Source organism: Streptomyces sp. NPDC018031 (assembly GCF_044327625.1).
GTDB lineage: Bacteria > Actinomycetota > Actinomycetes > Streptomycetales > Streptomycetaceae > Streptomyces.
Genome location: NZ_JBIRFT010000032.1, coordinates 1 through 40516 on the forward strand (window position 1 = coordinate 1; position 40516 = coordinate 40516).

At 74.3% G+C, this 40516-nt stretch carries 13 protein-coding genes; 10 read left to right on the plus strand and 3 right to left on the minus strand.

Annotated features, from left to right (window positions below; translation table 11 throughout):
- Positions 1-439: 439 nt before the first annotated feature.
- The 5 genes from ACH4B3_RS33490 (at position 440) to ACH4B3_RS33510 (ending at position 27544) form a co-directional block, all read left to right on the plus strand.
- Positions 440-1615 (plus strand): spore photoproduct lyase family protein, encoded by a 1176-nt coding sequence (locus tag ACH4B3_RS33490; RefSeq protein ID WP_398469437.1) that lies wholly within the window; start codon positions 440-442, stop codon positions 1613-1615.
- A 386-nt stretch (positions 1616-2001) separates the two neighbouring features.
- On the plus strand, positions 2002-3258 hold the full coding sequence (locus ACH4B3_RS33495; RefSeq protein WP_398469439.1) for a cytochrome P450: 1257 nt from the start codon (positions 2002-2004) through the stop codon (positions 3256-3258).
- Positions 3259-3327: 69 nt separating this feature from the next.
- A complete protein-coding gene (locus ACH4B3_RS33500) occupies positions 3328-10005 on the plus strand; it encodes an SDR family NAD(P)-dependent oxidoreductase (protein ID WP_398469441.1) in 6678 nt (2225 codons plus the stop codon).
- Positions 10006-10061: 56 nt separating this feature from the next.
- Positions 10062-14135, plus strand: a complete 4074-nt coding sequence (locus ACH4B3_RS33505; RefSeq protein ID WP_398469443.1) for a type I polyketide synthase — start codon at positions 10062-10064, stop codon at positions 14133-14135.
- Positions 14136-14224: 89 nt separating this feature from the next.
- Entirely contained in the window at positions 14225-27544 is a 13320-nt protein-coding gene (locus ACH4B3_RS33510; protein WP_398469445.1) for a type I polyketide synthase, read from the plus strand.
- A gap of 183 nt (positions 27545-27727) precedes the next feature.
- On the opposite strand, the gene ACH4B3_RS33515 is transcribed toward ACH4B3_RS33510, so the two are convergent.
- Together ACH4B3_RS33515 and ACH4B3_RS33520 are read right to left on the minus strand one after the other, a co-directional pair.
- On the minus strand, positions 27728-28951 hold the full coding sequence (locus ACH4B3_RS33515; protein WP_398469446.1) for a S8 family peptidase: 1224 nt from the start codon (positions 28949-28951) through the stop codon (positions 27728-27730).
- A 514-nt stretch (positions 28952-29465) separates the two neighbouring features.
- A complete protein-coding gene (locus tag ACH4B3_RS33520; protein WP_398469448.1) occupies positions 29466-29915 on the minus strand; it encodes a DUF523 domain-containing protein in 450 nt (149 codons plus the stop codon).
- Positions 29916-30796: 881 nt separating this feature from the next.
- Here ACH4B3_RS33520 and ACH4B3_RS33525 point away from each other — a divergent pair.
- The 4 genes from ACH4B3_RS33525 to ACH4B3_RS33540 all read left to right on the plus strand — a co-directional run bounded on the left by ACH4B3_RS33525 (position 30797) and on the right by ACH4B3_RS33540 (position 37326).
- Positions 30797-34807 (plus strand): type I polyketide synthase, encoded by a 4011-nt coding sequence (locus ACH4B3_RS33525; RefSeq protein WP_398469450.1) that lies wholly within the window; start codon positions 30797-30799, stop codon positions 34805-34807.
- Positions 34808-34863: 56 nt separating this feature from the next.
- A complete protein-coding gene (gene ccrA, locus ACH4B3_RS33530) occupies positions 34864-36096 on the plus strand; it encodes a crotonyl-CoA carboxylase/reductase (RefSeq protein ID WP_398469452.1) in 1233 nt (410 codons plus the stop codon).
- A 360-nt stretch (positions 36097-36456) separates the two neighbouring features.
- Positions 36457-36585: a hypothetical protein gene (locus tag ACH4B3_RS33535; protein ID WP_398469454.1), complete on the plus strand. Its 129-nt coding sequence runs from the start codon at positions 36457-36459 to the stop codon at positions 36583-36585.
- Positions 36586-36915: 330 nt separating this feature from the next.
- On the plus strand, positions 36916-37326 hold the full coding sequence (locus ACH4B3_RS33540; protein ID WP_398469456.1) for a hypothetical protein: 411 nt from the start codon (positions 36916-36918) through the stop codon (positions 37324-37326).
- 594 nt (positions 37327-37920) lie between these two features.
- Here ACH4B3_RS33540 and ACH4B3_RS33545 read toward each other — a convergent pair.
- Positions 37921-39363, minus strand: a complete 1443-nt coding sequence (locus tag ACH4B3_RS33545; RefSeq protein ID WP_398469458.1) for an FAD-dependent monooxygenase — start codon at positions 39361-39363, stop codon at positions 37921-37923.
- 144 nt (positions 39364-39507) lie between these two features.
- On the opposite strand from ACH4B3_RS33545, the gene ACH4B3_RS33550 reads away from it, so the two are divergent.
- Complete coding sequence (locus ACH4B3_RS33550) at positions 39508-40080, plus strand: TetR family transcriptional regulator (RefSeq protein ID WP_398469460.1); 573 nt, start codon at positions 39508-39510, stop codon at positions 40078-40080.
- The last annotated feature ends 436 nt before the right edge of the window (positions 40081-40516 follow it).

Sequence of the window (40516 nt, forward strand, 5' to 3'; positions counted from 1 at the left end):
CTTCGCCATCGCGCTGCGCGGCACCGGCGGCAACGACGGCCCCTTCTACTCCGTGGACAGCAAGGGCGAGAAGCCGCAGTTCAGCTGGAACGAGGCCGACGTACTGAACTGGAACACCAAGAAGCCGTACGACTTCTGACGCCCACCTCACGTGGTCGACGACGACCCTCGGTCTCACGTCGTCCGGCAGGCCGCCGCGGAAGCATTCCGGCGGCGGCCTGTTCGTGATGCGGTCCTCCGCATCGACGCCGAAGATCACTCCCGGCGCGACCACGGTGCGGCACCGATGGGGTGCTGCGCCGTGGCGGCCGGCGCCGGCCGTCGGCCTCACGTGCTGCGAGACCTCCGACACTTACGGTGAGGGGTCGTACAGTGGGAGGACGAACCGTCCGTATCCCACGCCACCCGTACCCTTCGCACCCCCGCACCGGAGCACGTCATGCACCACCCGTCCGCCGCCTCGGACGATGGCTCGGGCGCGCTGTTCGGGCTTGACGCGATCGGTGCCGGGCCTGCGGAGGTCCGCGACGGACCGTCCTTCCGGGACTCCGCCGCGGCCCGGCGGCTGCTGCCGGTGCGGGAGATCCACGCCGAGCCCGCGGCGGCCGCCTCGCCGCGCGGCCGGCAGATCATCGCCCGGTTCCCCGAGGCGCGGGTGATCACCGTGGACTCGCACTGGCGCATCCCCGGCCTGCACGGCAACGAGGGCAACGTCGAGCGCTGGGTCCGCGTCAAGGGGGAGACCCTGGTCCTGGGCGAGAAGAAGACGCTCGCCGTCCGCCCCAACGGCCGGTCGGCGGACTGGATCGCGCCGGGTACCTCCAACGGCTGCGCCATGGCCTGCGCCTACTGCTACGTGCCCCGGCGCAAGGGGTACGCCAATCCCATCACCGTCTTCACCAACAGCGACCGGATCATCGCCCACCTCGCCCGGCACATCGCACGGCAGGGGCCCAAGACCGAGCCGAACCAGTGCGACGACGAGTCCTGGGTGTACGACATCGGAGAGAACGGCGACTGCTCGGTGGACGCCCTGATCTGCGACAACACCGCGGACCTCGTGCACGCCTTCCGGCAGTGGCGCACCGCGAAGGCATCGTTCGCCACCAAGTTCGTCAACCCCGATCTGCTCGCTCTGGACCCGCGGGGCCGGACCCGGATCCGCTTCTCCCTGATGCCGCCGGACGACTCCCGGCTGCTGGACGTGCGCACCTCGCCCGTCGCCGAGCGCATCCGCGCCGCCGCGGACTTCCTGGACGCCGGCTACGAGGTGCACTTCAATCTCTCGCCCGTGGTGATCCGCCCCGGCTGGCAGGACGCCTGGGCCGACCTGCTGAGCCATCTCGACGACGTGCTGCCGGCGCGGGTGAAGCGGCAGGCCGCCGCCGAGGTGATCATGCTCACCCACAACCGGGAGCTGCACGAGGTCAATCTCGGCTGGCACCCGCGTGCCGAGGACGTCCTCTGGCGGCCGGAACTCCAGCAGGCCAAGCGCTCCGAGAACGGCGCGGTCAACGTCCGCTACCGCAACCCGGTCAAGGCCGGGGCGGTGGACGCGCTCCGCACCCTGGTCCGCCGCCACGCCCCCTGGCTGCGCGTCCGCTACGCCTTCTGAGCGTGCCCCGCCGGGCCGAGGGGCGGGCCAAGGGCGCACCCCGGCCGGTGCGCCTTCCGCGGCTCCCGATCCGACGCGGGCCGTGGGCACGGCAGCCGTCCGAGGCCCGGGGAGCGGCCGGCCGACGCCGCAGCCGGCCCGCCCGCCGCCTCGGTCCCCGCGAGCGGTGGCCGGCGTCGCCGGCTGCCCGAAGCGTCCGCTCCGCCCCGGTCGTCCGAAGATCCGCACCGGCGGTGCACGCCGCCCGGTGGGCGCGCCGGAGGCACCCCCGGCCGGGCCCCGCGGCACCCCTGGCGGCTTAAGCGATCTTGCTTATACTGCGCCGGATGCTCCGTGAGGCGCCAGAGGTGTGACACAGGACGAGCGAAGTCAAGGGGGAAACGCCCGTGAGTGGTGCCCGAACGGCCGGTCCGCCGGTGGCCAATCCGCTGTACGCCCTGCTGGACCCCGCGGTCCGGCCCGACCCGCACCCGGTGCTGGCGGGCATCCGCGAGGCCGGCCCGCTGCGGGTGGACGACGGCCTGGTGATCGTCGGGGACTACCGCGGCTGCCTCCAGGTGATGCGCGACTCGGCCATGGGAAGTGACACCCTGGGCTCACCGCGGCTGCGCGGCGTGCTCCCGGCCGGTGGCACCCAGCAGGTCCTGGAGTCGATCTTCTTCATGGACCCGCCGGACCACGGCCGCCAACGCCGGCTGATCTCCAAGGCGTTCACACCGCGCATCACCTCCCGGTACGAACCGTGGATCGGACGGATCCTCGACGGCCTGTTCGCCGAGTTCGAGGGCCGGGACACCTTCGACGGGGTCGCCGACTTCGCCAACCGGCTCTCCCTGGGCACCATCTGCGAGCTGATGGAGATCCCGCCCGGTGACGCCGCGATGCTGAAGGAGTGGTCGGACGAGCTGGCGCTGGCCACCGAGGTGCCCACCCTGGTGGCCGCCTTCGGCAGCTCGGAGATGTTCTCCACCGAGGAACTGGCGGGCTTCGGCAGCACCTCCGTCGCGATACACGCCTACTTCGCCGACCTGATCCACAAGCGGCGCAGGAGCCCGGGCGAGGACCTGATTTCAAGCCTGATCCACACCGAGGACGAAGGGCGGACCCTGGCCCGGCACGAGGTGACCAATGTGCTCCTCAACCTCTTCGCCGCGGCCCACGAATCGGTCACCAACCTCATCACCAACGGCATTCTGGCGCTGTCCCGCAACCCCGCGCAGGCGGCCCTGCTGCGCCGCGACCCCTCGATCGCCCCGCTGCTGGTGGAGGAGGTCCTGCGGTACGACGCGCCGGTCCAGCTGACCGCTCGGGTGGCGCTGGCCCCCACCCGGGTCGGCGACCTGGACATCGAACCGGGCACCGTCGTCATCCTGCTGCTGGCCGCGGGGAACCGGGACGAGGCGGAGTTCCCCGGCGCCGACCGGTTCCTGGCGGACCGGCGGACGAAGGGCATCGGGCTCGCCTTCGGCGCCGGGCCGCACTTCTGCATCGGAGCCAGTCTGGCCAGGCTGGAGGCGGCCATGGCCTTCCGCTCCCTCACCGAGCGGTTCGACGACTTCTCGGTGGACGAGGAATCGCTGGCCTACCGTCCGCACGTGGTCGTCCGAGGGCTGCGAACCATGACGGTGCGCTTCCGCCGCTGACCGGACCCGACCGCTCGCCCGTCCCCCGACCGCCAACGTGCCGTCCGCCCCACCGCGTCTGGAGACCCCGTGCCGACCGAAGACGACAAGATCCGCCAGTATCTGAAGAAGGTGACGGCCGATCTGCTGCGCACCCGGGAGCGGTTGCAGGAGGCCGAGCGGCGCCACGACGAACCCGTGGCCGTCATCGGGATGGGATGCCGGTTCCCCGGCGGAGTGGGCTCCGCCGAGGAGTTGTGGGAGCTGGTCGCACGGGACGGCGACGCGATATCGGCGTTCCCCGAGGACCGGCACTGGGACGTCGAGCGGCTGTACGACCCCGACCCGGAGGCCGGCCGGTCGGGCCGGTCCTACGTGCGGGAAGGGGGCTTCCTGACGGGCGCGGGCGACTTCGACGCCGGGTTCTTCGGCATCTCGCCGCGCGAGGCGCTGGTGATGGACCCGCAGCAGCGGGTGCTCCTGGAGGTCGCCTGGGAGACGCTGGAGGAGGCCGGGATCGACCCGGAGTCGCTGCGGGACAGCGCCACCGGGGTCTTCGTCGGCGCGTCCGGCCACGACTACGAGACGCTGTGGAAGGCGTCCGGGGAGTACTCGCCCCACGGCATCACCGGGAACAGCGCCAGTGTCATCTCCGGCCGGCTGTCCTACTGCTTCGGTTTCGAAGGGCCCGCGGTCACCATCGACACCGCCTGCTCCTCCTCCCTGGTGGCGCTCCACCTGGCCGCCGGGGCCCTGCGCACCGGCGAGTGCTCACTGGCCCTGGCCGGCGGGGTGACGGTGATGGGCACCCCCGCCACGTTCGTGGAGTTCTGCGGTCAGGGCGTGACGTCCCCCCAGGCCCGGTCCAGGTCGTTCGCGGCCGGGGCGGACGGCGCCATCTGGGCGGAGGGCGCGGGGCTGCTGCTGCTGGAGCGACTGTCGGACGCGCACCGCAACGGGCACCGGGTCCTCGCGGTGCTCAAGGGCACGGCGGTCAACCAGGACGGCACCAGCAACGGCCTGTCGGCACCCAACGGCGCCGCGCAGCGGCGGGTGATCCGGGCCGCGCTGGCCGATGCCGGGCTCTCGCCGCGCGACGTCGACGTCGTGGAGGGGCACGGCACCGGTACGCCGCTGGGGGATCCGATCGAGGGCGACGCGCTGGTCGCGACCTACGGTCAGGACCGGCTGCCGGGGCGGCCGTTGCGGCTGGGCTCGCTGAAGTCGAACATCGGCCACACCCAGGCCGCGGCCGGAGTGGCCGGCGCCATCAAAATGATCATGGCGATGCGTCATGGCCTGCTGCCCCGGACCCTCCATGTCGACGCGCCGACCCCCAAGGTCGACTGGGGAGCCGGCGCGGTCAGCCTGCTCACCGAACCGGCGCCGTGGCCCCGGGCCGGCGGGCCCCGCCGGGCCGGGGTCTCGTCGTTCGGCATCAGCGGGACGAACGCCCACGTCATCCTGGAGGAACCGCCCGCCGGGCCGGCGCCCGCCGGGCGGTTCGAAGGCCACGGGACGGAGGCCGCGGGGGAGCCGGGACGGCCCGCCCCGGCGCTGCCCGGCACCACCGCCCCGCCGCTGCTGCCCTGGCTGGTCTCCGGCCGGACCGAGCGCGCCCTGCGGGCCCAGGCGGCACGCCTGTCGGCGCGTGTCGGCGAAGGACGGGACACGCCCGGGGAGCCGGACGCCGCGGACCTGGCCCACGCGCTGGCCACCACCCGGACCGCCTTCCGCCACCGCGCGGTGGTCCTGGGGGAGGACCGGACCGCCTTGGCGCGCGGGCTGCGCCGGCTCGCCGAGGGGGCACCGGACGCCCGGGTGGTGGAGGGCGTGGCCGGGGCGGGGTCCCTGGGCATGCTCTTCCCCGGCCAGGGCTCGCAGCGGCTGGGGATGGGCCGTCGGCTGGCCGCCGCCCACCCGGTGTTCGCGGACGCCTTCGACGAGGTCTGCCAGGAGCTCGACCGGCACCTGGAACGACCGCTGCGGGAGGTGCTGTTCGCCCCGGACGGCTCCGAGGCGGCGCGCCTGCTGGACCGTACCGACTTCACCCAGGCCGGGCTGTTCGCCCTGGAGGTCGCGCTGTTCCGCCTGTTCCGGTCATGGGGGGTGCGACCGAGGATCCTGCTGGGACACTCCATCGGCGAGATCTCCGCCGCCCACGTGGCCGGGGTGTGGACACTGCCCGAGGCCGCCCGGCTGGTGGCGGCCCGAGGGCAGCTGATGCGGGCGCTGCCCGCCACCGGAGCGATGCTGTCGGTCCGCGCCTCCGAGGCCGAGGTCGCCCCCCTGCTGGCCGGCCTCGAGGACCGGATCGCCCTGGCCGCGGTGAACTCCGCCGACTCCGTCGTGGTCTCCGGTGACGCGGCGGAAGTGGACCGGCTGGAGCGGCGGTGGGCGGAGGAGGGCCGCCGTACCAGGCGGCTGACGGTCGGCCACGCCTTCCACTCCCCGCACATGGACCCGATGCTGGCCGGTTTCGCGGAGGTCGTGCGCGGACTGGAGTTCCACGAGCCGCGGATCCCCGTGGTCTCCAACCTCACCGGCTCGGTCGCCTCGACACGCGAGTTGTGCTCCCCGCAGTACTGGGTGGACCACGTACGCCGCACCGTGCGCTTCCACGACGGCCTGCTGACCCTGCGCGGCCGGGACGTCGACGTCCTGCTGGAGCTCGGCCCGGACGGCGTGCTCACGGCGCTGGCCCAGGGCATGGCCGACGGCGGGCCGGTGGCCGTCCCCGCGGTGCGCAAGGACCGCGACGAGGCGGAGGGCGTACTGCTGGCCCTGGGCTCGCTGCACGCCCGGGGGGTGGGCGTGGACTGGGCGGCGGTGCTCCCCCGCCCGCGGCACCGGGCCGCACTGCCCGGCTACGCCTTCCAGCACGAACGCTACTGGCTCGCTCCCCCCGCCGGTGCCGCCGCCGTGGAGTCCGCCGGGCTCGCCCCGGCCGGCCACCCACTGCTCGGCGCGGCGGTGGAGCCGGCCGACGGCGACGGGGTCATCCTCACCGGCCGGCTGTCGCTGCGGGCCCAGCCCTGGCTGGCCGGGCACCAGGTACTGGACACCGTCATCCTGCCCGCCACCGCCTTCGTCGAACTGGCCCTGTGCGCGGGCGACCGGGTCGGCTGCGACCGGGTGGACGAACTCACCCTCCAGGCACCGCTGGTGCTGCCCCCCGAGGGCGGGGTCCGGGTACAGGTCCTGGTGGACGGCCCGGACCCGGCCGGGCGGCGTCCGGTACGGGTGTTCTCCCGCCCCGAGGACACCGGCCACCCGGACCCGGGGCCCTGGCGTCCGCACGCCACCGGCTTCCTGGCGGCGGGCGGACCGGCCCCCGCGCCCGAACCGGGCCCGTGGCCCCCGGCCGGCGCCGAGGAGATCGCCGGCCCCGACGTCTACGACCGGACCGGGTCGAGCTACGCCTACCACGGCGCGTTCCGGGGGCTCCGCACGGTGTGGCGCCGGGCCGCCGGCGACGGCGGCACCGAACTCCTCGCCGAGGTCGCGCTGCCCGCCGAAGCGGCCGGGGAGGCGGCCCGGTACGGCCTGCACCCTGCGCTGCTGGACGCGGCGCTGCACGCGGTGGGCCTGGGCCCCTTCCTGGCGGGCGTGGACGAAGGCGCCGGCAGCATGCCGTTCTCCTGGTCCGGAGTGTCGCTGTACGCCTCGGGCGCCTCGGCGCTGCGGGTCCGGATCGAGGGCGCCGACGGGCGGGTGCGGCTGACCCTGACCGACACCGACGGCGACCCGGTCGCCTCGGTGGAGTCCCTGGCCTGGCGGCCGGTGCCCCGGGAGCGGTCGCAGCTGACGGGGGGCGGCGCCGAGGAGTCGCTGTTCGGACTGGACTGGGTGCCGGCCCCCGCCGCGCCCGCCCCGGCCGCGGACGGCAGCTGGGCGGTGCTCGGCGCCTCCTTCCCCGGCGCGGCGTCCTTCACCGACCTGGGCGCGCTGGCCGCCGCGGTGGACTCCGGACTGCCGGCGCCCGAGGTGGTGCTCCGGCCGGCCGGCCCCGCGGCCGGCGACGATGATGAGCTGCCCGGGCGGGTGCGCGGCGCGCTCGCCGAACTGACCGCCGAGCTCGCCGCCTGGCTGGCCGACGACCGGTTCGCCGCCGCAAGCCTGGTCGTGCTGACCCGCGGCGCGGTGAGCACCTCGCCCGACGGGCCGGACGGGCCGGTCGATCCGGTCGCCGCCGCCCTGTGGGGGATGGCCCGGTCGGCGCAGGCCGAACACCCGGGCCGGGTGCTGCTCGTGGACGGCGACGCCGCCGGCGCCGAACCGGACGCCGTGCGGGCCGCCGTCACCGCCGCACTGGCGACCGGCGAGCCGCAGCTGGCGCTGCGTCCGGACGGCGCGCTGGTGCCCCGGCTGCGCCCGGTGGCGTCCGACCGGCTGCTGCCGGTGCCGGCGGGGGAGCGGGCCTGGCGGCTGGACTCCACGGAACCGGGGACGCTGGACGCGCTCGCGCTCCGGCCCTGCCCGGAGGTACTGGCCGAGCTCGGCCCGGACGAGGTGCGGGTCGAGGTGCGGGCCGCCGGTGTGAACTTCCGGGACGTGCTGATCGCCCTGGGCATGTACCCGGGGCGGGGCGTGCCGGGTGCCGAGGCCGCGGGCGTGGTCCGGGAGGTGGGCACGGCCGTGACCGGGCTGCGCCCCGGCGACCGGGTGCTGGGCGTCTTCACCGGCGCGCTCGGTCCGCTGGCCGTCACCGACGCGAAGCTGGTCGCCCCGCTGCCCGGGGACTGGTCGTTCGCGGCGGGCGCGTCGGTGCCCATCGCCTACCTGACGGCCTGTCACGGACTGCGGGACCTCGCCCGGCTGCGGGCGGGCGAATCCGTGTTGATCCACTCGGGCGCAGGCGGCGTGGGGATCGCGGCGATCCAGCTCGCCCGGCACCTGGGTGCCGAGGTGTTCGCCACCGCGAGCACCGGCAAGTGGGAGACACTGCGGGCGCTCGGGCTGGACGACGCGCACATCGCCTCCTCGCGCACCGTCGAGTTCGAGCGGCACTTCCTGGCCGCCACCGGAGGCCGGGGCGTGGACGTCGTGCTCAACTCGCTCACCGGTGAGTTCCTGGACGCCTCGCTACGCCTGCTCGCGCCGGGCGGCCGGTTCATCGAGATCGGCAAGGCCGACATCCGGGACGCGGAGGACACGGCCGCCCGCCACCGCCACCCGATCAGCTACCAGGCGTTCGACCTGGTCGAGTCGGCGGGGCCGCGGCGTGTCCAGGAGCTGCTGCACGAGCTGTTCGCGCTGTTCCACCAGGGTGCGCTGACCCTGCCCCCGCGCCGCTGCCAGGACATCCGGCGCGCCGGGGAGGCCCTGCGGTACGTCAGCCAGGCACGGCAGATCGGCAAGGTCGTCCTGACGGTACCCCGCGAGCCCGACCCGGAGGGCACGGTGCTGATCACCGGCGGCGCGGGCTGGCTGGGCGGCCTGGTCGCCCGCCACCTGGTGCGGCAGGGTGCGAAGCATCTGGTGCTGATGAGCAGGCGGGGACCGCAGACCCCGGGCGCGGCCGCACTGGCCGCCGAACTCACCGCCGCGGGGGCCCGGGTGACGATCGCGGGCGGCGATGTGGCCGACGGCTGCGACCTGCGGCGGGTGCTGGCCGGCATCCCCGCCGAGCACCCGCTGACCGCGGTGGTCCACGCCGCGGGCGTGCTCTCCGACGGTGTGGTGGGGTCGATCACGGACGAGCAGATCGACACCGTGCTGCGCCCCAAGGTCGACGGTGCCTGGCAGCTCCACCGGCAGACCCGGCACCTGGACCTGGCCGCGTTCGTGTGCTTCTCCTCGGCCGCCGGCGTCTTCGGCGCCGCCGGACAGGGCGCCTACGCCGCTGCCAACTCCTTCCTGGACGCGCTGATGACCCGGCGCCGCGCCGAGGGGCTGCCGGGCACCTCGCTCGCCTGGGGCCTGTGGGAAGCGGGCGAGGACGACACCGCCGGCGGTGGAATGGCCGGGACCCTGGCCTCCGCCGACCGGGCGCGGATGCGGCGCACCGGCGTACTCGGCCTCACCGCCGAACAGGGCCTGGCGCTCTGGGACGCCGCGCGGACCTCGGACCGCGCGCTGCTGGCACCGGTCCGCCTCGACCTGCGCACCGTCGCCGGGCTCGGGGCGGGCGTCCCCGCACTGCTCCGCGACATGGTGCGGACGGCGCCGACGCGGCGCAGCGCCGCAGGGCGGGCGGGCGCGGCACCGGCCGAGTCCCCGGACGCGCTGGCACGGCGGCTGGGCGCGCTGCCCCCGGAGCAGCGGCACCACCGGCTGCTGGATCTGGTGCGCGGACACGTGGCGGCGGTGCTGGGCTACTCCTCGGCCGATGACCTGCCGGCCGACGCCACCTTCCGCGACCTCGGATTCGACTCGCTGACCTCGGTGGAACTGCGCAACCGGATCAACGCCGCGGCGGGCCTGCAACTGTCCGCCACCCTGGTGTTCGACCATCCGACGCCGGTCGCGCTGGCCGAACACCTGGCCACCGAACTCGCCCCCGCCCTCGGAGCGCCCACCACCGAGGAGGCGCTGCCGGAACCCCCGGTATTGGAACGACTGGCCGCGCTGGAGGCCGGCGTGCGGGCGGTGCGCGACGACGCCGAGCTGCGCGGGGCGGTACGGACCAGACTGCGGGCCATGCTGTCGGTCCTCGACGAGGAGCCCGGGTCCCAGGGCACCGGAGCCGAGGGCGCCGACGCGCTGCGGTCGGCGACGGTGGACGAGTTGTACGCCTTCGTGGACCGGGAGTTCGGAAACGGCTAGGTCGGACCGCGCCCCGATCATCCCTGCCCACCCTCTCGCTGGAAACGGTGCCTCAGATGTCGGAAGACCCCAAGCTCGTCGAGTACTTCAAGCGTGTGACCGCCGAGCTCTACGAGACGCGGGAGCGGCTGCGCGCGGCCGAGCGGCGCGCCGACGACCCGGTGGTCGTGGTGGGGATGGGGTGTCGTTTTCCGGGGGGTGTGGATACTCCGGGGCGTTTGTGGGAGGTGTTCGCGGAGGGGCGGGATGTGATCTCGGGGTTTCCGGGGGATCGTGGTTGGCCGGAGGATCTGTACGACGAGGAGTGTGCGGGGCGTCGGGCGAGGCCGGGCAGGAGTGGGGTCCGGCATGGTGGTTTCGTGGAGGGTGCGGCGGAGTTCGATGCCGGGTTCTTCGGGATCAGTCCGCGTGAGGCGTTGGCGATGGATCCGCAGCATCGGGTGTTGTTGGAGGTGGCGTGGCACACGGTGGAGTCGGCGGGGATCGATCCGGTGTCGTTGCGGGGTTCGGCGACGGGTGTGTTCGCGGGGTTGATCCACGGTGACTACACGGCGCGGCCGGAGTCCGTGCCGGAGGATCTGGTGGGTCAGTTGGCGATCGCGAACACGCCGAGTGTGGCGTCCGGGCGTATCGCCTATGTGTTGGGGTTGCACGGGCCGGCGCTGACGGTGGACACGGCGTGTTCGTCGTCGTTGGTGGCGATCCATCTGGCGGTGCGGTCGCTGCGGGACGGGGAGAGCGATCTGGCGCTGGCCGGTGGGGTCACCCTGATGGCCGGACCCACCCGCTTCGTCGAGTTCTCCCAGCAGCAGGCGCTCGCGCCCGACGGCCGCTGCAAGCCCTTCTCCGCCGCCGCCGACGGCACCGCGTGGAGCGAGGGTGCCGGGCTCGTCCTGCTGGAGCGGCTCTCCGACGCCCAACGCAACGGACACCAGGTGCTGGCGGTGATCCGTGGCTCCGCGGTCAACCAGGACGGCGCCTCCAACGGGCTCACCGCCCCCAACGGCCAGGCCCAGCGGCAGCTCATCCACGACGCCCTCGCCGGTGCCGGACTGGACCCCCGGGACATCGACGCGGTGGAGGCGCACGGCACCGGCACCACCCTGGGCGACCCCATCGAAGCCCAGGCGCTGGCCGACACCTACGGGCGGCACCGGGACGCCGGCCGGCCGCTGTGGGTCGGCTCGGCCAAGTCCAACCTCGGGCACACCCAGGCCGCCGCGGGGGTCGCCGGAGTCATCAAGACCATCATGGCCATGCGCCACGGAGTGCTGCCCCCCTCGCTCCACCTCGGCACCCCCACACCGCACGTGGACTGGAACGCCTGCGGACTCGCCCCACTCACCGAGGCGACCGCCTGGCCGCGGACCGGACGGCCGCGCCGGGCCGGGGTCTCCGCGTTCGGCATCAGCGGCACCAACGCCCACCTCATCCTGGAACAGCCCGGCCCCGAGCCCGAGGCCCGCACCGGCGGCACCACCGACCGTGCGCCCCTGGCCACCGACGTCCGCGGCCTTCCCGTCGTCCCCGTCCCGCTCTCCGCTCCCACCCGCCAGGGCCTGGCCGCGCAGGCGAGCGGTCTGCTCGCCCACCTCGCCGAGCATCCCGGCACCGAGCTGCTCCACCTCGCCCACTCCCTCGCCACCACCCGTACCCACCACGCCCACCGTGCCGTCGTCCTCGCCACCGACCACGACCGGCTCACCACCGCCCTCACCCGTCTCACCGACCACACCCCCGACCCGCACACCGTCACCGGCCACACCACCCCCCACACCACCACCGCCTTCCTCTTCCCCGGACAAGGCACCCAGTGGCCGCGGATGGGGGTGCGGCTGCTGGACGGCGAGCCGGCCTTCCGCGACCGCATGGCCGCATGCGAACGCGCTCTCGCCCCGTTCACCGGCTGGTCGCCGATCGCGGTGCTGCGGCAGGAGCCCGACGCCCCGCCACTGGAACGGGTGGACGTGCTGCAGCCGGTCCTGGTGGCGGTGATGATCTCGCTCGCCGCACTGTGGGAGTCGTACGGAGTGGCCCCGGCCGCCGTCGCCGGCCACTCCCAGGGCGAGATCGCCGCCGCCTGTGTGGCCGGAGCACTGAGCCTGCCCGACGCCATGCGGGTCGCCGCGCTGCGCAGCCGCGCCCTGCTGGAGCTGTCCGGCCGGGGCCGGATGGCCTCGGTGGCGCTACCCGAGGACGAGACGCAGCGGCTGCTGGACCGCTGGCGCGGGCGGCTCACCGTCGGCGCGGTGAACGGGCCGCGCTCCACCGTGGTCTCCGGTGCTCCCGACGCGCTGGATGAACTGCTGGCGGAGTGCGCACGGCACGACGTCCAGGCCCGTTCGATCCCGGTCGACTACGCCTCGCACGGGCCGGCGGTGGAGCGGATCCGCGACCGGGTGCTGGAGGCGCTGGCCCCGATCCGGCCCCGACCGCCGGCCCTGCCGATGGTCTCCGGGGCCACCGGCCACTGGATCACACCGGAGGACGGCCTGCCGGACGCCGGGTACTGGTACCGCAGCCTGCGGGAACCGGTCCGCTTCGACCGGTCGGTCCGCGGGCTGCTGGCCGACGGACACCGGCGGCTCATCGAGGTCGGTCCGCACCCGGTGCTGCTGCCCGCGGTGCGCGAGACCATCGACGCCGCCGGGACCGCCGCGTCCGCACTGGGCACGGTGCGGCGCGACGAGGACGGACCGGACCACTTCCGGTACGCGCTGGCCGAGGCGCACGTGCACGGCGCTCCGGTGGACTGGCCCGCGGTGTTCGCGGGCACCGGGGCGCGCCGGGTACCGCTGCCCGGCTATGCCTTCCAGCGGGAGCGCTACTGGCTGGCCCCGCGGCTGCCGGTGATCGGCGACCAGCCGGCAGCCGCTGCCGACGCGGACGGGCCGGCGGCCGCTCCGGCCGGGTCCTTCGACGGAGCGGCCGGGTCGCCCGCCGAGCTGGCGGCCCGGCTGGCGCCGCTGACCGCTCCGGAGCGCCGCCAGACGCTGGTGCGGCTGCTGGCCGGACATGTCGCCGTGGTGCTCAAGTACCCTTCCGCGGACCGGGTGCCGCTCGAGGAAACGTTTCGGGACCTGGGTTTCGAGTCGCTGACCGCCGTGGAGCTGCGCAATCGCATCGTCGCCGGCACGGGCGTGGACGTGACGCTCACCGACGTCCTCAACTACCCGACGGTGACCGACCTCGCGGAGCTGATCGAGGAGCGGCTGCCCGAGGCTCCCGACCAGGCCGGACCCGGGCCCGGCCCCGCCCCGGCCACGCCCGCCGGTGCCGGGACGGCGGACCGCGAACCCGGCGACGGCATCGCGGCTCTGTACCTGCACGGAGTACGCAGCGGCCGCTCCGGGCACGCGATGGGGCTGGTCCGCATGGCCGCCCGGCTGCGCCCCTCCTTCGGCCCCGGGCCGGACGGCCCGACGGCCCCCCTCACCCGGCTGGCGACCGGCGGCCCGGCGCCGGCCCTGGTGTGCACCACCGCGCCGGTGGCACCGCTCACCGAGGCCGGGTACTCCTTCCTCGCCCCGGCGCTGCCCGAGGCCCGGGACGTGTGGGCGCTGCGGCCACCGGGGTTCGCCGCCGGCGAGCCGCTGCCGGACGGCCTGCCGGCCCTGTACGAGGCCCAGCGGCGCGCCGTCGAGGCACAGTTGGGCGCCGACCCGTTCGTCCTCGTGGGGTACTCCTCCGGCGGCTGGATCGCCCACGGCCTCGCCGCCCACCTCGACGCGGTGGGCCGGCCGCCCGCCGCGGTGGTGCTGTTCGACTACTATCCGCCGGTGTCCGACGTGGACGAGGTACGCGCGCGGTTCATGCGGGAGCAGATCCGGTGGCACGAGCGGTCGGCCCCGCTCGACGGGTCGGCCGGCCTGGGGAACCAACTGATCGCCATGGGCGGCTACATGACCCTGTTCGACGGCTGGCGGCCGGGGCCGATCAGCGCGCCGACGCTGCACCTGCGGGCCTCCGAGACGCTGGACGGACTCCCCGGGGAGGTGCCCGGCGACCAGTTCCCGGCGGCACTCGGCCACCGCTCGGTGAGCCTGCCGGGACACCACTTCACCCTGCTGTCGCAGCATGCGGCGGAGTCCGCCAAGGCGTTGCACGACTGGCTCGCCGAAGTCCTGTAGTCCCGGCCGGTCCCCGGTCTTTCCCGGTCCGCAAGTCCGGCCGGCCTCCCGGCCGGCCGCTTTCCCCACGAGGTGTGATGTTGGACGGCATGGCGGCGGTTTCCGGCACCGAGGAGCCGGCCCGGACCGGCCCGGTGGCGATCGTCGGGATCGCCTGCCGGTTCGCCGGCGCGGACGGGCCGGAGGAGTTCTGGCGGCTGCTGCGGGACGGCGTGGACGCCGTCACCGAGCTGCCCGAGGGCCGCCGGGAGCACGACGGGCCCGGCGGCGGGCGCCGGGGATCCTTCCTGGCCGACGTCGACCGGTTCGACGCGGGGTTCTTCGGCATCTCGCCGCGCGAGGCGGCCGCGACGGACCCGCAGCAGCGGCTGGTGCTGGAGCTGTGCTGGGAGGCGCTGGAAGACGCCGGGATCGTGCCCGCGACGCTGCGCGGCGGCCGGACCGGGGTGTTCGTCGGGGCGATGCGCGACGACTACGCGCGGCTGGCCGGGCGCGCGGGAGCCGCCGCCACCCACCACACCTTCACCGGTCTGCAGCGCGGCCTGATCGCCAACCGGGTGTCCTACGTCTGCGGCCTGCGCGGCCCGAGCCTGACCGTCGACACCGGCCAGTCCTCGTCGCTCACCGCCGTGCACCTGGCCTGCCGGAGCCTGCTCACCGGCGAATCCCGGATCGCGCTGGCCGGCGGGGTCGGACTGAACCTGGACGCCGCGGGCGAGCGGGAGGCGGCCGCGTTCGGCGGTCTGTCACCCGACGGGCGCTGCCACACCTTCGACGCCCGGGCGAACGGCTTCGTACGCGGCGAGGGCGGCGGCATCGTGGTCCTCAAGCCGCTGACGGCGGCCCTCGCCGCCGGGGACCGGATCCACGCCGTGATCGACGGCGGGGCGGTCAACAACGACGGCGGGGGAGCGGGTCTCACCGTGCCCGACCGGGAGGCCCAGGAGGAACTGCTGCGACTGGCGTACCGGAACGCCGGTGTCGATCCGGCCCGGGTCGGCTACGTCGAGCTGCACGGCACCGGCACACCGGTGGGCGACCCGGTCGAGGCCGCGGCCCTGGGCGCCGTCCTCGGCGCCGTCCGCGACCCGGAGCACCCGCTGCCGGTCGGTTCGGTGAAGACCAACCTCGGCCACCTGGAGGGCGCGGCCGGGATCAGCGGACTGATCAAGGCGGTGCTGGCGGTCCGGCACGGCGAACTGCCGCCCAGCCTGCACTTCCGGTCGCCCCACCCGGCGATCCCGCTGGAGGCGCTGCGGCTGCGGGTGTGCACCCGGCTCGAACCCTGGGCCGGGGCCCGGGCCGCCCGGATCGCCGGAGTCAGCTCCTTCGGCATCGGAGGCAGCAACTGCCATCTGGTGATCAGCGCACCACCCGAACCCACCGGCGTGTCCGCCCCCGCCGACGGTGACCCGGAAGCGCCGGGGGCGCCCGCACCGGTGGTCGCCTGCGTGGTGTCCGGGCGCACCGGACCGGCGCTGCTGGCCCAGGCGGACCGGTTGCGGGCCCACGTGGCAGACCATCCGGAGGCCGGTCCGGCCGACCTCGCCCACTCGCTGGCCGTCACCCGGACCGCGTTCGAGCACCGTGCGGTGCTCACGGTGTCGGACCGGGAGGACCTGCTGTCCGGGCTGCGGGCGCTGGCGGCCGGCCGTCGTGCCCCGGGAGTGGTCCGGGGCACGGTGCGGCCCCCGGGCAGGACGGCGTTCCTCTTCGCCGGGCAGGGCGGGCAGCGGCCGGGCATGGGCCGGGAGCTGTACCGGGCCTTCCCGGCGTACGCCGAGGCGTTCGACGCGGTGTGCCGCCACCTCGACCCGTGGCTGGACGTGCCGCTGCGGGAAGTGGTGTTCACCACCGGCGGGCCGGCGGCGGCCCTGCTGGACAGCACCCGGTACACCCAGGCGGCGATGTTCACCCTCGAGGTGGCGCTCCACCGGCTGCTGGAGTCTTTCGGGGTCAGGCCCGACATGGTGGCCGGTCACTCGGTCGGGGAGCTGGCGGCCGCGCACGTGGCCGACGTCCTCAGCCTGCCGGACGCGGCGAGGCTGGTGGCCGCCCGGGGGCGGCTGATGGAGTCGCTGCCGCCGGGCGGGGCGATGGTCGCGGTGCGGGCGGCCGAGGACGAGGTGCGGGAGGTGCTCGCCGCGCACGGGGACCGGGTCGCGCTGGCGGCGGTCAACGGCCCGGCGGCCACCGTCGTCTCCGGCGACGGGGACGACGTGGCCGAGGTGGTGGCGACCCTCACCGTACGCGGCCGGGAGACCCGGCGGCTGCGGATCGGCCGGGCGCTGCACTCGGCCCATCTGGACCCGGTGCTGGACGGGTTCCGGGCGGCGATGGAGGGACTGGACTTCCGCCCGGCGCGGCTGACCGTCGTCTCCACCCTCACCGGCAGGCCGGTCGCGGCCGACGAGATGAGCACCCCGGAGTACTGGATACGGCAGGCCAGGCGGCCGGTGCTGTTCCAGGACGCGGTGCGAGCCCTGCGCGACGCGGGCGCCACGGCCTTCCTCGGGCTCGGCGCGGACGGCTCGCCGGCCGCCATGGCCCACGACTGCCTGACCGGGGCGGCCACCAGCCCCGAGACGCCCGGCCCGGCCCCGGCGCCGGACGGGGCCGCCACGCCGGACGACAGGGCCGTCACGCCGGACGACAGGGCCGTCACGCCGGACGGGGCCGCCACGCCGGACGACGGGGCCGTCACGCCGGACGGGGCCCGCGTGCCGGACGGCGATGGCGCGGCGGGCGACCCCGTCGTCGTGGTCTCCGCCCTGCGCGCCCGGCAGCCCGAACCACGGGCGCTGTTCACCGCGCTGGGCACCCTGTACACCCGGGGCGTCCCGGTGGACTGGGCGGCCGCCCACGCCGGCCGCGGGGCCCGGCGGGTGCCCTTGCCCACCTACCGCTTCCAACGCGAGCGGTACTGGCTGGACACCCCGGAACGGCCCGCGACGGCGGACCGTACGTCAGCGGGGCCGTCCCCGGCCACCGGCCCGGCGGCCGGCGGCGACCGGCCCGGCGCCACCGCACCCGGCGCGCGCCCGCACCCGTCCGAAGCGCCGCTCGACCTGGTGCTGGAGCAGACGGCCGGTGTCCTGGGCCACCCCGACCCCGGCGCGGTCGACCCGCACCGCACCTTCCACGACCACGGCTTCGACTCCCTGATGGGCGTGGAGCTGTGCGAACGGCTCGGGGAGGAGCTGGCGTCGGAGCTGCCGAGCACCGTGCTCTTCGACCACCCCACCCCGGCCCGACTGGCGCGGCATTTGCAATCGGTAGCATCCGCCGCGGACCGGCCGGCGGCCCCCGGCGCACCGCCCGGCGCACCGTCGCGAAAGGCGGCCGGCACCCCCGGGGCGGCGGACGCGGCGGACCACGACCCGGTCGTCGTGGTGGGGATGGCGTGCAGCTATCCCGGCGGAGCGGCGACGCCGGAGGAGCTGTGGCGGCTGGCGGCCTCCGGCACCGACGCCATCGGCGGTTTCCCCACCGACCGGGGCTGGGACCTGGAAGCGCTGTACGACGCCGATCCCGGCCGGGCCGGGACCTCCTGCACCCGGCAGGGCGGCTTCCTGCACGACGCCGCGGAGTTCGACGCCGCGTTCTTCGGCATGTCGCCGCGCGAGGCACTGACCACCGACCCGCAGCAGCGCCTGCTGCTGGCCACCGCGTGGCAGGCGTTCGAGAGCGCCGGCATCGACCCGGCGTCCGTCCGGGACAGCCGGACGGCGGTGTTCGCGGGGGTGATGCACCACGACTACGCCCCCCGCGTGCACACCGTGCCGGACGGACTGGAAGGGCATCTGATCACCGGCAACACCTCCAGCGTGGTCTCCGGCCGGCTCTCCTACGTCTTCGGGCTGCGCGGGCCCGCCGTGACGGTGGACACCGCCTGCTCGTCCTCGCTCGTGGCCCTGCACCTGGCGGCGCAGTCCCTGCGGCGCGGCGAGTGCACCCTGGCGCTGGCCGGTGGCGTCAGCGTGATGGCGACGCCGGAGATGTTCGTGGAGTTCTCCCGGCTCCGGGCGCTCGCCCCGGACGGCCGTTGCAAGCCCTTCTCGGCCGCGGCGGACGGCACCGCCTGGGCCGAGGGCGCCGGACTGCTGGTACTCGAGCGGCTGTCCGACGCCCGCCGCAACGGGCACCGGGTCCTCGCGGTGCTCAGGGGCTCGGCGGTCAACCAGGACGGCGCGTCCAACGGTCTGTCCGCGCCCAGCGGACCGGCGCAGGAGAGGGTGATCCGGGAGGCCCTGGCGGACGCGGGCCTGACCCCCGCCGACGTGGACGCCGTCGAGGCGCACGGCACCGGCACGCCGCTGGGCGACCCCATCGAGGCGCGGGCCCTGCTCGCCGCCTACGGGCAGGACCGGCCCGCCGGCCGGCCCCTGCTCCTGGGCTCGCTGAAGTCCAACATCGGCCACGCCCAGGCCGCCGCCGGGGTCGGCGGCGTCATCAAGACGATCCTCGCCATGCGGCACGGCCTGCTGCCGAAGATCCTGCACCTGGGCGAACCGACCGCACACGTGGACTGGGACGGCGGCGGTGTGGCGCCGCTGGCCGAGCACACCCCGTGGCCGGAGACCGGGCGACCGCGCCGGGCCGCGGTCTCCTCGTTCGGCATCAGCGGCACCAACGCGCACGTCATCCTGGAACAGCCGCCGAAGCTCCCGGACCCGCCCGCCGGCGGCACGCGGCCGGACCGGCCGCCGGTGCTGCCCTGGGCGCTCTCGGCCCGATCCGAAACGGCCCTGCGCGAGCGGGCGGCCGCACTGCGGGCCCGGCTGGACGACGACACCCGGACCGCGGAGACGGCCGCGGCCCCCGCGGCCCCCGCCACCGGGCTGGCCGACACCGCGTTCACGCTGGCCGCCGGGCGGTCCGTGTTCGAGCACCGGGCGGTGATCGTGGGACGGGACCGGGAGGCGCTACTCGCCGGCCTCGACGCGGTGGCCTCCGGCACCCCCGCCCCGGGCGTCTTCCACGGCACGGCCCGCACCGGGCGCCGACCGGTGCTGGTGTTCCCCGGGCAGGGCACGCAGTGGGCCGGTATGGGCCGGGAACTCCTGGCCGCCTCACCGGTGTTCGCCGCGACGATGGCGGCCTGCGGGCGGGCGCTGGAGCACCACGTCGACTGGTCGCTGCCCGAGGTGCTCGCCGACGAGGCGGCACTGGCCCGGGTCGACGTGGTGCAGCCGGCGCTGTGGGCGGTACAGGTGTCGCTGGCCGCGCTGTGGACCTCCTTCGGCGGGGCACCCGCCGCGGTGGTCGGCCACTCCCAGGGCGAGATCGCGGCCGCGACCGTGGCGGGCGGGCTGTCGCTGGAGGACGCGGCACGTGTGGTGGCGCTGCGCAGCCGCGCCCTGCGCGAACTCTCCGGCGCGGGCGGCATGGTGTCGGTGCGGCTGTCCCGGGCCGACACCGAGCGACGCCTCCGCGACCGGGCCGGCCGGATCGCGGTCGCCGCGGTGAACGGGCCCGCCTCGACGGTGGTCTCCGGCGACCCGGACGCACTGGAGGAACTCTGCCGCGAACTGGCCGCGCAGGAGGTACGGGTCTCCCGGCTGCCGGTGGACTACGCCTCGCACTCCGCGCAGGTGGAGCGGCTGCGCGACCGGCTGCTGGCGGACCTGGCGCCGATCGCGCCGGTGACCGGCGAGGTGCCGTTCCACTCCACCCTCACCGGCGAGCCACTGGACACCGCACGTCTGGACGCCGCGTACTGGTACCGGAACCTGCGCCACCCCGTGGAGTTCGAACCGGTCGTCCGCCGGCTCGCCGCCGAGGGGCACGGGCTGTTCGTCGAGTCCAGCCCGCATCCGGTGCTCACCATGGACGTCCAGCAGGTGCTGGACGAGACCGCGCGAGGCGGTACGGCCGTGGGCAGCCTGCGCCGCGGCGAGGGCGGTCTCGACCGCTTCCTCGGCTCGGTCGCCGAAGCCCAGGTGGCCGGCGCACCGGTGCGGTGGACCGGACTGTTCCCCGCCGGATCGGCCCGGCTCACCGAGTTGCCCGGCTACCCCTTCCAGCGGGAACGGTACTGGCTGCTGCCGGCCGTCGCCGGCGGCGCCGGCGCGCTCGGGCTGCTGGACCCCGGCCACCCGCTGCTGGGCGCCGGGGTGGCCCGGGCCGACGACGACAGCATGCTGTTCACCGGGAGCCTGTCCCAGGACGCGTACCCCTGGACCGGCGACCACGCGGTGCGGGGCACCGTGCTGCTGCCCGGCACGGCCCTCCTCGACCTGGCCCTGCACGCCGGTGCCCGGGCCGGCTGCCACCGGGTGGAGGAACTCGTCCTGGAGACCCCCCTGGTACTGCCGGAACACGGCACCGTACGCCTCCAGGTCGCCGTGGGCGGCCCGGACGCGTCGGGGTGCCGCACGGTCGCGGTGCACTCCCGGACCACCGGCCCCGACGCGGAGTGGACCCGGCACGCCACCGGCCGGCTGTCCGCCGGTGCCGCGCGCCCCGACGGTTTCGCCGACCCGGCCGCGTGGCCGCCGCCCGGTGCCGAACCCTGCGACCTGAGCGGCGTCTACGAGCGGCTGGCCGACACCGGATACGAGTACGGCCCCGCCTTCCAGGGACTGCGGGCCGCCTGGCGGGACGGCGACGTGTGGTACGCGACGGTCGCACCGGACGCCGCCGCCCCCGGCGCCACGGACCCCTACGGCGTGCACCCCGCGCTGCTCGACGCCGCCCTGCACACGCTGCTGCTGGAAGGCGACGGCGGCGACGGCGGCGGGCGGGTCCGGCTGCCGTTCTCCTGGACCGGAGTCACCCTGCACGCCACGGGAGCGGCCGAACTGCGGGTACGGCTGTCCCCGGCCGCCGACGGCTCGGTGGCGCTGACCGTGGCGGACGGCGCCGGGAACCCGGTGGCGAGCATCGAGGCGCTCACGCTGCGGCCGGTCGCCGAGGAGCCGCCGGGGCACCCGGGCCGGGCACACCACCGGTCCTTGTTCCGACTGGACTGGACCGAGGTACGACCGCCCGCGGTGCCCACCGACCGCCGCTGGGCGCTGCTCGGGGCCGGCCTCCCGGAGCCGGCCGGCACCGGAGTACCGGTCTCCCACCACCGTGACATGGCCGCGCTCCGCACGGCGATCGCCGCCGGGGAGCCGGTGCCCGACGTGGTCGCCGTCCGGTGTCCGCGACCGGCGGACCCGGCGGACCTACCGGCCGGAGCGCACACGGCCGCCCGGCACGCCCTGGACCTGGTGCAGAGCTGGCTGGCCGACGCGCCGGACACCGCCCGGCTGCTGGTCCTCACCGAGGGCGCGATCGCCGCCGGCGCCGGAGAGGAGGTGCCGGACCTCGCCCACGCCACGGTGTGGGGACTGCTGCGTTCGGCGCAGTCCGAGCACCCGGGCCGCTTCGGGATCGTGGACGTCGAGGACCCGGCCGGGTCGGCGGCACTGCTGCGCGCCGCCGTCGACACCGGCGAGCCCCAACTGGCCGTGCGCGGCGGCCGGCTGCTCGCCCCCCGGCTGGTACGGGTGCCCCGGCCCGCCGGCGACCGGCCGGCGGTGCCGGGCCGCCTCGCCCCCGACGGCACCGTACTGATCACCGGTGGCACCGGCACCCTGGGCGGCCTGTTCGCCCGGCACCTGGTCGCCGAGCACGGGGTGCGGCACCTGGTACTGACCGGCCGCCGCGGCCGGGACGCCGCCGGGGCGGCCGAGCTGGCGACCGAACTCGCCGCCATGGGCGCCGAGGTGACCCTCGCCGCCTGCGACGTGTCCGATGCCACGGCGCTGGCGGGCGTGCTCGCGGACATCCCCGCCGCGCATCCGCTGACCGCCGTGGTACACGCGGCGGGCGTCCTCGACGACGGCACGGTGACCGCCCTGGACGCCGCGGGACTGCGGGCCGTGCTGCGACCCAAGGTCGACGGCGCCTGGCACCTGCACACCCTGACCCGGCATCTGGACCTGTCCGCGTTCGTCCTCTTCTCCTCGGTGGCGGGGACGCTCGGCAACCCCGGGCAGGCCAACTACGCCGCGGCGAACACCTTCCTCGACGCGCTCGCCCACCACCGCGCCGCCCAGGGGCTGCCCGCCACCTGCCTGTCCTGGGGGCTGTGGGAGCAGCCCAGCGGCATGACCGCGCACCTGGCCCATGCCGACCGGGCCCGGATGGCGCGCGGCGGCCTGCTGCCCCTGCCGCCGGCCTGGGGCACCGCGCTGTTCGACACCGCGCTCGGCGCGGACGCACCCCACCTGGTGCCGGCCCGCCTGGACCTGAGCGGACTGCGCGACCGGACCCCCGCCGAGGCGGTGCCGGCGCCGCTGCGGGATCTGGCCCGAGGCGTGCGGCGTACGCCGCCGGCACCGAACGCCACCGCGTCCGCACCGGGACCGCACGGCCCGGTACCGGGCGGCGAACGCACGCTGACGGAACTGGTGCGGACCACGGCGGCCACGGTCCTCGGACACTCCGCGGCCGACCGGATCGACGAACACCGTGCCTTCCGCGACCTCGGCTTCGACTCGCTCACCGGCCTGGAGCTGCGCAACCGCCTGACCGCGGCGACCGGGCTGCAACTGCCCGCCACGCTGGTCTTCGACCACCCCACCCCGGCCGCGCTGGCCGCCCACCTGTCCGGTCGGCTGCCGGAGGAGACGGGCCGCCCCGCACCGCGGTCCGCCGCCGCAGGGGACGGCGATCCGGTGGTCGTGGTGGGGATGGGGTGTCGTTTCCCGGGGGGTGCGGATACTCCGGGGCGTTTGTGGGAGGTGTTCGCGGAGGGTCGGGATGTGATTTCGGGGTTTCCGGGGGATCGTGGTTGGCCGGAGGATCTGTACGACGAGGGGTACGGCGGGGGTCGGGGTGTGCCGCGGCCGGGTCGGAGTGGGGTGCGGCATGGTGGTTTCGTGGAGGGTGCGGCGGAGTTCGATGCGGGGTTCTTCGGGATCAGTCCGCGTGAGGCGTTGGCGATGGATCCGCAGCATCGGGTGTTGTTGGAGGTGGCGTGGCACACGGTGGAGTCGGCGGGGATCGATCCGGTGTCGTTGCGGGGTTCGGCGACGGGTGTGTTCGCGGGGTTGATCCACGGTGACTACGCGGCGCGGCCGGAGTCCGTGCCGGAGGATCTGGTGGGTCAGTTGGCGATCGCGAACACGCCGAGTGTGGCGTCCGGGCGTATCGCTTATGTGCTGGGGTTGCACGGGCCGGCGCTGACGGTGGACACGGCGTGTTCGTCGTCGTTGGTGGCGATCCATCTGGCGGTGCGGTCGCTGCGGGACGGGGAGACGGATCTGGCGCTGGCCGGTGGGGTCACCCTGATGGCCGGACCCACGCATTTCGTCGAGTTCTCCCAGCAGCAGGCGCTCGCGCCCGACGGCCGCTGCAAGCCCTTCTCCGCCGCCGCCGACGGCACCGGGTTCTCCGAGGGGGCGGGCATGGTGCTGCTGGAGCGGCTCTCCGACGCCCGCCGCAACGGGCACCGGGTGCTGGCGGTGATCCGTGGCTCCGCGGTCAACCAGGACGGCGCCTCCAACGGGTTGACCGCCCCCAATGGCCAGGCCCAGCACAGGGTCATCGAGGCCGCTCTGGCTGACGCGCGGCTGTCCGCCGACGCGATCGACGCGGTGGAGGCGCACGGCACCGGCACCACCCTCGGCGACCCCATCGAGCTGCGGGCCCTGCTGGACACCTACGGCGAGGGGCGCCCGGCGGACCGGCCGCTGTGGCTGGGCTCGGCCAAGTCCAACCTCGGGCACACCCAGGCCGCCGCCGGGGTCGCCGGAGTCATCAAGATGGTGGAGGCGCTACGGCACGGCACGCTGCCGCGGACCCTGCACGCCGAGGTGCCCACCCCCCAGGGGGACTGGACCTCCGGCGCGGTCCGGCTGCTGACCGAGCCGCGCCCGTGGACCGACGGCGACCGGCCGCGCCGGGCCGGGGTCTCCGCGTTCGGCATCAGCGGCACCAACGCCCACCTCATCCTGGAACAGCCCGGCCCCGAGCCCGAGGCCCGCACCGGCGGCACCACCGAGGGCGTGAACACCGCGGCCGCGGTGCTGCCCGTCCCGCTCTCCGCTCCCACCCGTCAGGGCCTGGCCGCGCAGGCGAGCGGTCTGCTCGCCCATCTCGCCGAGCATCCCGGCACCGAGCTGCTCCACCTCGCCCACTCCCTCGCCACCACCCGTACCCATCACGCCCACCGTGCCGTCGTCCTCGCCACCGACCACGACCGGCTCACCACCGCCCTCACCCGTCTCACCGACCACACCCCCGACCCACACACCGTCACCGGCCACACCACCCCCCACACCACCACCGCCTTCCTCTTCCCCGGACAAGGCACCCAGTACCCGGGCATGGGGGCCGGTCTGCACCGCACCTTCCCGGCCTTCGCCGCGGCGTTCGACGCGGTCTGCGCGGAACTGGACGGACAGCTCGAACGACCGCTCCGCGAGGTGGTGTTCGCCCCTGCCGGGTCCAGCGAGGCGGACCTGCTGGCGAGGACCGACTACGCCCAGGCGGCGGTGTTCGCGGTCGAGGTGGCGCTGTTCCGGCTGCTGGAGCACTTCGGCGTGACGCCGGACTTCCTCGCCGGCCACTCGGTCGGCGAGGTCGCCGCCGCGCACGTGGCCGGGGTGCTGTCGCTCGCCGACGCCTGCACACTGGTCGCGGCACGCGGCAGGCTGATGCAGGCACTCCCCCCGGGCGGTGCCATGGTGGCGCTGGCAGTCTCCGAGGAGGAGGCGCGCTCGCTGATCGCGGGCCGGGAGCACGAGGTGGCCCTCGCCGCGGTGAACGGGCCCGAATCGGTGGTCCTGTCCGGTGATGAGCGGGCCGTCCTCGACTGCGCCGGCCGGCCGGCCGCCCGGGGACGCCGCACCACGCGCCTGGGAGCCGGCCACGCGTTCCACTCGCACCGGATGGACCCCATGCTGGCGTCGTTCCACCAGGTGCTCAGCACACTGCGGTTCCGGTCCCCGGACAGGACCGTGGTGTCCGGCGTCACCGGTGAGCCGGTGCCCGGGGAAGTGATCGGTTCCCCGGAGTACTGGACGCGGCACGCCCGCGACACCGTCCGGTTCCACGACAGCCTTCGGTGGCTGGCCGGGGCCGGGGTGCGGCACGGCGTCGAGGTGGGCCCGGGGCGCACCCTCACCGCGCTGGCCGGACCGCTGCCGGCGCCCGGCGGGGACGGCGACGCGGACGGACCGGTGGTGGCCGGTCTGCGCTCCGGCCACGACGAGGCGGAGACCCTGCTGCACGCACTGGCGAACCTGCACACCCGGGGCGTGCCGGTCGACTGGACCGCCTGGTGCGCCGGCGGCGCCACCATCGACGTGCCCCTCTACGCCTTCCAGCGGGAGCGGTACTGGCTGCCGGACGGCGAAGGCGCCGAGCCCCGGCCGCCGGCCCCCTCCGCTGCGGCGCGGGACCTCGTGGACCCGCTCTGCCATGAGACGGTCTGGCGCCGCCGGAAACCGCCGGTCCCGGCCCGCGAGGCGCTCGGCTGGCTGGTGGTCGCGCCACCGGAGGAGGCCTACGACGAGGCGGTGGCCGAGCTGCTGGAGGCCCTGGCCGGGCGCGGCGCGGTGGCCGTGCCGGTGCGTTCCGGCGAGGGCGGCCGGGACCACTGGCGGGAACTGCTCACCACCCGCCCGCTGCCCGCACCGCCGTTCGGGGTGGTCTCGTTGCTGTCGCTGGACGACCGGGCGGACCCGGAGCAACCGTCGGTGCCCCGGGCGGTGACCGCCACCCTGGCCCTCGCCCAGGCGCTGGAGGATGCCGCGCTCGACGCGCCCCTGTGGTGCGTCACCGCGGGCGCGGTCGGCACCGGGCCGGACGATCCGGTGCACCGGCCGGGTCAGGCGGGGGTGTGGGGCCTGGGGCGGGTCATCGCCCTGGAGGCCCCGCACCGCTGGGGTGGTCTGATCGACCTGCCCGCGGTGCCGGACCGGGCGTCCTGGTCGGCGCTGTGCGAGGTGCTGGCCGCACCGGACGGCGAGGACCAACTGGCCGTCCGCCCGTCCGGCGTCCACGTCCCCCGCCTCGTCCGCATCCCGGAATCCGCCTCCGCGGCCACCGGCGACCCGGGATCCGGCCCGCCGGCCGGCCGGCGGGCCCGGGGCACGGTGCTGATCACCGGCGGACTGGGCGGGCTGGGCGCACACGTCGCCCGCCGGCTCGCCCGGGAGGGTGCCGAGCACCTGCTGCTGGCGGGGCGCCGCGGCCCCCGTACCCCGGGGGCGGAAGCGCTGCGTGCCGAGCTCACCGCGCTCGGCGCCCGCGTCACCATCGCGGCGTGCGACGTCGGCGACCGGGCCGCGCTGGAGGGCCTGCTGCGTTCGGTGCCCGCCGACACCCCGCTGAGCGGGGTGGTGCACGCCGCGGGGGTCCTGGACGACGGACTCCTCCAGTCGCTGACCCCACGCCGGCTGGCCACGGTGTTCGCCGTGAAGGCGGGTGCCGCCTGGCATCTGCACGAGTTGACCCGGGATCTGCCACTGGAGCGGTTCGTCCTCTTCTCCTCCCTCGCGGGTACGGCAGGCTCGGCGGGCCAGGGCAACTACGCGGCGGCCAACGCGGTACTCGACGCCCTGGCCCACCACCGGCGGGGCCTCGGCCTGCCGGCGGCGGCGCTCGCCTGGGGCCCGTGGGAAGGGGCCGGGATGTTCGGCTCGGTGGCCGCCCGCCCGGGGACGCACGACGGTCTCACCCCGATGCCGGCGCCCGCCGCCGTGGACGCCTTCGAACGCGCCGTCGCCTCCTCCCGGCCCTGCACGGTGATCGCCGACGCCGACTGGACGCGCTTCTCGCGTGGCACCGGACGGACCGGCGCGCTGCTCGCCGACGTCACGGGCGACCCCGGCGCCGCCGTGCCCGACGGGGCGGCCGCGGGCAACCCGATGGCCGAGCACCTGGCCGGGCTGTCGGCCGAGGAACTCCGGGAGACCCTGCTGCGGCGGGTGGTCGTGCACACGGCGGCGGTGTCCGGGCACGCGGTCGAAGCCGTTTCGGTGGACCAGCCCTTCCGCGAGCTGGGCATGGACTCGCTCGCCACCATCCAGCTCCGCAACCGCCTGGGCGCCGAGACGGGGCTCGTGCTGCCCACCACCATCGCCTACGAGCATCCGACCCCGGCGGCGCTGGCCGGACACCTCACCGCCGAGCTGGGCGGACGGAGCGCGGATGCCGTCCGGCCCGCGGTGGCCCGGCTGCGGGAGCTGGAGACCGTACTCGCCTCGGTACCGGCGGACGACGAACGCCGAAGCGAGATCACCGCACTGCTGGACGCACTCCTGTCCGCCTGGCGGCACGCCGGGGCCCCCCGGGACCCGGCGCCGGATCCGCACGACCTCGACATCGCCTCCGACGACGAGATGTTCGACCTCATCGACAACGTCCTCGGCCTCACCGAGGGGCCCGACCCCGTCACGGACCCCTGATACCGCCCCGCTCCCGGCACCCGACCGACCAGGCCGCCCGCGCGGGCCCGGACGCGGCCGGCGAACCGGTGCCCGGGTGCTCGGGTTTCCGCTGACACCACCGGTGATGACGGCGGACCGGGCGGACGCAGTCGTCCCCGAGCCGAAGCCGGCGGCGATGTCGAGCCTGGGCCCGAAGGGAGCTCAGCCGCCGGAGCCGATGTACAGCAGCCTGTTGGGCGAGCCCTTCGTGTCGGTGACGGCGTCGGCGGTGGCGTTGTCGAGCAGCGCCTGGTGGACCTGGGCCGGGGTCGCGGAGGGGTTCGCGGACCGGTACAGCGCGGCGGCGCCGGCCACGTGGGGCGCTGCCATGGACGTACCGCTCATGGTGGCGGTGGCGCTGTCGCTCCCGGTGGAGGCCGAGACGATCTTGTCTCCGGGGGCGAACAGGTCGGTGCACGTGCCGTAGTTGGAGTCAGAGCGTCGAGCATCGGCTGCGGTGGCGTTGTTCACCACGATGGCTTCCTTGATGTTGCCCGGAGAGTTCCTGCACGCGTCACTGTTGGCGTTGCCGGAGGACACCACCCAGGTCACGCCGGCCGCGACGGACTTCCTGATCGCGTCGTCCTCGGCGGTCACGATGTTGCCGGTGCCGCTGTTGATGCTCATGTTGACCACAGCGGGCCGGCCGGGGTCCTTGGCGGCCTGCTCGGTGATCCAGTTGACCGCCCGCACGATGTCCGAGTCGTAGGCCTGGTCCCGGCAGTTCAGGACACGCACTGAGACGATCTCGGCTTTCTTCGCGATCCCGTAGTCCTTGCCGGCCAACGTACCCGCCACGTGCGTGCCGTGGTTCATACAGGTCTGGCTGTAGCTGTCGGTGGCGAAGTTGGCGCCGATCGACGCACGGCCTTCGAACTGCTGGTGGCCGATCCGGATGCCGGTGTCCAGGACATACGCGGTGACGTCGGACGCCGTGTTGGGATAGGTGTAACTCCTGTCCAGGGTCCTGCCGCGCTGGTCGACCCGGTCCAGCCCCCACGAGGGCGGATTCGGCTGGGTACCCGAACTGCGGGAGATGCCGTCCTGCTGGACGTAGGCGACGCGGGGGTCCGCGGCCGTCTCGCGCGCCTGCTCGGCGGTCATCTCCGCCGCGTATCCCTTGAGCGCGGTCCCGTAGGTGTAGCGCACCTTGCCGCCGTGTTCGCGGGTCAGCGCCTTGGAGCGGTCTCCGACGGCGGACTTCGCCAGCTTCTCGTCCTCGAAGACGACGATGTAACGGTTCGCGACCGGGTCGGCCGCGGATATGACGCGGCCGGCCGGGGCGCCGGGCTCGCCGGGCGGGGCGGCAAGGGCACTGGACGAGGCCAGCAGCGCGCCGACGGCCGTAGCCACCGTGCCGACGGCTATCGGCATTCTCTTACGCATGGGAGCTCCACATCATGAAATGGGGGGAAGTGCTGCGGCCGGTCACGAGGGACGGACGAGCGGTACGCGCCACCGTGGTTCCGACGTGGCCGCAACGGTAGGTCCGGCCTGTCGGCCGGTACATAAGGGCTGCGGCATTACGGATACGCAGATAACCGCGGAGGCCCGACAGCGGGCGCAGTAGCGATGGCCGCCGCCAACCTGCTCGGCTCGGTCACCGCGGCCGGGGTCGGAGCCCCGAAAGCCGAGGTTGCGGCCCGGCGCCGCCTCCTCGGGCACCGGAGAAGGCGGGCGGTGGGTTGTCCCGGTGTGGACCGGCAAGGGCCCTGTGACGTGTGCTCCCGGCCGGCCCCACGGGTGAAGAGGCGCCGGCCCGGACCGTCGCCCAGCCCTGCCATTGGTGGCGGAGAACCATCGCAGGGTCCTGCCGTCTGGGTATCAGCCGGCCGGGGGCTTCGGCTCGGGTGCCGGCGAGGCCGGGCGGAAGCTGTTCGATGCGGTGGGAGTGGGGGATTCAGACGCCGGTTGCGGGCCGCACGGTGATTCCGTTCCGTTCCAGCAGTGCCGCCGTCACCCCGTCTCCCGGCGTCAGTTCCCCGGTGAACGACCCGTCGTGCACCACACCCCGTCCGCATGACGGGCTACGCGGCATCAACAGCGCCTCTGTGCAGCCTCTGTGCCGCGCCGCCGCGAGTGCTCGCCGTGCCCCGTCCACGAACTCCGCTGTGACATCACGTCCAGTGTCCTCGACGACCCGAGCTGTTCCGTCGAGTACGTCGTGTCCGTCGCCGCCCACCAACTCCGCAGGCCGGCGCGGTGTGGTGAGCCCGCCTGCCACCTCCGGGCAGAACGAGACGACCTCGCGCCCGGCCACTGCCTCCTCGACCTCCGGTGATGCCTTGTGACGCCCGTCGAACCGGCAGGACACCCCGCGCAGACACGCGCTGACCATGATCGCTTCCATGCCGCCAGGCTACTCGTCGCAGCCGACCGGCCCCGGTCTCGCGGCCGCGCGGTCATGCACGGGCGCCACGACCGGAGCCGCCTCGCTGTCGGCGCACCCCGGCGTCGAGCACCCGGCGGAGGGGTGCCGAGTGTGAAGGAGCGGCTCTACTCCTCTGGAGGCCGGCCGGGGCCGGCATGGGGCGGCGGCAGCCGGGACGGGCGTCGCAGGCGAACCGCCTTGGGCCGCCAGCGGGCTCGTCCCCTCCGTCCGACGACGGTGGCTCCACGTGCGGATTCCACCCGGGGACCCTTGCCTGGCAAACATTTTTGTTCATTCTGCAAGACGAGAGTTGCAGATCACAGTTCAGGGACGGCTCCTGCGTAGTAGTTTCGGTGTGATTGATCTTTCGTTCGGTCGTAGCGGTTGTTCACGGGGGATGTCATGCGGGGATCCAGAGGGTTTCGACATAGCTCAAGATCTTCTTTTGTGATGGCAAAGGAAAGGTCAACTCTCCTCCCTGCCCGGCATCTTCCGGTGCGGACCGTGTGAGTCCAACGGGCCGGGCGGGCCGCTGCCCGAGGCGCAGGGCTTCCAGGGGCACAGGACACCGCCCTCGCCGGTGACTGCCGGGCCGGAAGCCGGTGTTGGGTTTTCGTTTCCGTTCCTGCGGTACGGGCCCGACGGCCGGCTGCCCCTGCCGTGCCGCTGACTCCGGCACGCGGCCAAGCCGGCGTGGACGGCCGCAACCTGGCCCTCGACCGGTTTTTCGCGGTACCAGCCGGCCTGCCGTGGTAAGCCGCCGGTTTCTCTGTGCTGCCCTTTCACCCTCCACAAGCAAGGAAGTCAGCTTCGCCATGCCAGAGCAAAGAAAACCAGTACCGCCGGTTCCGATCGCGGTCGTGGGAATGGCCTGCCGGGTTCCGGGAGCCGATGACCTGTCCTCCTTCTGGAAGCTCCTGATGGACGGGGCCTGCACGGTGGGCGAAGCACCGCGGACCCGCTTCGGCCGCCCCTACGGTGTACCGGGGCGGACGGTCCGCGCGGGGCTTCTGAGCGATGTCGACCGCTTCGACGCGGAGTTCTTCGGCATCGCCCCGCGCGAGGCCATGGGCATGGACCCGCAGCAGCGGCTGTTCCTGGAGACCGCCTGGGAGGCCCTGGAGGACGGCGGCCAGGATGCCGCGAAGCTTGCCGGTACCCGCACCGGCGTGTACGTGGGCACCTGCAACGTCCACTACTGGGACCTGGTCATCGGTGCCGGCGAACCGGACATGCACACCATGCTCGGTGCCGGGTCGCGCGCGACCATCACCGGTCGTCTCTCCTTCGCTCTGGACCTCAACGGTCCCGGCCTGTCGGTGGACACCGCCTGCTCCTCCTCGCTCGCCGCCATCGCGCTCGCCTGTCAGAGCCTGCAGGCCGGTGAGTCCACCATGGCCATCGCCGGCGGCTCGCAGTTGCTGCTGACTTCCACGGAGACGCCCGGCTATCTGGAAGCCGGTGTCTTCTCGGCCGAGAACTGCAAGTTCGGGGACGCGTCCGCCGACGGGTTCGTCTTCAGCGAGGGCGTCGGCGCCGTCTTCCTCAAACCTCTGGAACAGGCTCTCGCCGACGGCGACCCGGTCCGCGCCGTCATCCGGGGTTGGGGGATGAACAACGACGGGGCGGGCAGCGGCACCATGATCAATCCCGCGCTCAGCGGTCAGCGGCAGATGCTGCGCCGGGCCTACGAACACGCGGGCGTTCCCGCCTCGGAGGTGGACTACGTCGAAGCGCACGGTACCGGTACGCCCGCCGGCGACCCGGTCGAACTCGGTGCGCTCGGCGCCGTGCTGGGTGAGCCGGGCGGTCGGCCCGCCGGCGCCCCCCTGCTGGTCGGGTCGGTGAAGTCCAACGTCGGGCACACCGGAGCGGCGGCCGGCGTGATCGGACTGATCAAGAGTGCGCTCATCCTCCGGCACCGCACCGTTCCCCCGAGTCTCCACCTGACCCGGCGCACCCCGGCGGTCGACTGGGACAGGCTCTCCCTCGACGTCCCCGGCTCCCCGCGTCCCCTGACGGCAGATCGGCCGCTGACCGTGGGGGTGAGCGGTTTCGGGATCTCCGGCACCAATGTGCACATGGTCCTCACCGAGGCCGATGCGGCCGTGACCGGTGTCCGCCGGTCCGCCGACCCGGCCGCGGCCGAGACCGGCCCCGACCACCTGCTGCCGCTGTCGGCGGCGTCCCCGGAGGCGCTGCGTGCCCGTGCCCGGGACCTGGCGGACCTGCTGGGTTCGGACGGCATGGGCCGCTCGGCGGACCTGGCCGACATCTGCCACACCGCCGCTGTCCGGAGCACCCACCACGCCTACCGGCTCGCGGTCGTCGGCGACAGCCACGACGCGCTGTCGGACCGGCTGCGTGAGGTTCTCGCCGAAGGGGTGTCCCCGGCCTACACCGACCGTCCCCGGGTGGCGTTCGTCTTCTCCGGTCACGGCTCCCAGTGGATCGGCATGGGCCGCGGGCTGATGGAGAGTTCGCCCGCCTTCCGGGACACCCTGCTGCGCTGCGACGAAGCGGTCCGGGCGGAGACCGGCTGGTCGGTCGTGGACCGGCTGACCGACGGCACCGATCTGGTGGCCGAGTCGGTGGAGGTCGTGCATCCGGTGCTGTGGGCGGTCCAGGTTTCCCTCGCCGCGACCTGGCAGGCCTGGGGCGTCGAACCGGACGTGGTGATCGGTCACAGCATGGGCGAGGCCGCGGCGGCCTGCGTCTCCGGCGCGCTCAGCCTCCAAGACGGTGCGGCGGTGGTGAGCCGCCGCGCCCGGCTGATCCGCGAACTCGTCGCGGGCCGGGGCACCATGTCGGTCGCCGGCGTCCCGGCCGACGACGCCGAGAAGCTCATCGGGGAGCTCGGTGTGAACGTCTCGGTGGCCGCGAGCAACGGCCCCCGGACCACCGTGCTCGCCGGTGAGATCGACGGCATCGAGAGGATCAAGGCCGAGCTCGACGCCCGCGACGTCTTCTGCCGGGTGATGAAGGCGGAGGCGGCTTCGCACTGCTCCCAGATGGACCCGGTGCTCGATGTGCTCTTCGCCGAGTTGCAGGGCCTCAAGCCGCGTGCCGGACGTGTCCCCATGCGCTCCACGGTCACCGGCGAGCTGATGGACGGAAGCGAACTGGACGCCTCCTACTGGGTGCGCAACCTGCGCGGCCGGGTGTACTTCCGGGAGGCCGCGCTCAGCACCGCGGAGCAGGGCGAGACCGTCTTCATCGAGGTCAGTCCGCACCCGGTGCTGCTCGGCGCGCTGGGGGAATCCCTGCAGGACGCGTCGCTGCCCGGCTCCGCCACCGGTTCCCTGGTCCGTGACGAGCCCGAGCGGCAGAGCCTGCTCACCGCGTTGGGCGAGGCGTACGAGGCGGGGGTCGCCGTCGACTGGACGGGCCTGTACGGCAGTGGCCGGTGCGTGGCGCTGCCCAGCTATCCATGGCAGCGGGAGAGCCACTGGTACGAGCCGTTGGAGGACCGGGCCGGGGCGGGCGCACCTCCGGTGGCGTCCGGTCGGCAGCTCCATGAGTTCCCTCTCGTCGCGGGGTCGCCGCTGCTGGCCGATGCCCCCGCTCAGGGGCCGCTGGTCCTGCACGGTCCGGTGTTCACCGAGGCCGCCCGGGTCGCTGCCGCACGGGCGGCCGGTGTGGGGGTGGTGCGGCTCACCGGTGTGGAGATGCCGGGCGCGCTGGTGGTGCCCGAGGGGGAGTCCACGGTGCTGCGGGTCTCCCTCACGCCGGAAGCGGCCGACGGCGCCTGGGGCTTCGAGGTGGCCACCCGCCCGGACGGCCAGGGCGGCGCTACCGCGGTGCTCGCCCGGGGCACCGCACTGGCCCCGGCCGACCTGCCGTCCCCGGCCCGTGAGCCGTTGCGGGCCACCTTGGAGCGCTGCCCGGAGCGCCAGGACGCCGGCGCCTTCTACCGGCGGCTGCCCGCGGCCAAGCATGTGCTCCGGGCCGTGGAGGAGGTGTGGCTCGGGCAGGGTGAGGTCGTCGCCCGGCTGCGCCGTCCGGCCGGCCTGGTGTCCCACCCCGATCACCCGGTCCACCCGGCTCTGCTGGCTGCGGCGTCCCAGCCCGTGCTGGCGCTCCTTCCCGATCTGGACTACCTGGCCGACCACATCGCCGGTGTCACCGTGTGCGGTCCCGATCCGGAGGTGGCGTGGAGCCGCTGCCGGATCACCGAGGTCACGCCGGAGGCGCTGCTGGTGGACATCGACCTGCTGGACGAGGCGGGCCGGGTGCTCGTGGACGTCACCGGCATGCGCATGCGCCGGCTCCCGGCCGGCACCGCTCCGACTTCCGCCGACGACGCCGAAGCCGGCGTGTGGGCCCCGACCGGCAAGGAGAACCAGAGCATGACGGCCGATCAGCCCAGTGGTGCGTCCGGCGCGGCCCGGCAGGGTACCGACTCCGGCATCGAACTGACCGGTGAACTCCGGCTGACCGATCCGGCCAGCGGCCTGGTCGTGGAACTGCGCGGCAGTCTGCGCATCGGCCGGGACCCCGCCCCCGCCCTGCCCGTGGCGCCCGTCCCGGCGGCCCCCCGGGCCACCCCCGTCCCGGCCCCGGCGGTCGCCGCGCCCTCCACCCCGGTACCGGCTCCGGCCCTGGTGCCGGCCCCGGTCCCGGAGGCTCCCGTGCCCGCCGCCGATGACCGTCCGGTCCTGGAGCGGGTGGCCGAGACCGTGGCGGCCGTGCTGCGCACCGAGGTCGCCAGGCTCGATGCCAACAAGCCGCTCAACCGGCTCGGTATGGACTCGCTGATGGCGGCCGAACTCCGCAAGCGTCTGGAACGGGACCTGGGAGCCGTCCTGCCGCCGGCCAAGCTGGGCCGCGGTACGACCATCGCCGACCTGGCACGGGCGATCGAATCATGAGTGCCTTCCCGCGATCCACTGAGACCGACCGCTTACACGAGGTGAGGACCGACCGTATGGCCGACGATCTGAAGGACTTGTACCCGGTGGGCGAGATGCCCCCGCTGGGCCACGTCCCCGCGCGCATGCACGCCGCCGTCATCCGTCCCGAACGGTACGGTGAGCCCGACCAGGGCTTTGCCATGGAAGTGGTGGACGTGCCCCGGGCGGCCCGAGGCCAGGTGCTCGTCTATGTGATGGCCGCCGGCATCAACTACAACAACGTGTGGGCCTCACTCGGCTACCCCCTGGACGTGATCGCCGCCCGCCGGCGCAAGGGCGCGGCCGAGGACTTCCACATCGGCGGGTCCGAGGGCTCCGGGATCGTCTGGGCGGTGGGTGAAGGCGTCACCTCGGTGTCGGTGGGGGACGAGGTGATCCTCTCCGGTTGCGTCTGGGACGAGACCGCTCCCGACATCCGGCTGGGTGCGGACCCCATGACCTCCAGCACCCAGGCCGCCTGGGGATACGAGGCGAACTACGGCTCCTTCGCCCAGTTCGCGCTGGTGGGGGACTACCAGTGCCATCCCAAGCCGGCCGGCCTCTCCTGGGAGGAAGCCGCCTGCTTCCTGCTGACCGGCGCCACCGCCTACCGTCAGCTGACCGGCTGGGCCCCGCACACGGTCGAGCCGGGGGATCCCGTCCTGATCTGGGGCGGTGCCGGCGGCCTGGGTTCGATGGCGATCCAGATCACCCGGCAGCGCGGCGGTATCCCCGTCGCGGTGGTCTCCAGCGACGACCGCGGCAAGTTCTGCCTGGACCTGGGGGCCAAGGGCTACATCAACCGCAACGAGTTCGACCACTGGGGCCGGCTGCCCGACACCTCGGACGACAAGGCCATGGCGCAGTGGCTGAAGGGTGTCCGGGCTTTCGGCAGCAAGTTCTGGGAGGTCCTCGGGGAGCGCAGGGCCCCGAAGATCGTGCTGGAGCACAGCGGTCAGAGCACCATCCCCACCTCGATGTACCTGTGTGACACCGCGGGCATGGTCGTCATCTGCGGGGGCACCACCGGTTACAACGCCGACGTCGACCTGCGCTTCCTGTGGATGCGCCAGAAGCGGCTCCAGGGGTCGCACTTCGCCAACCTCAGGCAGTGCCGCCAGGTGATCGAGCTGGCCGCGAGCAACCAGCTCGACCCCTGCCTGTCCTGGGTCGGGGAGTTCCACGAGACGGGCCACGCGCACCAGCTGATGTACGAGAACAAGCACCCCTCGGGGAACATGGCGGTCCGCGTCAACGCCCGCGGCTGAGACGGCGGCCCGGGGCGTCCCCCGGGCCGCGGCCCCGGGGCGGGGGGGGCCCCCCCCCGGGGGGGGGGGGGCCGCGGGGGGGCGCCCCCCCCCCCCCCGCGGCCGGGTCCGGCGCGGTCCGGGGCCCGCACGGGTTCGTCGTGGTCCTCCAGGGCCAGGCGGCCGACCGGGTGTGGGGCTTCCCGCCGCCGGCGAGGCTGTGCTGGACACCACCGCACCCCGGTTCCCCGATGAGTCCTGGACGCCGTCCCGCCCGGGCTGAGGGCCGGCCCGCAGCATCTCGATCACGGCTCTGCGGCGGCCGGGGCATCGCGGTCTCACGGCGGGGTAGTCGCGAGAGAGTCGACCGAGGAGACTCCGATGCCGCCGACCGACGTTGTACCCCTCGCCTACAAGGGCCTGGACACGATGCCCACCTGGTTCGTGATCGCCGCTGTCGTACTCGCCGCCCTCGGTATCGGCCTGGCGGTGAGCCGAGGGCGGCGCTGAGATCTTCGGGGCACGCCGAAGCCTTTCCCGGCGGGTTGCCCGGACGCGGCACGTACAGCCGGCGGATGACCGAAAGGACCATCCCGGCAGAGACTTTGCCCCCACACCCGACTGACACCCACCCGGCTCAGACCACGCGCTGGTCACTGCGGGGGCGCGCCGCGCCTCGGGTCGTGCGGGCGTTTTCCTGCTGAACGCCTGGCCGCTGTGCCCCTCCGCTCAGTGTGCGTGAAGTACCGCGCGTACGTGGTGGCTGTAGGCGTTTTCGCTCAGGTGCGGTTGAGTATCCACGCCATGTTGCGTGTTCGAGTGAGTCCGAACACTGGTGCCATGCGTGAATGGCTGCGAAGTCCGGTTCCCCGGCGATGGGTGACTGTGGTGCCGGCGGGGGTGGTGATGGTGGCGTGGGCTGTCTGGCTGGGCTGGGACCAGCACCGGGATGTGCGGCCTGATGGTTCGACGACCGGCCCCTACCAGGCGTGGCAGGTGATCGGGCTGGGGCTGACCGTGCTGGCTGTGGTGTACTGGGCCGCTTCCCGGGAGTGCGGGTCTGCCGCGGTGTTCGGCACCACCACCGGGCTGACCGCTGCCGCCTACTGGGACTGGTCGGACGACTCCAGTGGGCTCTTCGCGATCGGCGTGGGCATGGTCATGGTCGGAAGCCTGGCTGTGACCGGCATCGTCTCGTCCTTGATCGCCTCCCGCGGAGGAAGGCCGGGAGCCGGCCGGTCCCGGCATTGATCCGCTCACATCCCAAGGGGCGTGAGAAGCGCAGGCGGTTCGCCGGACCGCCTGCGGATGCGCGCCACCCGGCGCCGCTCCCCGGGACAGGCTGCCTCCAGCCCCCGAGGGTTGCGCAGCGGCCCCCGTGGTGGTGTGGCGCGCCGACCGGGGCCCCTTTTTTTGGTCGGGGCCCGGGCCGTGTGCCGGTGGGGGTTGGACGATGGTGGAGTCGACCGCGACGTCCCGGTCGGGGTTGCCCGCGGTGTCGGTCTGGGCGAGCGGGGCGGTGAGGACCGGTTCCCGGGTGTCGTCGTCGGCCCGTTTCCGCAGGCGGCCGTGGGCGCCTTGCCGCGACCCGCGGTGCTCGGGCGGGCAGCAGGCCCATCCACCGTCTCCCGGTGCGGTAGTGAACGCGACCGCGGCGGTCGTCTGCCGGTGATCGGGCCACCGACCTGCCCGCTGGGGAGTCCGGTCCGGTAGCAGCCGCTCGATGCGTGCCCACCGGACGTCAGCCGACGGCACACCTGGCCGACGGTCCGATGTTCCGAAGGGGGGTCGGCCCACCGGGTGTCGGCCGGTGGGCCGTATACCGGCCGCATGGTGCGGTGTCTGTTACAGCGGCAGGTCCGGTGCTGTGAGGTAGCCGTCGGGGCGTACCAGGAGGCTGTCGGTGCGGGGTGAGGTGGGGCGCCAGTGGACGGGGACCGCGTCGGGGACGGCGGGGGTGTCGTGGGAGCCGATCGGGCTGATGTGGACGAACCGGCCGGCCCGGAGTTCCTCGTAGAGGCGACCGCCGCCGTCGAGCGCGATGTCGGGGACGCGCCGGGCGTTTGGCCCGTAGGAGATGTCGATGCCGGAGATCTGTCCGGCGGTGCGGCGGCGGAGCGGGGCGAGCACGTCGAGTGTGACCCCGGCGAGTGCGCGCACGGCGCGCATCGCGGGGTGGTGGGCCATGGCGAGGCGGACGAGGGCGCCGCTGGTGCGGAGCACCCGGGCGCCGATGGGGTGGCGTTCGGCCTGGTAGGTGTCGAGGAGGGCGTCGGGGGACGCGCCGTGCAGGACGCGGGAGAGTTTCCAGGAGAGGTTGGCGGCGTCCTGCAGGCCGGTGTTCATGCCCTGGCCGCCGGCGGGGGAGTGAACGTGGGCGGCGTCGCCTGCCAGGAAGCAGCGGCCCTTGCGGTAAGTGGGGGCCTGGCGTTCGTCGCTGTGGAAGCGGGAGAGCCAGCGCGGGTCGTGAGCGCCGAGGTCGTGGCCGGTGGTGCGGATCAGGAGGCCTTTGATCTCGTCGAGGTCGACGGGGGCGTCTTCTGGGGCGGTGTGGTGGCGGTCCCAGCCTATGACCCGGTAGTAGCCGTCGCCGAAGGGGGCGATGAAGGCGAAGCAGGCGGAGTCGGGAGCGACGCGCAGGGCCGGGAGGTCCCGGGGCGGGCGGGCCAGCTTCACGTCCGCGAGGGTGATCGACTTCAGTACGGACTCACCGGGAAAGGGGATGGAGAGCGCCTGGCGGACGCCGCTGCGGTGGCCGTCGGCGCCCACGAGGTACCGGGCGGAGCAAGCGACGGTGCGGCCGTCCCCGGTGCGCAAGGTGGCGGTCACGGAGCCCGGCGCCTCGGGGGAGTCCTGGTCGATGCCGGTCAGTTCGTGCTCGTAGCGGAAGTCCACGCCCGCTTGGACGGCACGCCGCTCCAAAAGCCGTTCGATCTCGTACTGGGGGGTGGCGAGAAGGAACGGGAAGCGGGTCGGCAGGTCGGCGAGGCTTAACTCGCCGCGGCCGAAGACGCGCAGGCTGGTGGTGGTGTGCCCGGTCTTGAGAAGGTCATCCGCCAGGCCCCGGGCATCGAGGAGCTCCAGGGTGCGGGCGTGGGTGGAGAAGGCACGGGTGAGGTTGGAGATCTTGTGCGGGCGGCGCTCGGCGAGGGTGACCCGGTGGCCGGCGGCGGCCAGGTCCCCGGCCAGGAGCAGGCCGGTGGGGCCCGCGCCCACGACGATCACATCGGCGGCTGTCGGCGGGGTGGTGTCGGCGGGGGCGGGGGCAGTGCGGTCCGTGCTTCCCATGGCGGCCTCCATTGTGTCGGCGTGTTCCCACGGTCGACGACTGTCGGTCAACAACTGTTGGTCAACGCTTGTTGGCCAACGCTGGTTTGACGATAGGCCGCCCACCACTGGCCGGTCAACGCCCGTTGGCCTACAGTTGTTGACGTGACCCAGGCTCCCTCCGCACCCCGCCGCTCCGACGCCACCCGCGCCGCGATCCTGCAAGCCGCACGCGAGAGCTTCGCCGCCGAAGGGTACGAACGCGCCACCATCCGCACCATCGCCCGCGCCGTGGGCATCGACCCCTCCATGGTCATGCGGTACTACGGCAGCAAGGAACGCCTGTTCATCGCCGCCTCCGACACGGATCTGCATCTCCCGGACCTCGGTGCGATCCCCGCCCAAGAAGTCGGTGAGGTTCTGGTCGCCCACTTCCTCGACCGCTGGGAAGGTGATGACGTACTGACCGCACTGCTCCGGGTCGGCGTCACCCACCAGGCCGGCGCCGAGCGGATGCACGAGATCGTCCGGCGGCAGCTTGTCCCGGTGGTCACCGCTGTGTGCCCCGATCCGGCTGACGTGCCGCGTCGAGCCGCTCTGGTGACCTCGCAGATCCTCGGCTTGGCTCTGGCGCGCTTCGTGCTGCGCTTCCCGCCGGCGGTTGAGATGACTCGTGAGGAGCTCATCGCCTGGGTCGCACCGACGGTGCAGCGCTACCTCACCGCCGCGGCTCCCTGAGCCCCGGCACACCTACCCGGCGCGGTGGGGATAGGTGTCTTCCCCGCCGCGGCCGGCGGGAAAACCAACAGGCCCCTGAACGGCCACCCCGGCCGGGCTGATTTGGCGTGCGGTGCCTGCCTGCGCGGGGGCGGAGGAGGCGCCCGCTCGGGTCGAGTGGACTCGCCAGCCGACCCCCGTCCGTCCGCCCTCATCGGTTCATCCGGCGGCTCCCGCTTCCCCCATTCGGACACTCTCCGGAAGCCGGGACAGTTCGACACACGGGGCCGGAGCCTGCCGCCGGTGCTGTGCAAGGCCCGGATGTGCCGGATGTGGTCATCCGCGGCGTCGAACGCCATCACGCCTAAAGGGTGTTGCATAAGGTCGGGCTCGGGCAGGCCGGAGTTGTGCTTGACCTGCTGTTTCACCCGGTCAGGGCGAGGTTGTGCATGGTGGC

Excerpts from the sequence above, each read along its gene's own strand:
- ACH4B3_RS33490 (WP_398469437.1), top strand. The coding sequence starts at position 440 with ATGCACCACCCGTCCGCCGCCTCGGACGATGGCTCGGGCGCGCTGTTC.
- ACH4B3_RS33505 (WP_398469443.1), top strand. The coding sequence starts at position 10,062 with ATGTCGGAAGACCCCAAGCTCGTCGAGTACTTCAAGCGTGTGACCGCC.
- ACH4B3_RS33510 (WP_398469445.1), top strand. The coding sequence starts at position 14,225 with ATGGCGGCGGTTTCCGGCACCGAGGAGCCGGCCCGGACCGGCCCGGTG.
- ACH4B3_RS33515 (WP_398469446.1), bottom strand. The coding sequence starts at position 28,951 with ATGCGTAAGAGAATGCCGATAGCCGTCGGCACGGTGGCTACGGCCGTC.
- ACH4B3_RS33520 (WP_398469448.1), bottom strand. The coding sequence starts at position 29,915 with ATGGAAGCGATCATGGTCAGCGCGTGTCTGCGCGGGGTGTCCTGCCGG.
- ccrA (WP_398469452.1), top strand. The coding sequence starts at position 34,864 with ATGGCCGACGATCTGAAGGACTTGTACCCGGTGGGCGAGATGCCCCCG.
- ACH4B3_RS33535 (WP_398469454.1), top strand. The coding sequence starts at position 36,457 with ATGCCGCCGACCGACGTTGTACCCCTCGCCTACAAGGGCCTGGACACG.
- ACH4B3_RS33540 (WP_398469456.1), top strand. The coding sequence starts at position 36,916 with ATGCGTGAATGGCTGCGAAGTCCGGTTCCCCGGCGATGGGTGACTGTG.
- ACH4B3_RS33545 (WP_398469458.1), bottom strand. The coding sequence starts at position 39,363 with ATGGGAAGCACGGACCGCACTGCCCCCGCCCCCGCCGACACCACCCCG.